The organism is Paenibacillus xinjiangensis (assembly GCF_059686975.1).
Window position 1 is genome coordinate 115344 of the sequence record NZ_JCAALS010000010.1, and the last position, 57671, is coordinate 173014.

The 57671-nt window shown below is 47.9% G+C and carries 46 protein-coding genes (2 of these 46 cut by a window edge); 11 read left to right on the forward strand and 35 right to left on the reverse strand.

Annotated features, from left to right (window positions below; all coding sequences use genetic code 11):
• The 6 genes from AC6ESP_RS12220 to AC6ESP_RS12245 form a co-directional block, all read right to left on the reverse strand.
• A protein-coding gene (locus tag AC6ESP_RS12220) for a sugar ABC transporter ATP-binding protein (RefSeq protein ID WP_497097002.1) crosses the window boundary here: on the reverse strand, positions 1 to 614 show its 5' portion. It extends 943 nt beyond the left edge of the window; 614 of the gene's 1557 nt are visible here — the first part of the coding sequence; its start codon is at positions 612 to 614; the stop codon falls past the left edge of the window.
• Positions 615 to 698: 84 nt separating this feature from the next.
• Complete coding sequence (locus AC6ESP_RS12225; RefSeq protein ID WP_497097003.1) at positions 699 to 1751, reverse strand: galactose ABC transporter substrate-binding protein; 1053 nt, start codon at positions 1749 to 1751, stop codon at positions 699 to 701.
• Between the two features lie 166 nt (positions 1752 to 1917).
• A complete protein-coding gene (locus tag AC6ESP_RS12230; RefSeq protein WP_497097004.1) occupies positions 1918 to 2898 on the reverse strand; it encodes a substrate-binding domain-containing protein in 981 nt (326 codons plus the stop codon).
• Complete coding sequence (locus tag AC6ESP_RS12235) at positions 2891 to 4714, reverse strand: cache domain-containing sensor histidine kinase (RefSeq protein ID WP_497097005.1); 1824 nt, start codon at positions 4712 to 4714, stop codon at positions 2891 to 2893. The genes AC6ESP_RS12230 and AC6ESP_RS12235 overlap by 8 nt, the downstream gene beginning before the upstream one ends.
• On the reverse strand, positions 4704 to 6371 hold the full coding sequence (locus AC6ESP_RS12240) for a response regulator (RefSeq protein WP_497097006.1): 1668 nt from the start codon (positions 6369 to 6371) through the stop codon (positions 4704 to 4706). Before AC6ESP_RS12240 ends, AC6ESP_RS12235 begins: the two co-directional genes overlap by 11 nt.
• 201 nt (positions 6372 to 6572) lie before the next feature.
• Positions 6573 to 7448, reverse strand: coding sequence for a LysR family transcriptional regulator (locus AC6ESP_RS12245; protein WP_497097007.1), 876 nt, complete (start codon positions 7446 to 7448; stop codon positions 6573 to 6575).
• A 143-nt stretch (positions 7449 to 7591) separates the two neighbouring features.
• Here AC6ESP_RS12245 and AC6ESP_RS12250 point away from each other — a divergent pair, with 143 nt between their 5' ends.
• Complete coding sequence (locus AC6ESP_RS12250; protein ID WP_497097008.1) at positions 7592 to 8773, forward strand: MFS transporter; 1182 nt, start codon at positions 7592 to 7594, stop codon at positions 8771 to 8773.
• A 423-nt stretch (positions 8774 to 9196) separates the two neighbouring features.
• On the opposite strand, the gene AC6ESP_RS12255 is transcribed toward AC6ESP_RS12250, so the two are convergent.
• From AC6ESP_RS12255 to AC6ESP_RS12280, 6 genes are all read right to left on the reverse strand, one after another.
• Positions 9197 to 10042 carry a carbohydrate ABC transporter permease gene (locus AC6ESP_RS12255; protein WP_497097009.1) on the reverse strand — a complete coding sequence of 282 codons (846 nt, stop codon included), beginning with the start codon at positions 10040 to 10042 and terminating at the stop codon, positions 9197 to 9199.
• Between the two features lie 13 nt (positions 10043 to 10055).
• Positions 10056 to 10958, reverse strand: a complete 903-nt coding sequence (locus AC6ESP_RS12260; protein WP_497097010.1) for a carbohydrate ABC transporter permease — start codon at positions 10956 to 10958, stop codon at positions 10056 to 10058.
• A gap of 96 nt (positions 10959 to 11054) precedes the next feature.
• Positions 11055 to 12425, reverse strand: coding sequence for an ABC transporter substrate-binding protein (locus AC6ESP_RS12265; protein WP_497097011.1), 1371 nt, complete (start codon positions 12423 to 12425; stop codon positions 11055 to 11057).
• A gap of 173 nt (positions 12426 to 12598) precedes the next feature.
• Entirely contained in the window at positions 12599 to 13855 is a 1257-nt protein-coding gene (locus AC6ESP_RS12270) for an extracellular solute-binding protein (RefSeq protein ID WP_497097077.1), read from the reverse strand.
• A 46-nt stretch (positions 13856 to 13901) separates the two neighbouring features.
• Positions 13902 to 15680 (reverse strand): cache domain-containing sensor histidine kinase, encoded by a 1779-nt coding sequence (locus tag AC6ESP_RS12275; RefSeq protein WP_497097012.1) that lies wholly within the window; start codon positions 15678 to 15680, stop codon positions 13902 to 13904.
• A 1-nt stretch (position 15681) separates the two neighbouring features.
• Positions 15682 to 17301, reverse strand: a complete 1620-nt coding sequence (locus tag AC6ESP_RS12280; protein WP_497097013.1) for a response regulator transcription factor — start codon at positions 17299 to 17301, stop codon at positions 15682 to 15684.
• A 352-nt stretch (positions 17302 to 17653) separates the two neighbouring features.
• Between AC6ESP_RS12280 and AC6ESP_RS12285 the strand changes: the two genes are divergently transcribed.
• On the forward strand, positions 17654 to 21793 hold the full coding sequence (locus AC6ESP_RS12285) for a glycosyl hydrolase (RefSeq protein WP_497097014.1): 4140 nt from the start codon (positions 17654 to 17656) through the stop codon (positions 21791 to 21793).
• A gap of 613 nt (positions 21794 to 22406) precedes the next feature.
• Here AC6ESP_RS12285 and AC6ESP_RS12290 read toward each other — a convergent pair.
• The 11 genes from AC6ESP_RS12290 to AC6ESP_RS12340 form a co-directional block, all read right to left on the reverse strand.
• Complete coding sequence (locus AC6ESP_RS12290; protein ID WP_497097078.1) at positions 22407 to 23384, reverse strand: formylglycine-generating enzyme family protein; 978 nt, start codon at positions 23382 to 23384, stop codon at positions 22407 to 22409.
• 34 nt (positions 23385 to 23418) lie between these two features.
• Complete coding sequence (locus AC6ESP_RS12295) at positions 23419 to 23949, reverse strand: chromate transporter (protein ID WP_497097015.1); 531 nt, start codon at positions 23947 to 23949, stop codon at positions 23419 to 23421.
• Positions 23950 to 23964: 15 nt separating this feature from the next.
• A complete protein-coding gene (locus AC6ESP_RS12300; protein ID WP_497097079.1) occupies positions 23965 to 24603 on the reverse strand; it encodes a chromate transporter in 639 nt (212 codons plus the stop codon).
• A gap of 266 nt (positions 24604 to 24869) precedes the next feature.
• Positions 24870 to 26543: an ABC1 kinase family protein gene (locus tag AC6ESP_RS12305; RefSeq protein WP_497097016.1), complete on the reverse strand. Its 1674-nt coding sequence runs from the start codon at positions 26541 to 26543 to the stop codon at positions 24870 to 24872.
• A 13-nt stretch (positions 26544 to 26556) separates the two neighbouring features.
• Positions 26557 to 26859, reverse strand: coding sequence for a phasin family protein (locus tag AC6ESP_RS12310; protein WP_497097017.1), 303 nt, complete (start codon positions 26857 to 26859; stop codon positions 26557 to 26559).
• Positions 26860 to 26945: 86 nt separating this feature from the next.
• The gene (locus tag AC6ESP_RS12315; protein ID WP_497097018.1) at positions 26946 to 27620 is read right to left on the reverse strand and encodes an Lrp/AsnC family transcriptional regulator; all 675 of its coding nucleotides are present in this window, start codon (positions 27618 to 27620) and stop codon (positions 26946 to 26948) included.
• A 219-nt stretch (positions 27621 to 27839) separates the two neighbouring features.
• On the reverse strand, positions 27840 to 28421 hold the full coding sequence (locus AC6ESP_RS12320; RefSeq protein WP_497097019.1) for an LOG family protein: 582 nt from the start codon (positions 28419 to 28421) through the stop codon (positions 27840 to 27842).
• Between the two features lie 19 nt (positions 28422 to 28440).
• Positions 28441 to 28761 carry a MazG nucleotide pyrophosphohydrolase domain-containing protein gene (locus AC6ESP_RS12325; RefSeq protein ID WP_497097020.1) on the reverse strand — a complete coding sequence of 107 codons (321 nt, stop codon included), beginning with the start codon at positions 28759 to 28761 and terminating at the stop codon, positions 28441 to 28443.
• A 205-nt stretch (positions 28762 to 28966) separates the two neighbouring features.
• The gene (locus tag AC6ESP_RS12330; protein ID WP_497097021.1) at positions 28967 to 29227 is read right to left on the reverse strand and encodes a hypothetical protein; all 261 of its coding nucleotides are present in this window, start codon (positions 29225 to 29227) and stop codon (positions 28967 to 28969) included.
• Between the two features lie 165 nt (positions 29228 to 29392).
• The gene (locus tag AC6ESP_RS12335) at positions 29393 to 30001 is read right to left on the reverse strand and encodes a carbohydrate-binding family 9-like protein (protein WP_497097022.1); all 609 of its coding nucleotides are present in this window, start codon (positions 29999 to 30001) and stop codon (positions 29393 to 29395) included.
• A gap of 30 nt (positions 30002 to 30031) precedes the next feature.
• A complete protein-coding gene (locus tag AC6ESP_RS12340) occupies positions 30032 to 30394 on the reverse strand; it encodes a DUF423 domain-containing protein (RefSeq protein WP_497097023.1) in 363 nt (120 codons plus the stop codon).
• Positions 30395 to 30557: 163 nt separating this feature from the next.
• Between AC6ESP_RS12340 and AC6ESP_RS12345 the strand changes: the two genes are divergently transcribed.
• Entirely contained in the window at positions 30558 to 31829 is a 1272-nt protein-coding gene (locus tag AC6ESP_RS12345; protein ID WP_497097024.1) for an MFS transporter, read from the forward strand.
• Between the two features lie 53 nt (positions 31830 to 31882).
• On the opposite strand, the gene speE is transcribed toward AC6ESP_RS12345, so the two are convergent.
• The 3 genes from speE to AC6ESP_RS12360 all read right to left on the reverse strand — a co-directional run bounded on the left by speE (position 31883) and on the right by AC6ESP_RS12360 (position 34872).
• Positions 31883 to 32770 (reverse strand): polyamine aminopropyltransferase, encoded by an 888-nt coding sequence (speE, locus tag AC6ESP_RS12350; RefSeq protein ID WP_497097025.1) that lies wholly within the window; start codon positions 32768 to 32770, stop codon positions 31883 to 31885.
• Between the two features lie 21 nt (positions 32771 to 32791).
• Entirely contained in the window at positions 32792 to 34054 is a 1263-nt protein-coding gene (locus AC6ESP_RS12355; RefSeq protein WP_497097026.1) for a saccharopine dehydrogenase NADP-binding domain-containing protein, read from the reverse strand.
• 140 nt (positions 34055 to 34194) lie between these two features.
• Complete coding sequence (locus AC6ESP_RS12360; protein WP_497097027.1) at positions 34195 to 34872, reverse strand: ankyrin repeat domain-containing protein; 678 nt, start codon at positions 34870 to 34872, stop codon at positions 34195 to 34197.
• A 169-nt stretch (positions 34873 to 35041) separates the two neighbouring features.
• Here AC6ESP_RS12360 and AC6ESP_RS12365 point away from each other — a divergent pair, with 169 nt between their 5' ends.
• From AC6ESP_RS12365 to AC6ESP_RS12380, 4 genes are all read left to right on the forward strand, one after another.
• Positions 35042 to 36514: a sensor histidine kinase gene (locus AC6ESP_RS12365; RefSeq protein ID WP_497097028.1), complete on the forward strand. Its 1473-nt coding sequence runs from the start codon at positions 35042 to 35044 to the stop codon at positions 36512 to 36514.
• Between the two features lie 3 nt (positions 36515 to 36517).
• The gene (locus AC6ESP_RS12370) at positions 36518 to 37213 is read left to right on the forward strand and encodes a response regulator transcription factor (protein ID WP_497097029.1); all 696 of its coding nucleotides are present in this window, start codon (positions 36518 to 36520) and stop codon (positions 37211 to 37213) included.
• A 135-nt stretch (positions 37214 to 37348) separates the two neighbouring features.
• Positions 37349 to 38836, forward strand: coding sequence for an S-layer homology domain-containing protein (locus AC6ESP_RS12375; RefSeq protein WP_497097030.1), 1488 nt, complete (start codon positions 37349 to 37351; stop codon positions 38834 to 38836).
• Positions 38837 to 39022: 186 nt separating this feature from the next.
• Positions 39023 to 39574, forward strand: a complete 552-nt coding sequence (locus tag AC6ESP_RS12380) for a helix-turn-helix domain-containing protein (protein ID WP_497097031.1) — start codon at positions 39023 to 39025, stop codon at positions 39572 to 39574.
• Between the two features lie 78 nt (positions 39575 to 39652).
• Here the strand turns inward: AC6ESP_RS12380 and AC6ESP_RS12385 are convergent, their stop codons facing one another.
• On the reverse strand, positions 39653 to 41092 hold the full coding sequence (locus AC6ESP_RS12385; RefSeq protein WP_497097032.1) for an AbfB domain-containing protein: 1440 nt from the start codon (positions 41090 to 41092) through the stop codon (positions 39653 to 39655).
• 329 nt (positions 41093 to 41421) lie between these two features.
• Between AC6ESP_RS12385 and AC6ESP_RS12390 the strand changes: the two genes are divergently transcribed.
• Positions 41422 to 42051 (forward strand): YfbR-like 5'-deoxynucleotidase, encoded by a 630-nt coding sequence (locus AC6ESP_RS12390; protein ID WP_497097033.1) that lies wholly within the window; start codon positions 41422 to 41424, stop codon positions 42049 to 42051.
• Between the two features lie 216 nt (positions 42052 to 42267).
• Here the strand turns inward: AC6ESP_RS12390 and AC6ESP_RS12395 are convergent, their stop codons facing one another.
• Entirely contained in the window at positions 42268 to 43308 is a 1041-nt protein-coding gene (locus AC6ESP_RS12395) for a glycosyltransferase (protein ID WP_497097034.1), read from the reverse strand.
• A 37-nt stretch (positions 43309 to 43345) separates the two neighbouring features.
• Complete coding sequence (locus AC6ESP_RS12400; protein WP_497097035.1) at positions 43346 to 44305, reverse strand: phosphodiester glycosidase family protein; 960 nt, start codon at positions 44303 to 44305, stop codon at positions 43346 to 43348.
• A 661-nt stretch (positions 44306 to 44966) separates the two neighbouring features.
• Between AC6ESP_RS12400 and AC6ESP_RS12405 the strand changes: the two genes are divergently transcribed.
• Positions 44967 to 46655, forward strand: a complete 1689-nt coding sequence (locus AC6ESP_RS12405) for a hypothetical protein (protein ID WP_497097036.1) — start codon at positions 44967 to 44969, stop codon at positions 46653 to 46655.
• A gap of 85 nt (positions 46656 to 46740) precedes the next feature.
• Here AC6ESP_RS12405 and AC6ESP_RS12410 read toward each other — a convergent pair whose 3' ends face one another.
• From AC6ESP_RS12410 to AC6ESP_RS12430, 5 genes are all read right to left on the reverse strand, one after another.
• Complete coding sequence (locus AC6ESP_RS12410; protein WP_497097037.1) at positions 46741 to 49527, reverse strand: glycoside hydrolase family 3 C-terminal domain-containing protein; 2787 nt, start codon at positions 49525 to 49527, stop codon at positions 46741 to 46743.
• Positions 49528 to 49808: 281 nt separating this feature from the next.
• Entirely contained in the window at positions 49809 to 50369 is a 561-nt protein-coding gene (locus AC6ESP_RS12415; RefSeq protein ID WP_497097038.1) for a ferric reductase-like transmembrane domain-containing protein, read from the reverse strand.
• Positions 50366 to 51325, reverse strand: coding sequence for an FAD:protein FMN transferase (locus AC6ESP_RS12420; RefSeq protein ID WP_497097039.1), 960 nt, complete (start codon positions 51323 to 51325; stop codon positions 50366 to 50368). Before AC6ESP_RS12420 ends, AC6ESP_RS12415 begins: the two co-directional genes overlap by 4 nt.
• A 39-nt stretch (positions 51326 to 51364) precedes the next feature.
• A complete protein-coding gene (locus tag AC6ESP_RS12425) occupies positions 51365 to 51667 on the reverse strand; it encodes a hypothetical protein (RefSeq protein ID WP_497097040.1) in 303 nt (100 codons plus the stop codon).
• Positions 51668 to 51724: 57 nt separating this feature from the next.
• Positions 51725 to 52177 carry a phosphodiester glycosidase family protein gene (locus tag AC6ESP_RS12430; protein ID WP_497097041.1) on the reverse strand — a complete coding sequence of 151 codons (453 nt, stop codon included), beginning with the start codon at positions 52175 to 52177 and terminating at the stop codon, positions 51725 to 51727.
• Positions 52178 to 52585: 408 nt separating this feature from the next.
• On the opposite strand from AC6ESP_RS12430, the gene rpoN reads away from it, so the two are divergent.
• The gene (rpoN, locus tag AC6ESP_RS12435; protein WP_497097042.1) at positions 52586 to 53887 is read left to right on the forward strand and encodes an RNA polymerase factor sigma-54; all 1302 of its coding nucleotides are present in this window, start codon (positions 52586 to 52588) and stop codon (positions 53885 to 53887) included.
• Between the two features lie 30 nt (positions 53888 to 53917).
• Here rpoN and AC6ESP_RS12440 read toward each other — a convergent pair whose 3' ends face one another.
• Entirely contained in the window at positions 53918 to 56827 is a 2910-nt protein-coding gene (locus AC6ESP_RS12440) for a transporter substrate-binding protein (protein WP_497097043.1), read from the reverse strand.
• 329 nt (positions 56828 to 57156) lie between these two features.
• Here AC6ESP_RS12440 and AC6ESP_RS12445 point away from each other — a divergent pair, with 329 nt between their 5' ends.
• Positions 57157 to 57671, forward strand: partial view of an aliphatic amidase gene (locus tag AC6ESP_RS12445; protein ID WP_497097044.1) — the 5' portion only. 532 nt of this gene lie beyond the right edge of the window; 515 of the gene's 1047 nt are visible here — the first part of the coding sequence; the start codon lies at positions 57157 to 57159; the stop codon falls past the right edge of the window.

Consider the following 57671-nt stretch of genomic DNA (forward strand, 5'->3'; position numbering starts at 1 on the left):
TTGTGCGATATATAAATAATGGATACACCACGCCCCCGAAGCCGATTAATGATGCTGAACAGCTGCTCTACCTCGTTGCCCGTGAGCGAGGAGGTCGGCTCATCCATCACAATGACCTTCGAATTGAAGGATACGGCTTTTGCAATTTCCAGCGATTGAATCTTGGATACGGATAGGGAGCCCGTTCGGGCACGCGGATCAATATCAATCTCAAGGTCGCGGAACAAGTTCATGGTATCCTCATACATTCGTTTTTCATCAACGAGCTTGAAAGGCCCATACCCGAACATCGGGAATCGTCCAAGCCATATATTCTCCATGACATTACGGTGAGGAACTGGATGCAGCTCCTGGTGAATCATTGATATGCCGCTGTTCAACGAATCCTTCGAATTGTTAATGACCATTTTATCGCCGTTAATATAAATCTCACCCTCATCCGGCTTATAGATGCCGAACAAGCATTTCATCAAGGTTGATTTGCCCGCTCCATTCTCCCCCATAAGGGCATGCACGGTTCCTGGCTTGACCTTCAGTGTCACATCACTCAGTGCCTGCACTCCGGGAAAGGCCTTCGAAATTCCTCGCATTTCCAGTACGTTTGGCTCCGCCATTGCTTTCCCTCCCACATTACGGACCTATAATCACAATCAAGGGGCAACGCCGCTTGCTGCCGTTGCCCCTCAATCCGAATAAGATTATTGTGCGTCGGCTACATTATCCTTGGTAATCTTCTTATAAGCGATCCACACATATTTGCCATCCGTAATATCGAAGCCGATATTTTCTTTCGTTGGCGTTTCACCTTGGGACAGGGCAGCCGCGATAGCTACGGAAGCCGCTCCTTGGTTCTTGGCATCATTAAGAACCGTTCCAAGCAGGGTGCCATCTTGCAGCGCTTGAATAGCTGGTGCTGTAGCATCAACGCCTACAACAGGTATGAACTTGTCACCAGTGAAGTAGCCTGCAGCTTTCAATGCTTCGATAGCACCGAGTGCCATATCGTCATTGTTCGCAAGAACCGCTTCGATCTTATCGCCATGCGAAGCGAGGAAGGTCTGCATTTTCTCTTGACCCTTCACGCGGTCCCACATTGCCGTATCCTCTGCGAGAGCTTCCACTTCTATGCCAGCGTCTTGAATCGCTTGTACAGAGAACTTCGTCCGAAGCTCAGCATCTTGGTGTCCTGGCTCGCCTGTCAGCATTACGTACTGAAGCTTGCCGTCACCATTCTTATCTGCTGTCGGATTGGCCTTCCAGTAGTCCACGATCAGTTGGCCGGAGATTGTGCCGGACTCTTCTGCCTTCGCTCCTACGTAGAATACTTTATCCCACTTGTTCATGTCCTCAGCAATTGGCTCGCGATTGAGGAATACAACTGGAATATCTGCACCCTTCGCTTTATCGATAATGACGCCTGCCGCCGTGCGGTCAACCGGATTGATAATCATCGAATCATATTTCTTGGAGATGAACAGGTCGACCTTCTCATTCTGTGTCGGCTGTGCATTCTGGCTGTCTACGATATCCAGAGTCGCCTTATCTTTGGCCGCATCTGACATTGCATTCCTTACACCAGTCATGAACGTGTCGTCGAACTTATAGATCGCTACCCCGACCTTAGGTGTGCTGCTTGAACCCCCATTGGTTCCGCTGTTCGTGTTCGTGTTGGTGTTGCCTCCGCCATTGCTGCATGCAGCCGCAGTCAGCATAATTCCTGTCAAAAGCACAAGCATCCATTTCTTATTCACTTGTGTAGACCTCCCTGAACAAACTGTTTTCACTGATAAGCAGCATTGCCCTGCGTCTCAGCGTCTACCCTCATTATGATGGATCGTTAAATGGATTCGAATGCAATATTCTGCTGTTTTCTATCAAAATTCTCATCACTTATTCGTAATCCTCAGCTGAAGCTGTTCATTGAACGAATGGAAACAGCATCTTCTGGTTAGCCATCCAGAACATATTATCCGCATCAACAACCCTTGTCTCGAGCAGGACAGACTTATCCACCCGTTCCCCGGCGAGCAGAGCTACCGCCTGCTTCACACCTAGATAGCCCGTACTGAAGCCATTCTGCACAACCAGCTTATGAATAATGCCATCCTGCAGCAGCTCCAGCATCTCCGTATCACTTCCGAAGGAGACGACGTTAATCTTCCCCTGCAGCTCACGCCGCTCCAATTCATCCGACAGCCCTAGTGAAGCCTGACCCTCTAGAGCTAGAATCCCATCCACCTGCTCGCGATCAAGCAGCTGCTTCGAGGCTTGCCAGCAAGCATCCCGCAGGCTGCCGCAGGCCACACTATCTGTAATATGAATCGCTTCATATTCAGCCAGCGCTTCTCTGATCCCCGCTTCACGCTGCAGCAGGTCCGGATTCTCCCGATCTGATTGCATAATAGCCACTGTGCCACTATCGCTTAGCAGCTCCGCCATCGCTTCGCCCGCTTGCCTGCCGGCTTCACGGTTATCCAAAGAGATTGCCGCCATCTCTCCTTTGGCTGTACGTTCATCATTAAGCGTTACAACAGGTACCCCTTTGCCCGAGGTAACAGCTGTGAGCTCAGCAAGCACAGACTCATCGGCAGGATCGATCAACACGGCCGAAACTCCGTTCTCTACAGCCTCCAATGCCGCATCCAGCTGCTCCTGCGCATCCTCATTCGGCTCGAACGATATATATTCCAGCTGGGCTCCGAATTCCTTGCCTGCCGCATCGGCGCCAAGCCGCATTGCATCCCCTTGCTCATTGGCGTGCACAGGAGCAACAAGAACAATGCGCAGCGGCGCCAGCTCCTCATTCTGAGCAGAAGAGCATGCACCGAGCCACACGGCTAGCAGCACCAGAATGAAGCTAAGCAGGATCATTCTCTTCTTTGTATATCGTTTATGCATCCTCATGAGCCTCCTCCTGTCTCTCCTTCATAATGGGGATATAGACACGGACTGTCGTCCCTACTTCCTGCTCGCTCTCGAAATCAAGCCCGTACTGGGCTCCGTAATAAAGCCGGATACGGTCATGCACATTATGCACCGCTACTCCAGAGCCAGAGCTATTATCATGTCCCATGTCACTTGACTGCGCATCTACTCTAGCCAGCATTTGACTAAGCTGCTCAGGGGACATCCCAACGCCATTATCCGCTACTTCGAGCACAAGCATGTTATCCCGCACCCGTGCACTGATCGCAATCATACCCTCGTCCACCATGTATTCAATACCGTGCACAATCGCATTCTCGATGAGGGGCTGCAGCACAAGCTTGAGCGTGTAGCAGGACAATGCCTCCTCATCAGCTTCAATGGTGAAGTCGAACTTCCTCTTGAAGCGCATCTGCTGAATCGTCAAATAATGGCGGGCATGCTCCAGCTCATCGCCAACAGTAATCGTCGTTTTCCCTTTGCTTAAGCTGATGCGGAACAGCTTCGACAAGGAGGTAATCATCGTGATAACCTCTTCGTTCTTGCTCATGCCGACCATACGAATGACGGAATTCAGCGTGTTGTACAAAAAATGAGGATTGATCTGCGCTTGCAGCGCTTCAAGCTCATATTTTCTCTTCGACTCCTGTTCAACGATGATCTGTTTCATTAACTGTCTAATCTTGTTCAGCATGAGATTGAAGCGGCTGGACAGCTGCACAACCTCTAATGGACCCTTCATCGGCAGCTCTACGTTGAAGTCTCCCCGTTCAACAGCCTTCATCGTCTTGCCCATCCGTCTGATCGGTCTAGTCAGCATCGTAGCCAGCACCATGGATATCAGAATGGCGAAGATAAGAGCAACGGCAACAACTCGAACCAAATATTGATTCACCTCTGCTCTGGTCGTCATGATCTCATCCAAATAAGAGACGCCGACGACCTTCCAGCCAATATTCACGACCGACTTCACCGTGTTAAGCCGCTTCACCCCGGCTGATTCATCCATATAGCTCGCTGAAGAGGTAAGCGCTTTCTCAACACTTTCCGTTCGCAGCCCCATATAGATCAGCTGCTGCTGCGGATGGTAGACGATATTCCCTGCACCTTCGTCAATAATGTAGACATAGCCTCTTTTGCCTAGACTAATTCGACTGCTGAGCTCATCTATTTTTTTGAAATTAATATCAACCAGAAGAATAACGTTCATCGGCTTGCCGTTATGAACGACGGTAATGCCTTTACTCATGGAGACGACCCATTTATAAGTGCCATCATATAGATTCTGCACATGTGGGAGTGAGAAGCTTAGATGATCCGGTACCCGAAGGGCTGCATGGAACCAGCTCTGCTGGGAGATATGCGCGCTGGGTCTCACGGGCAAGGAAGGATGGTTCCTCAGCAGCTCGCCTGTATCATCGAATAACGCGATCGACACGATATCATCACGGCTGTTCATAACGGTATCCAGCTGCTTGGTCACCATCTCATCATCCCACTTGCCATCCATCAGCATATTGTTCTCAATCGTTCGATAGAGCTGTGCCATTCCATCCACATAATCCTCCAGATTATAGCTGACTTGGTCGACAATCTGCTGCGTGCTTAGAAAGACGTTCTCTTCTGCCGTTCGTGAGAATTTATCATAGAGCAGCACAGCCACAATCAGAACAATAAGTAGGATGGAGATCGAGAAAGACCACATAATAATCGATTGAATGCTGCTTGCCTTCACCCGCTCCATCCACCGCTTAACCGCAGACGGAGATTTCCTCCATTTAGGACTCATGACCTGCATGCCCCTCTCCAGCTGCTGTCAGACTCCGGCTCCGATAATCCTTGGGTGAAATGCCTACCTGCTTCTTGAAGCAAAAGCTGAAATAATTCGGATCGGCGAAGCCTACCCGCTCTGCGATCTCGAACGCCTTCAGCTCCGATGTCCGCAGCAGCTCCTTCGCCGCTTCCATACGAATGAACATCAGATATTGCACGAATGTCATTCTGACCTCTTTCTTGAATACCCCGCTGAAATAACCGGTGCTAATATGGAGATGGGAGCACAGGATCTGAATCGATATGTCTGGATCTGTGTAATGCTCTTTCGTATACTGGATCGCCTTCTCCACAATATCCTTGTAGGTATGCTGCCGTTTGCTGGATATATGCTTCATAATTCGTGCACATAGGTCATAGAACCACCGCTGCGCATCCTGTAGACCTGAGAACTTGAATATTTCGGTATGCAGCTGGAAGCCTGCGCCGAATATCTCATCCAGATCAATATCAGCATCCTTCGCTGTCCGAAGAACGGCGGTAACGACCTCGAGCAGATAGACCTGTATATCGGTATAGGCATGAGTCGCATGCAATAGATCGCTGAATATCGCCTCCACCGCTTCGGTCAGCTCGTCTAGCGTTCCAACCTTCAGACTACGAATCAAGGCCTGCTCCTTCAGCTCATCGAATCGCAGCTTCTCCCCGCGGCGCTCCTCCACATCGTGGATGAATATAACCTTCTCCGAGCCCAGCACAAGACGATAATCCAGAGCGAGCAGCGCATCTCCGAATGAATATTTAATATTGGCAATGTCGGTTACGACTGAGCCTACGCCTATCGTTACCGACAGCTTCAAGTAATGAACAATGCTCTTCAGAATGCTCTCCAGCGTCTCTTGCAGCCTTATAAGCCATGCTTCCTCTTGGCTGGACTCATCAATTGCCAGGAGCACGATGCGATCCTGATGGATAAGAACGCTTCCAATAGACTGGGCTTCACTAATCTCTTTGGCAATATTGAGCATGGCATGCAGCATCAGATCGAGATCCCCGGAATAGCGAAGCGAATGCTCCGACCCTGCTTTGCCGGCTTCGTCTGGCGAATGCAGAGCAATGACAGCAGCGGTATACCTAGTGCCGGTCAGCTGTATATTATAGTTTTTCGTTTTTTCTTGTATGGTCGAGCGGGATAGCTTGCGTGTCAGCAGCGAAGCAAGAAAGGTCTCCCGAAGCAGAGGCAGGCTCGTTCGATAATGCTCCTGCAGCTGCTGGACATCCTCGCGCTGAGCAACCTCAGCTTCGATCCGATGTCTGATTTTGTGAAGAAGCTCCGTGAAGCTGTCAGCGGAGAATGGCTTGAGCAAATATTCATCGACGCTTAGCTGGATCGCTTGCCTAGCATAATCGAATTCATCATAGCCGGTTAAGATGACAATCTTAACGAGCGGATAATGAGCTCTTAGCCATTCAGAGAGCTTCAGTCCATTCTGAAAGGGCATGCTGATGTCCGTAATGACCACATCCAGCTCTAAGCGATCAGCAAGCTCCATGGCCTCTTGTCCATTCTCTGCCGTCCCCACTACGGTAAATCCACAGGCATCCCAATTGATCTCCTGAACAAGCCCCTCTCTTACATCCGCCTCATCATCGACCAACAGCACTCTATACACCACAATTCCTCCTCATTGTTCCCTGCTTACTCCTATTGATTGCTATTATTATCCTTGCAACGAGAAAAATCCACAACGAATTGCAATTGTGGACTGAATTTCCATAATAAGGTTGTGGCATATAACCATATGAGCAGGGGAAGCATACAAACAGATTAGCCTTAGGGGCCTATCATTCTCAGGCTCACGCATTTTCTATAATCACTTGAAATAATCTATCGTTCGTTGAATAAAGGCTTGGGCAGAATGACCAAGATAACGGTCCGAGCGGTATACGATTTCGAAGCTCCTAATTGGAGCATCGTCCGAGATACGAATGCAGCGCAGCGCCGGCTCTTCCATCGCTTGAATCAGCGGGTATGGCAGTACCGTTCCGCCGATATTGGCCTTCACCAAGCTGATAATAGATGTCGCTGAGGCTGTCTCCATTATCGTCTGTAAGGCGAATCCATATTTCCGACAATAGCTGTCTACTAAATCTCTTCCTGTGAACCCTTCTGGGAACATAATGGTCTGAACCTGGCGCAGCTCCTCAATTGTGATTGACTCACGAGCTGCCCATTCATGCTGTTCCGATACCACCAATACATATTCTTCGGTCGATAACGGAATCTGTACGAGTCGTTCATCAGGCAATGAGGTGAGTGCAATACCGAAATCCACTTCATTCTCGAGCACTTGGTTCAGCACATAAATAGAGGACACCAGCTTCAGCTTCACCTTGGGACATTCAGCATGGTAATCGACCAGCAGACTCGTGATCCGATAATCCAAATCTGACGGCAGCACGCCAATCACCAACGTTCCTCGCTGCCCGATACGCAGCTCTGCAATGGCATCCTGAGCATTCTCCAGATGGCGCACCATCTCATTGCTGTATTCCAGCAGCAGCTCACCAGCCTGCGTCATCCTAATTTTTTTGCCGACTCTGTCGAATAGCGGCAAGCCCAGCTCATCCTCCAATGACCGAATTTGCTGGCTTAACGTCGGCTGAGCGATTCCGATTTTCTCAGCAGCTCTCGTGAAATGCAGCTCCTTGCAGACGACAATAAAGTTCTCTAACTGACGAATTTCCACTACAGCCCTCCTTAATCATTGGAATTTCCAATCATTATAATAGAAATAATAGTATTGTTCAATTAATTTACTCCTTATATACTAGTCTCCTGGGCTGGCTAACGCTCACAGCTACACATTCAATACAGGAGTGATCAGTCTCGATGCGAACGATTTATTTGATTCTCGCGCTTATTCTTGCCGCGCTTAACCTGCGGCCTTCCATTACATCGATTCCTCCCCTTCTAGGAACGATACAAGACAATCTGGGCATTAGCGGTTCAATGGTCAGCTTGTTAACCTCCCTTCCCGTCCTCTGCATGGGGATATTCGCTCCCTTAGCCGTCAAGCTGGGCAGACGATGGGGCACGGAGGGAGCACTCTTGATCGCCTTGGCCGTAATAGGTGTAGGAACTGGGCTTCGTCTATTGACCCATACCACCTATTCTCTACTGGCAACCTCCGTCATAACAGGAGTCGGCATTGCTATAATGGGACCTTTATTATCAGGCTTCATCAAACGTTATTTCGCCAGCAGAGCTTCCGTCATGGTCGGTGTATATTCCACCGCGATGGTAGTGGGAGCTGTCCTCAGCATCTGGCTGTCGGTGCCTCTGCAGAAGCAGCTTGACGGTTCATGGAGCGCCTCTCTTAGCGTATGGGCACTGCTTGCTGTTATTGCCATACCCGTCTGGGTTCGGCTCGCAGCAGCTATACGGCGGCAGCGAATGGAGCAGCCAGCCATCGCAAGCACAGCAGCACGCATTCCTATTCGCCGCTATAGAGCATGGCTGCTCATGCTGTTCTTCGGACTTATGGCTGCCATTTTCTATTCCATCACCACCTGGTTTGCACCAGCTGTCATTAGTATGGGCTACTCGAAGGAAACGGCTGGCAGCATCCAGACGATGCTGACGCTTATCTCTCTGCCTGCTACCTTATTCATTCCCATGGCTGTTCAACGATTCCGGGGCCGGGTATGGTGGCTGATCGGCTGCTCCTTACTGGAGCTGATTGGCATTCTGATGCTGAATCTATCCGTCAGCCCATGGCTGGCAGCGATTCCTCTTGGCATCGGAACCGGTGGTCTGTTCCCTATCGCGCTCATGCTGCCAATCGATGAGACTAGAAATGCAGGCGAAGCCAATGCATGGTCTGCGATGGTGCAATCCGGCGGATATATTCTTGGAGCAGCTGGGCCTATCCTCATTGGACGCATTCATGATCTATCCGGAAGCTTCGCCCAGCCCTTCTACCTGCTGGCGGCCATCATCGTGCTGCAGATATTCGTTCAAGCTATCATAGGGAATAAGAAGTCGGAGCTTCCATTAGGCACTAATCGATAGCTAATACGTGGCTGTCCCAAAATGAACTGCACCCCAATAACTAACATTGGAGTGCAGTTCTCTCAATCCTATGACCTCACAACGGAATACCCCTTGTAATACTAGTGAATCGTGTACTTAAGCACCTTATTTCTTTAGCTAATGACTTTATTTCTTTCATTTTCGGCTCGATCTAGTCCCCAGTAACATAAAACCCACCATTACTGCTTTTTCTTCCTTGTTAAGTAATGAAGTTCTGCTGTTACTGCTATTTCTTCCTTATCATCTCTGATACCCCATTCTGTGTAGAAGATAGAGAAATAAGTTGTTTAACTAAAGAAAATTTGACGTTAAAGAACAAAAGATACAATCTTTATTTAGCCATTTTCCATAAATATGAGAGTGCCCCAGTCATCGACGATAACTGGGGCACTCTCTTCTGTATTATTTCACCGCACCAGCGGTTATCCCGCTTGCAATCTGCCGTTGAAAGATAATATAGACGATCAGCACCGGAACAATCGTAATGAGAAGCGCTGCGAAGAGCGGCCCCCACTCCGTGCGATACTGCATCTCCGCCTGCATAACACCGATCTCAACCGGAAGCGTATATTGCGCCGGATCATTAATGAGAATCGTGCCGACAATATATTCATTCCATATATTGAGGATGTTCACAATGCCAATCGTAATCAGCCCTGGCTGAGACAAGGGGAGCATGACTCGGAAGAACGTCCCGTAATGAGAAGCGCCATCTACAATTGCCGCCTCCTCCAGCTCCTTCGGCAGTGATTTGAAAAATCCGACAAGCACGAAAATACCGAATGCCAGCAGACTGGAGGTATACACGAGAATCAGACCGAACTTGGTATTGATTAGCCCCATCGAATTCATCAAGAAGAACAAAGGGATTAGTGCCAATACAAAGGGTACCATCATCGAAGAAATATAGAGCAGGAGCAGCGCATTGCTGCCTCTGAACGTATACCTGGCGAGCACATAAGCCGTCATCGCCGACAGCAGCAGCGCCAGAAGAGTAGAGCCAATTGTAATGACAAGCGAATTCACGAAATAGGTGTCGAAGTTGTATTTACTCCATACATAAGAGAAGTTCGACCACAGCAGCGGCAGCTCAGGCAAGGACCACGGCGTATTCATGAAGAACTGCTCATTATCTTTGAGAGAATCAAGTAATGTCCATAGAAGCGGATACAGCACCGATATCCCCCACACAATGAGAATGGCATAAATGATCAGCTTAGCAATTGGGTTTTTAATAGGCCTATTCATCTTTTCATCCCCCTTAGCTCATCTCAACAGCTTCATGACGCATGAGCCGTTGCAGCGCGATTGTCGTAATTAACGACAGAACTAGGATGATGAACCCTATCGCAGCACCGTAGCCAAAATGATATTGCCGGAACGCCATCTGGTACAAATACGAGCCCATAACCTGCGTGCTATTATCCGGTCCGCCCTCCGTCATAATCCAGACGATAACGAAGGAGCCGTTGAGCGTCGTCATCATGATGTTCAGTATCGAGACCTTGATCTGCTCCCAGATGAGAGGGACGGTAATGCTCCAGAACTGCTTCCACTGACCTGCGCCTTCAATGCTCGCTGCCTCATAATAAGAGGCTGGAATACCTTGAATAGCCGCAATCAGCAGAATCATATAGAAGCCGATACCCGCCCATATCGCCGGAGGGAGCAGCATCCAGATCGTATGATCCGCGAAGCCGAGCCATGTAATCGTTACCTTCTCCTTCGTGAATAGCGACAGGAAACCGTTCAAGAAGCCAATCTGCGGATTATATATGAAATTCCACAATACGCCGATTACAACGACGGAAATAACATTCGGAATGAAAAAGATCGAACGAAAAAATCCAGAGAGCCGGAAGCCGAACCTTGTTAACGCTACAGCAAAAAAGGTCGCCAGAATCATAATGCCGATGATTTTGCCTGCCACTAAGAAATAGTCGTTGCCAATCGCTCTCCATACAATGGGATCGTGAAGCATCTCTTCGAAGTTATCGAAGCCAATGAACGTCTTCTTATCCGACATGCCGGACCAGTCAAAGAAGGAATAATACAAGCCCTGAACGACAGGATAAATGGTAAATAAGCCGAAAAAGAGCAGTGTAGGCATAATAAATGATGCGATAAACAGGTTCCTCTGCCACTTGCTTGTGCCGGTGTTCATGCTTCCCACCCCTTATCCTTTCCTGTATCTCATAGTGGAGGGTGACCGAGGCAGACTGCCCCAATCACCCTCCGCTGTGATACTGGTTAAAGGCTGTTATTTGCTTACCTTCTTCACAACATCGGTAACCCGCTTCACCCATTCTTCAGGTGTAATGGTGTTGATCGTCAATGCATCCGTCGCATCCATCATCGCTTTATCCACGTCTGCGTTGTACGTAATCGTCGGGATAACGACCGTGTTAGGATCTGTCAAATATTTGGCAGCATCCTTCACGAAGCTTGGCGCGTTGGAGGCGCTGATGTCCCCTTTGATGTTAGATGGCGCTCCGCTGAGCTCTGCCCACTGAGAAGCCTGCTCCTTGGAGAAAATAAATTGCAGGAACGCTTTGGCTGCTTCTTTGTTTTTCGCCTTTTGAGCGATAGCTACAGTAGCTGTAGAAGTGTTAGCCACGACTTTGCCGCCCGCATCCTGAGTAACCGATGGAATGAAGCCGAACTCGAAGCCGGCTGGAATATCCTTAGCCATTTCATTCGGCAGCCACAGGCCGTTCGGAATGAATGCATCTTTATTTTGCAAGAACAGCATCTGAGAATCGGTGTGGTTGATCTGGATCGAGGCTTTATCGATGAAGCCTTTATCTCTTAACGTTACGATCTTGTTCAGTGCAGCAAGAACGGCAGGGCTCTCGAATGCCTCAACTTTGTTAGCTGCCATATCTTGTAGAATGCTGTAGTCATTATTGTTCGCCGATACGATAGCAGGGTATAGAATGGAACCGTTAATATAATAAGGGTATTTGCCCGTGTGAATGAATGGCGTAATGCCATCCGCTAGAATCTTGTCGCTCACATCGAGGAAGGATTGGAAGTCAGTCGGCTCCGTCCAGCCTTTCTCTGTGAACAGCGCTTTATTCCAGAACACGCCCCATGAATTGAGTACGAGCGGAATGTTGTACGTCTTGCCATCGAACTGCTGAGCGGGCTGAGCCAGGATATCCGTAATGAGCTCACCGTCAATGTTCTTGGCGTCCTTAAGCCATTCGGTCAAATCCTCGAGCTGTCCGTCCTCGACCATCTGGCGGTCATTGAGAACCGGGCCGTCGATGTAGACGAAGTCAGGAGGATTGCCGCCGATCCAGCGCGGCCGGTTCTGATCATTGATTTTGGGACCAGCAGACTCTTTAATATTCAGTTCAGGATTGGCTGCTTGGAAGTCAGCAATAACCTTCTTCCACCATTTGTCGCCATAACCGCCAACGAAATATTGAATTTCGAAGTCACCCGTTAAGCCGGCTGGCTCGGTCTCTACAACAGGCGTCTCCGTCGCTTCTGCCGCAGGTGCATTGGTGGTCGGCGCATTGGTTGGTGAGTTATTCCCTCCATTGCCCGAGCCACAGCCCGCAAGTGTTACGGCAGCAAGTAGAATAGCAATGCCAATTGCTGTAATCTTTTTCTTCCTAATCATGACGAAAAGCCCTCCCCTATAATGATGTTGTTACGCTCCTTCGGAAGCGAGTCCGATGTGGACTCCAGCGTTTGATTACATCATAGATGGGGAGGGCTATTATCTCTATTGAATATCTTCCATATATTCTTGATTATCTTCTCTTCTATTATTCGCCACCGATGGGTGCTGCGCTAATGGTTCTGTGTGCTCTTCGTTTCGGCGAATTGCTGGAGCTGATCCAGCGCCGCTTGCGGGATAATATCCTCATAGAGAACAGCATCCCCAAGCTTGCGGGCATAATCAAGGACAGCCTGCCAAGAAGGGTCCTTCACCGGATAGAACCTCGCTTCTCTCAGCGCGTGCAGATCGCTCTTCAGCTCCTCATCCTGCTCGGACAAGTGTGTGCCGACTGTCGTCGTAACTGGAAGGAACCCTTCCCTTCTAATCATCTCTTCATAAGCTTGATCATCATAGAGGAAGTCTAGAAACTTGGATAACGCTTCTGTATTGGTATGTTCGGTCTTGAAGGAAACGAGGACATCGTGAACGCCGAATGCAAGCGGAGGCATGCCATCCTTCACCGGGATTGGACCTTTCCCCCACTCCAGCTCTGGGAACTCCTTGGGTACAACTGACGTGAAATAATTGCCGGATATCAGCATCGCGAGCTGCCCCCCGCCTAATATGCGCTGCTTCTCATCACGAGTCGTTACGGTTGGCTCTGAATCGGTCAAGCCTTTATCGAATAGCTCTTTCAAAAAAACTACTCCCTCCACATTGGCTGGCGAATTAATCGTCCACTTGCCGCCTTGCATCCACTCTCCACCCGCACCGTAAAAAACATATGATAATGAAGCATGTGTTTCGTTATCTGTTAGATCAATGCCGAATCCTTCTACAGCACCTCCGAGCGCTTTAATCTTGCTAGCAGCCTCTTCAAGCTCGGACCATGTTGCAGGGGGAGCTTCAATTCCCGCTCTCCGGAACAGCTCCTTATTATAATAGAGGTTGCGTGTGGTAGCCACGTAGGGCAGAGCATACTGCACACCATCAATGGTGTCCATCTCTACTAAATTCGGATACAGCTTGGCCGCCAGCTCAGGAGATATAATCTCTCCTAAGTTATTCAACATACCGTCATCGGCATAGTGTGCATACACATTCGTGTTCAGCAGATCAGGGGGCTGGTTACGACTGATCATGGATGTGTAGACACCATCGAGAATATCCCAGTTAGCGACTTGCAGCTCTACGTCGATCATTGGGTTCTCCTGCTCGAATTGTGTGACAAGCCTCTCCAGCAGCGGCTTCGTCTCGGAGCTGTATTCGGACGCCACGAAGCGTATTAATGCCCGCTTCTCTTGCGGAGCCGCAGTAGATTCAGAGCTCTGATTCATACAGGAAGACAGCATAACCGCACTTAACAACAGGCTGACGGCAACCCTCATATCTTGCACACGGCACCATTTACGCAAGGTTATCCATCCTCTCCTTTCACAATTTCGGTATGACGATCGTAACGCAGGTGCCTTCTTCCAATTCACTGTGAATCTGAATCCCATACTCATATCCAAAATACAGCTTAATCCGCTCGTTAACGTTACGAATACCGATGCCCTGATTGCGATTATCCTGCTTATAGCTCGCGAGAATCGACTCCAGCTGCTCGGGTGTCATCCCTTGCCCATTATCTTGAACCTTGAATATGATGTGATCTCCGGATTGTCGTCCGGTAATCGTAATTCGTCCATCCTCCATTCCGTACATGCTGCGAATACCGTGATAAATGGCATTTTCAACAATAGGCTGGAGTAGAATCTTCAGGGTCTTGAACTCCATAATGGCATCCTCGACATCAATCTCATAATTGAGCTCATCGTTATAACGGATCTTCTGTATGAGTAAGTAGCTTGTAATATGCTCCAGCTCTACTCGAATCGGGACAAGCTCCTGATCCTTCGTAATTCCAGCGCGGAACAGCTTGGCTAGCGCGGATGTCATGACGACGACCTCCTCACTCTGCTTCTGCTCAGCCATCCAGACGATGGAATCAAGCGTATTGTATAGAAAATGGGGGTTGATCTGGGATTGCAGCAGCAGCAGCTCATTCTTCCGCTTGCTCTCCTCGTTCTGAATGGTCTCCTCCATCAGAGACTTCGTCCTGCTCACCATAAGATTGAATGAACGGCCAAGCTGACCAATCTCATTCATCTGACCGATTTCGGTCTGGATGTCGAAGTTGCCTTTTTCCACCTGCTTCATATCCAACTGCAGCACTTTAATCGGCTTGGACAGCCGGTGAGAGAGACCAATCGAGATGAGCAGCGTAATCGCTAGACCACATAAGGAATAAAAAATAATAGAATTGCGCAGGTCCTCCTTGCTGGCGATGAGATCATCCGCGTATGCGACTCCGGCAATTCTCCATCCGAAGTTCGTATCCTGTACCGAATAGATGAGCTTCTCATTTCCCTTCATAACATCAAAGGAATCGCCGTTCGAGGCTTGTAGAACTTCGGTAATACGTTCCGTCTGCTGGTTGCTGTCGATGAGCTCTTGCTGAGGGTGATAGACGATGCGGCCATCCTTATCTACGATGAAGAGATAGCCCTTACTGCCGAGGTTAATTGCTTTGCATATATCATTAATGACGCTTAAATTCAGATCAACGAGAAGCACGCCTTCTGCTGTCACACCGTCGGTGCTCTTCAGCTCTCTGCTCAGAGAGACAACCCAGCGATGCTCGTTATCAAGCACATTCTGCTCATGAGGAGCGGAGATAACAGATTGCCCGCCTGCTTCCTTGGCTGCTTGGTACCATTCCTGCTCCTCCAGCTGAATATCCGGATTCAGACTCGTTATTCGGCGGTCAGAGACCAGCTTCCCATTATAGCCGAACACCATAATCGAAGCGATATCCTGACGAGTGTATAGAATAGCCTGGAATAAATCGGATATTTGCTTCTCATAGGTACGGCGATTCTCTGCACTGATGAAGCTGTTATTCGATATGTAATATTTGACGTCCTTATTAGTCAGGGCAAGCTGCGATATATTCTCCATATTGTCTACATAGGATTGAATGTTCAAGTTCACTTGCTTCATTATCTCTTCGATGTACCCTTTCGAATTCCTCTCCACGGCGGCAACAGATACTTGGTAGCTGGCCAAGCTCGTTAACAGGATCGCGGCTACGATTAGTATGGAGAATGCTAAGGATATGTTCGATTGAATGCTCTTAAGCGGGAATAAAGGGAATACATTTTTGAGCATGCTAGGCCCCGCTCCCCTTCAGCGATTTATCTCGATAATCCTTAGGCGTGATGCCGGTGTGCTTCTTGAAGACGATACTCAAATAGTTCGGATCCTTGTACCCTACCTGTTCAGCAATTTCGTATAGCTTAAGCGAAGAGTGATGCAGCAGCTCCTTCGCCTTCGCGATGCGGATACGAGTCAAATATTCGACGAACGTCTCTCCCGTATGCTGCTTGAACACGAGGGAGAAATAGCTTGTGCTCATGAGCGTATGACGACAGATTCGCTGCAAAGACATCTGCTCGTCTGCATAATTCTGATCAATATACTCTACTGCGCGATGGATCTGCATATTCGTCAGGTAATTGCGATTGTCCGTAATGACAGAGATTGCCGAGCTGACAACCTCCCTTAGCCATTCCTCGATTTCATCTAGTGTCTTGAATTTATAAATATCCAACACTTTCATCTGCTGGTCGATACCCTGCTCATAGATAGCAAGCTCCTGAATCGTATTCACAAGAGTGAGCACGACCTTCTGCATTTGCAGCATGCAGGCCTCTACTGGAACTAAGGACGACTTCAACGATGCAACGCCCTGCTTAATCAACCTATGGGCTTCCCCTATATCGCCTGTCTTCACAGCAGCTGCCAGCATTCGATCCCAGCTTGGACTAAGCAGAGCAACATGCGCCTGCTTTCCTTCCATATCCATAATGCTAAGAACGCGGTTCTTCCCTAGCAGAAAACGATAATCGAGCACAGACAGGGCACTCTTATAGGAAGCTGGAAGCTGTTCAGCACTCGTGCACGTTCTGCCTATGCCGATTGTAACCGTGAATTTCAAATATTTCTCAATATGGTACCTTACCTGCTCGGCTAGGGAAAACGCTTGCTCATACAACAGGCTCTCGTCCTGCTCTCCAGATAGAATAGCGACCATTCGCTCCTCACGTGTTCGGAAGGTCAGCACTTGCTCCCGCTGGAGCGTCTCTTGGAACACATCGAATGCAGCAAAACGCAGAAATTCGACATCATTCTCATAGAATGGAAGCTCCCTCTCACCGAAATCATCGATATCCACTACAATGGCGAGCAGCAGCGGAGATAGTGGAGGGAGATTGAAATAATACAGTCTCTCATCTATCTCTGCCTTACTTAACCCCACTGCGACCAGACGTTCAAGGAAACGCTCCTTCAGCAGAGGCAGACTCTGCTCAAGCTGATGGTTCAGCCTGCTCAGATCCTCGCGGCGCTGCCGCTCTTCATCCATCTCTGCCTTCACCCGGCCCAGCAGAAGCCTTATCTCTTGCGCTGTAATCGGCTTCAGGATGAAGTCAGATACCCTCAGCCGGATTGCCTGCTGTGCATATTCGAATTCATCATATCCCGTTAAAATAATCATTTTTATATATGGATACTGTGCTGCGATCAAGCCTGCCAGCTCCAGACCATCCATGAATGGCATACTGATGTCTGAGATAACCAGCTCTGGCCTATCCTGTTCAACTGCATCCCAAGCCTCACGACCATTGGCATAATCACCTATTAGTTCGAAGCCATGCTCGCTCCAATTAATCGTATTTTTCAATCCGATTCGGACTAATGCTTCATCATCAACAATTATTACTTTGTACATTGAAGCCTCTCCAGTCTATTGGAAGTGAGTATACGAACGTAACCATATAAACCCATTATGCAATAGAATCCTGCTTCTTACCATTCCTTAATATACAGCACTGGAAGGTCGTTCGATCTAAGCCTATAGAACCACACTCAGGTCCATTCAATTACTACAATCATACTAAAAAACCAAACAAATTAAGCACTAACAAGCTAACAAAAAAATAATAAGAAAATCATTTTAAACCTATAAAAAGCAATGATAGACCATTTTAATTTGCAATATCTGTCGATATACTAGTAGTTAAACGCTTACATAACACAGTCATAAGTAATAACAAAAATAACAAGTTATTAGGAGGCTTCGTATGAAAAAAATGCGCAAGTGGATCGCAATGGTCGTAACGCCTATGCTCATTCTCTCAATGGTCATGCCTGTATTCGCACAAGCAGCAACTTCAGACGTGAAGGGTCACTGGGCTGAGACAGCCATTGAACGCTGGCAGGCAAACGGAATTGTAAGCGGATACTCAAACGGCACCTTTGCACCGGATAAGAAGATTACAAGAGCAGAGGTTGCTACAATTATTAATGCCGTTCTTGGATATACCGCACAATCCGACAAGCCCTTCTCTGATGTACCCGCAGATGCTTGGTATGCGAAGCAGATTTCCGCCGCGAGAGCAGCAGGTTATTATGAAGGGTTCCCTTCCAATGAAGCGAGAGCACTGGATGCCATCACCCGCCAAGACGCTGTTGTACTGCTGGCGAAAGCTTTTCATTTGAAGCAAAATGGCAGCGCTTCCTTCAAGGATGATCAAGACATCGCCTCCTATGCAAGAGCAGCTATTGGCACGATGTCCAGCGTGCTGAGCGGCTACAAGGATGGCTCCTTCAAGCCCAATGGCAATCTGACACGCGCGGAGCTTGTCACGGTAATCGATAAGCTCGTTGCTGGTTTCTACCCGCAAGCTGGTGAATATACCAGCCAGTCCGTAACAGGCAACGTAGTTATCAGCAGCGCCGATGTTGTACTGAAGGATATGACGATTACTGGAAATTTATATCTAACATCTGCTGTCGGTGATGGTGATGCCAAGCTTCAGAATGTCACCGTTACAGGCACAACCTACGTCTGGGGCGGTGGAGTGAACACGGTCACATTCGATCATTCCACATTAGGAGATGTAGATATAAATAGACAGGAAGGCCCTGTTCGCGTAGTATTCAGCGGCAATTCCACTGCTCATCAGGTAACCGTGGATAGTGAGTCAACGCTTGTGCTCGATGAGGGCAGCAGCATTGATGACCTAACGATCCATGGGAGCGCAAGCGGCACGACCCTGAGAGGAACAGGCGATGCGAAGAACGTTACCAATGAAGCAGATGGCGTTCAATTGAACGGTGCCCCGCTTCCTCAAGGACAGCACAGCATTAACAATGGTGCACTTGAAGCTGGTACAACGGGTTCTGGTTCTAGTAATGGCAACACCGGCGGCGGCAATGACGGCGGCAGTACAGAACGTGTAGAGGATCTGGTTGATCCTGATGCGACAGCATTCACGAAATCATTATTCGCTTATTTGGATGATGTGCGCGGACAGAAGCTGCTATTCGGCCATCAGCACACGACGACAGAAGGTTTATCCTTCACGAATACGACAGACACACAGTCCGATGTTAAGCATGCAGTTGGCGATTACCCTGCTGTCTTCGGCTGGGATACGCTTAGCTTGGAGGGCAAAGAGAAGCCGGGCGTACCGGGCGACTTGGAGCAAAGCCGAATCAATCTCATTGCCAAAATGAAGGAAGCTCATGAGCTCGGCGGCATCATTACACTAAGCGCGCATATGCCTAACTTCGTTACGGGCGGCAGCTTCAACGACACCGCCGGCTCAGTCGTTCAGCATATTCTGCCTGGCGGCGACAAGAATAGCGATTATAACGCTTTTCTCGATCAGATTGCCTTGCTTGCGAACGGCTTGAAGGATGATGATGGCAACCTCATTCCATTCCTGTTCCGTCCATTCCATGAGCAGAACGGCGGTTGGTTCTGGTGGGGCGCGAAGACGACAACAACCGCAGAATACGTCGAAATCTACCGCTATACGGTTGAATATTTGCGTGACACGAAGGATGTCCACAACCTGCTCTACGTATACTCGCCGAACGGAACGTTCTCCGGCAGTGAAGCTACTTATTTGACAACCTACCCAGGTGACGACTATGTCGATATTCTAGGGATGGACCAATATGATAATCGCGACAATCCAGGGACAGAGACCTTCTTGAGCCTGTTGGTTGATGATCTGGCTATGATCTCGAGGCTGGCTGATTCCAAAGGCAAAATCGCTACCTTCTCCGAGTTCGGCTACAGCCCGCAGGGCATGCTGCAGCAAGGTAACGGAGATCTACAGTGGTTCACCAAGCTGCTGAATGCCATTAAGTCTGATCCGGATGCGAAGCGTATTTCTTATATGCAGACGTGGGCGAACTTCGATATTAACAACAATTTCTTCGTCCCTTATCACAATTCTCCGACGCTAGGCGACCATGAGCTGCTGCCAGACTTGATCGCTTATTATAACGATCCGTATACCGCATTCGCTGCAGAGGTTGGCGATGTGTACAGCAAGCAGATCACAGCAGCAGCAGAACAGCCATTCCTGCATATTGCCACTCCTATTCATCAAGGGACAGTAACATCTGTGGAGACGCTTGTTCGTGCGAGAGTGCTGCATGAGAGCCCTACCAAGGTGGTGTATGTTGCTGAGGGCTCAGATAGTGAAGTTGTGATGAGCTTGGATACAGACGGCTTCTATTCAGCCAGCTGGTCCCCTGCTGGCGAGCAGAATGGCAAGACAGCCGCTATTACCGTGAAGGTCTATAAGCAGGACAATGTCGTATTGGAGCAGTCCATTTCTACCTTCATTAAAGTCGATGAAATGGTATTAAAGACGTACACCTTCGACGACAATATCAATGGCATACAGAACAACGGAACATGGCCGGATACGATGGGCCTCACACTTGAGCATGCTAGCTTTGGCGGCAGCGGAGCGCTTGAGCTGAACGTCACTGGCGCTGTATATGGCGACAGCTGGCAGGAATTCAAGCTGGAGCTGACCGATGCAGCAAGCACCGTGCCTCTCGCTTCCGTCAATCGTGTGAAATTAGAAGCTTGGATTCCTGTATCGGCTGGTTCAGAGAGTGAGAATGCAAGCTTGCGAAGTGTCGTCATGCTCCCTCCTGATTGGTCAGAGACCGGCAAGTATGGTATTCAGACCACTGAGAAGAAGCTTAACGAGCTGCCAACTATAACCGTAGATGGCTTAGATTATGCCCTTTATACAGCAACGATTAACCTGAATGACCCGATGAAATCGGCAGAAGCAACAGGACTTGCTATATCCCTAATCGGCAGCGGTCTTGCATTCAGCGGTCCCATCTATGTAGATAATATCGAGCTCATCAACAGCTACTTCGAGCCTCCTGTCATCCCTTCCTTGGTCGATGACTTCGAGAGCTATCAAGGCGTCAATGCCGCTCTCCAAGCGAAATTCGTGAAGGCTGGCGGAGATACAGCTATCGCTACCTTGGATACTGCGAACAATAGCGGTGGCGATTACGGATTGAAATTCGACTATACACTGGCGGGCTCTGGCTATGCCGGCGTAACCAAAGGACTAGGAAGTGTCGACTGGTCTGCATTCAACCATCTGAAATTCTGGTACGTCCCCGACGGCTCGAATCAGAAGCTCACCCTTCAATTGAAGGTAGACGGCGTATCGTATGAAGCCTATCCATCACTTGCAGGTACAGCTGGACAATGGGTCACCGTTCATTTCAATACATTCACAGTAGCACCTTGGGACACAAGCAATCTGGGCAAAACGTTAAATAAGGTCAGCCTTAAAAACGTTCAGGATTTCTCTATCTATGTCAATGCAGTAGATGGCGCCATGCTTAGCAGCACCTTGTACTTCGATGATATTGAAGCGATTAACGATGGAACTGGCGGGGTTCCGAACGGAGGAACCGGCCCGGGAAGCTCACCTGAGCCAGCTGGCATCTTGTATGACTTCGAGGGAGATACAGAAGGCTTCACCATTGGAACGAACAATGCAAGTGCTGCTGCACCTGTCATTACGACAGACGCAGCAGCATCAGGAACGTATTCTCTCGCATCCACCTTCAGCCTAGCAGGTACAGACTTTGAGCTAGGCAAGCTGACCTCCCTTGATCTATCAGCGGTAGATTCCATTAGCGTCAAGGTGAAGCTGTCTGCTGGAGCCGCCAATGCTCGATTGTTTATTAAGACAGGTGCTGCCTGGCAATGGTACGACAGCGGTATGACAGCTGTTGATTCATCTGGGTTCACGATATTGACGCTTTCACTCGATGGCGTGGTTGACCTTGATAAGGTCGTTACCGTTGGAGTCGCGGTCGCATCAACAAGCGGCAGCGGCAATGCAACGATCTATGTGGATGTAGTGACGCTTAACTAGATGCAACAAGAAGAGCAGTTACCTCGAATTGGTAACTGCTCTTCAGACTGTAGAGAAACCTCCTGTTTTTATGAGGACTTAAATTCCCCGAATTTATTCGTTAAAATGTAGCTCTCAGATCGTTTTAGATCGATTTTTCTTCGATTAGACGAGAACCACCAAATAAAAGAAAGTGCCGGAAAAGTCCCTTGGACTTTCTCGACACTCTGAGGTTGCATTACATACAACCAAATACGTTGTTTTGGCTCATAAGAGTAAAATTCAGGAAACTGAATTGTAGTGAGTGCAGTGTATAGAAAGCTATTGACGATATACCGCCTTGAGGTTGTATGAAATACAGTCTGCATCACGCGAGATAGGCTATTAATTGTGCAAGCTGGAGCTACATTGTATTTAGTGCAATAAAATCAGTGGAAACGGTACTAGAAGTCCGCTGAGGTTGCATTACATACAACCAAATCCGTTGTTTTGGCTCATAAGAGTTAAATTCAGGAAACTGAATTGTAGTGAGTGCAGTATATAGAAAGCTATTGACGATATACCGCCATAAGGTTGTATGAAATACAGTCTGCATCAAGCAAATAACACGCAGCAATTCTTACTTCTGTCCTCTTTAGCTCTGCTGTACATCAGCAACACATCGGAAGCCTATATTGCCTGCTGAGCTGTCGGGAGTGTTATGATTCCTTGCGGCGACCCGATAACGATTGCAATACGATTTGTGGCATAAGTACGAACCGCCCCGCATGGACTTGGATCCGCCAACAGGTGGTCCCTGCGGATTATCGGTTTCTCCAGATAGATGATACGCAGGAGTGAACCAGTCAGAGCACCATTCCCAAACATTCCCCGCCATATTATATAAGCCATAGCCGTTAGGCTGGAAGGAACGTGCCGGTGCGGTGCCTATGTAGCCGTCACTTGCATGATTAACTACCGGGAACTTGCCCTGCCAGATGTTGCATTGATGCTTGCCTCCCGGCCGCAGCTCATCACCCCACGGATAACGCCTCTGAACAAGACCGCCGCGAGCGGCATACTCCCATTCGGCTTCCGTAGGCAGACGTTTGCCTGACCAGCGGCAATAAGCCACAGCATCATTCCATGTCACATGAATGACCGGTTCATCGCCCCTTCCTTCCAGAGATGAGTCCGGCCCTTCCGGATGAGCCCAATCGGCTCCTTCTACGACCCACCACCATGGAGAAGCAGCCGATGCATTCTTCACCTTGTCTTGGGTATGCTCGGGCACGAGCAAATGAAACACATAGGACCAGCCGTAAGCTTCTGCTTCCGTTCTGTACCCTGTGGCCGCGATGAACCTAGCGAATTGATCGTTCGTTACGACTGTCTCTTCCATATAATAAGAGGCTACGGTTACGCTTCTGACCGGTCCTTCCCCATCTGCCGGGAAACCCTCCTTATCATCGGTTCCCATTAGGAAGCTCCCGCCTGGAATAAGCACCATGCCTGTATACGCCTCGCGTATCTCCTCTATGATTAGCAATTCCTTCTTGGGGGCCTGAATTGTCGTCTCAAGCTTGCTAACCGAATTCCGGCTTACACTACAGCAAGAAGCAGCTCCATCCATCTTCTTCATACTTCTACCCCTAACCATTAAGGATCTAGAATAAAATAATACCCGCGAATCCCGACATCACAAGCACAAGCGCCGGATGCCATTTGAACTTAACCATACCATACAGACTACCTCCACATATGGCAAGCGTCGCTAAGGTAGACCAGGTCAGCAAGGAATCCGAACGTGACAATACGCCGAAATGAATGGCTGCATATAGAATAAGGCCAGTCACAATGGGCTTCAGTCCGTAAAAGGAAGATTTCACCCATTTGCTCCGATGAAACCGCATAAGGAAAGCAACAATAACGATAATGATAACAAGAGAAGGCAGAACCATCCCTGCAGCGGCAGCAATGGCACCTCCTATGCCCTCCGTGCTATATCCGATCAATACAGCGCTATTCGTCGCTATGGGGCCAGGCGACATTCCGGCCAGCGACACAATGTGCTGGAACTCCATCGGAGTCATCCAATGGTGCTGCTCTGCCTGCCGTTCAATCATAGGAATGACCGCATACCCGCCCCCGAAAGAAACACAGCCTAGCTTGAAAAAAAACCAAAACAAGTCAAACAACGCATTTCCTCCATTCTAGATGTAATATTCCGGGAAGGTGATGTCGCGAGCATTCCCCGTCTGACTCTCTTTCTCCATACGTGTCTCTATTCCCAGCCTTTCCTTCACAGCCACACTCAGGATACCCGCAAGGACCCCTCCAATAATTAAGTACAGCGGCGGGATAGGCGTGAACAGCAGTAATACCAATGCAACGAGCGCAATCATTTTGGTTAATTTATCGAAAAGAGAGTTTTGAGCCATCCTATAAGCAGCAATCAGAATCAATGCAATGATCGAGGCATGAATGCCCTTGAGCGCAGCCGCCCATTTCACATTGCCATCAAGATACCGGTACAACCAGCTTAGTAGAATCACGATAGAAAAGGTGGGCAGCGTTATTCCCAATACAGCCATACATGCGCCGAACACCCCACCCATCCGATATCCGATAAAAGCAGCGGCGTTAACCCCGACCCCACCGGGTGCGGAGCCTGCTACGGATACTAATTCATTCATTTCCTCATGCTTCATCCACTTCCGTTTATCTACAACTTCCCTCTCGATAACCGGAATCATGGCATAGCCTCCGCCAAAGCTGGCTGGACCGATTCGGCAGAATACCCAGAAGACTTGCGGTAGCATCGCTAGCTTTGCTCTAAGCGAATTCATCATAGCCAATCACCTTCCTCCAACCATTCCTACTCACATATCTTCATTATACTTCATTTATACCAAAATGGAATTAAGTTATGGCATATAACTTTCTTATAGCTGTAATTCAATATACTAATATTCGTAATTTCATCAACTTATTTGCGATTTGATTTTAAGTAACTCTGTTCATCCATAAAACAAATCGGCAGCACAAAAAATCCCTTTCACTAATAGCAGAAAGGGATTCTTGATGTTTCACTTACAAGAAAGCAGCTTCACACTCGCTAGAACCGGCCAGAACGGAAGATGGCGAAGATTAACCACAGAAACATAATCAGTGCAATAATAAACCCGACTTCAATAACCGGTATTCCCCAGAACAAGGTTTGTGATTGGCTAAGGGCCGACCCTACAATTAACCCAACAATCACAATACTTAGCGCCAGCAGCACGACACTGAACGACAGACGGTTGCTGATCCGATCCATCTTCGCCATCATGGCGTCCAGCTGAGGCACCTCCATCTCCACACGCACCTTGCCTTTGCGAACAAGTGTAGTCAATTGCTTCAAGGTCAGCGGAATCTCACTCAGCATATCGATATAATCAGGCACATCATCGGCCAAATCCTTCAGCTTCTGCACGGGGTCCAGCCGTTCCATGAACAGCTTCTTCCCGAATGGCTCCGCTACATCGAAGATACTGAATGTAGGGTCGAGCGCCGTCACGACCCCCTCCATTGTCAATAAAGCCTTACCCAGCAAGGTCAGCTCGGCTGGAATACGAATCTGATGACGGAAAGCTACAGCGAACAAGTCGTTGACTGCAACGCCAAGGCTAACCTGATTAAGCGGTACCTTGTAATATTTCTCCCGCATTTCGTCGACATCCGCATTCAATAGATCTTTATTCACATCTTCTGGAACAACGCCCATATTGGATATGGCACGAATGACCCCTTTGGTGCTCTGATTGCGAAGGGAGATAACGAGCGTGGCAAAATGCTTCTTCATCTCAGGAGGCAGGCGTCCCGTCATCCCGAAGTCAAGCAGAACAAGACTGCCGTCCTTGAGTGCAAGCACATTGCCCGGATGCGGATCTCCATGGAAGAAGCCCTCGACCAGCACCTGATGCAGGATGACTGTTGCGAACCTCTCCGCTAGCAATCTGCGATCAAGACCAGCCTTATCGAGCTTCTCCTGATCGGACAGCTTGATTCCCTCTACGAACTCCATCGTCAATACGCGCTTGGTGCTGTAATCCCAGTACACGGCTGGCACATGAATATGCTTCATACTCTTGCACTGATTAGCGAATCGATCGCCATTACGCGCCTCTATGCCATAATCGAGCTCCGATCGCAGCGCCTTGCCAAGCTCCTCAACAATGTCGCGCAGCCGATAATTGCGAGCCCATTCCAGCCGGCTCTCGGCTAATCTCGCCCAATCAGCCAGAATGTCCAGATCCGTCTCAATCAGCCTATGTATGTCCGGCCGCTGCACCTTCACCGCAACTGCCGTTCCATCCTTCAATACAGCATGATAGACCTGCCCGATGGAGGCTGCGGCAAGGGGAGTTTCCGCGAACTGCCCGAAGAGCGTATCGATTGGCGCACCAAGCTCCTGTTCAATAATGTCCACTGCTTCCTTGTAGGTGAAGGCAGGCACATGATCTTGAAGCTGCTCCAGCTCAGCCAGAATATTAGGCGGGATGAGATCAGGACGGGTGCTCGCAAGCTGCCCCAGCTTCACAAAGGTTGGACCCAATTCCTCCAGAAGCAGACGAATGCGCTCACCGATGCTTTTGGCCTGAATCCCCTTCCTCTCCTCACTCCGCAAAGACAGAAGCTTCTCGGTCAAGCCCATCTCATAGGAGACATAGCCGAGTCCATTACGCGCAAAAGCCGACACAATCGTCCTGTACCGCTGCAGTTGTCGAATCCTCTTACCTAGGCTCATCGGGGCCCTCCTGTTATTGTTCCGTCTCTGTCTTATTCTCCAATGCTGCCAGGCGAGCTTCAAGTCTTGCAATATCTTCCTGTGTCGCCAATCGCTTCTCTCCAAGCAGAGCATTCACGCGCTCACGAGCCATCTCCTCGACCCGCTTCCGCATTTCCTCACCCTTCTGAACAAGCTCCTCCACCAATGCGCTGGACTCTGCCTTATTGACTTCGCCTTTTTTCACAAGCTCATCCACAGTCTTCTCGATCTGCTCTTTGCCGACTACAACCAATCCCAATCCAAGCGCCATTGCTCTACCAATTGTTTCTCTCATCCTCTTCACTTCTCCTTTGTTAACCAACGGTTATGGAAGCACATTCACAAAAGACCCAAAAACAAAGCAAGACAAGGATTGCTTCATCAGAATGCCTCATTCAAGAAATGCGATAGCATGTTCTGTTCCTCATTAGAGAGATCAGAGATCGACTGGAGGAACTGGCCTACAAGCTTCGTCATCTCAAGTCCCAGCTCATCGTTCAACGATTGAATAGCGGTTCCCAGAGTAGTGCCGACGAACAGCGTCATGCCCATCTTATTGCTCTGTGCTTTGCCCACAACGTTCTGAATAAGAGACGCTGTCTTCTCGCCAAGCTTCTTCAGATACATCAGCAACAGACCAAGGATATAAGCACAGAAGCTAATTCTTGTCGTTGTCTTGGAGACCTCAGCTATCATCATATGAAGGGCCTCGTTCATATCATGGCTCTTCGAATGCAGCAGTAAACTCGAGATATGATCGATCGTCGCATCCCATTCCTTCAAATCAATTGCTTCGCTGCGCGGCTGATCGAACAGTCCCGACGCCTTCGGTGTAGGAACAAATACAACCTGGGAGCGCCCCGTTTCCTTGCTGTTAACCTCATAGCTGCGAGAGATAAAACCTAGCTTCTCAATCTCCTTCAGCATATCGTATGCTGTCCATTTACTGACTCCTATCGATTGCGCTAGAGCCTCATAATGAATCGGAAGATTGGTCTTCTGATATAAATCCACTAGCTTCTGCAGAAACTGTAGACGCCGTTTAGTGAGCGACACGCTAACACCCGTTCCTTTCTCAACCTTTAACCGTTACCAGCTTTGTTTTTGGGTCTTTTGTGATAAGAGCTTAGCATCAAAATTTGGCAAAGTCAAACGCATGAACGTAGTAGAAAGAAACTGAACTATTCAATAACAAAGCGGCTGTTTTTTGCTACTGTCTTGATAAAAATTTATTTTACTTTCCGCTACTAAAATTACTTTAATAAACACAATAGATCAAGTACGCTGGTCGTTAAGGTAAGTTTTTACTGTAGGAGCAACATAGTTCGAGAACTGATTTAGAATACCTTCAGGAGTATTATCTGTTATGACCATAGAACGATATTTAGGCTGCATGAAATGCTCACGCTCCATAACATCAAACATAGACACAAGCGGATCAAAATATTGATTGATATTCAAAAAACCACAAGGCTTTTTATGTAAACCCAACTGACCCCATGTAAAAATCTCAAAATATTCTTCCATTGTTCCGGGTCCTCCAGGAAGGGCAATGAATCCGTCTGCCAATTCCGCCATCTTGGTTTTACGTTCGTGCATCGAATCCACCATAATTAGTTTGGTTAAACCTTTATGCGCAATTTCACGATTTCGCAAAAAAACAGGAAGCACCCCGATCACCTGACCGCCTTGCTCCAACACAGAATCAGCAACAGCTCCCATCAGACCCACATTGGCTCCACCATAAATAAGAGTGATTTGGCGTTTGGCAAGCTCCTGACCTAATTTTGCTGCACTTTCTTTAAAAATGGAAGAGGCTCCCTCACTGGAGCCACAGAATACAGCGATTGATTTCATTACCGAACTCTCCAATCTTTTATTTTGATGAGTAGCGTACTCCAAGTTTTTGTTTATGCGTTTTCAAAATATCTTCAAGGGATATATCATATTTATTTGCAATGACAGTGAGATTTCCTAATACATCCCCAAGCTCTTCTGTGAGATGAGATTTGTTCTCTTGATATGTGCCTTCAGCCTCATCAGGGCGATCTCGTCCGATCTCCAGTGCACGAATCGCACGAGCTACTTCGCCGGTTTCCTCCGCAAGAAAACCTATCCGAACAAAGATATCCAAGTCTGACCATTTCCGATGTTGGTAATATTCCTTCACCCACTGTTGAAATTCATTTATATCCATGTTACCCTCCACTTAGATATGGCAATTCCGAACGTTTGTTCCTTAAAAAGGATACCATATTCGAGATTACCAATCTACGTCACCGATCTCCTAGCATTCTGTTTTTCAAGTCTCATGCAAATGCGATCGCAATTCAAGCATCCTGCCCGTTAACGTAATGAAGCTGCAGAGCTTCCCGGCAGCTTCATCATATATGATTAATGATCTAGAGTTCCCCGTTATTGATAGTCTCTTCGTCTATTTCATTCTCGGAAATGTCTTGTTCAACAGAGCTGCTATCTATGCTTAATTGCTCTTCGTTCTCCTTGATATATTGTAAAACATCTGGATGATGTTGCAGTTCCTCGCTTGGGATGGAGCGAAGCTCGGTACACTCCTCTTGTGAATCATAAGTGAAGTGAACGATTCCACCTGCTGCCAAAATACCAGCGAAAAGCCCGATGAGTAAAAATACCTTTATCTTCACAAGAAACTCCTTAACGCGATGAGCTATACTCTAAATCATTACGCGGCTGCTCCATAGGGACTGAAAACCCTATGGAGCAGCCTCAATTTCTAAGCGAAAGAGTCTAGCCGCAGCCTCTCGTGCATTTTTGTCTACTATAAGGGATGCATTCCACTTGGAGGCTTTTTACATAAAAATAAGCTTGCCAAAGCGCTGTGGACGATGGAAATTAATAAGTCCCGTATGTGACCATGCAGAGTAATGCCTAACGCCGTCCAAATCATCGTCTATACGGTACAAGTTAATCCGCCACATCTCCCCCGCCCCAGGGAATGAACCGAAGTTGTGCAGAGGAATGGTCATCGAATAATCGTAGTACCCTTCCTTCGAGGAAGGCCGTACTTCTGTCTGCATCTGATCCGCATCCCATTCTGTTCGAATCTCGAACTGCTCCTCGTCCTGCCAGACAATCTCTGCATCGAATACGATATTGTTCGGGCTAAGCTCGAATTCATAATAACGTACGCCCGCACCCTCACGATCAATGAATACCTCAACAACATCCTCTTCATACAATGGATCGTCTCTATTCTGCATGCCCGCTACGATATGATCATCCTCACATTCATAGCGAATGTACAGGTTAAGATCGTCATAGCACATTCGTACCTTCGTCTGTAAACGAGGAGGAGAGCCATCTAACGTCTGAACCAAATCTACAGCATCCATCTGTTCCCACGAAATTGCGGTATTGCCAGGCACTCTACGGCAATGATAGGCGAGTATTTCTTCCATCTCCGATATGACCTCCCTTGCGCTTCTGATCTAGAGGACAGCTGCAACGACAAGCACCCAGCCAATAATGAAAGACAGTCCGCCGAGAGGTGTAATAGGACCGAGAAACCGGGCTTTGGCAACACTCAATACGTACAGGCTTCCCGAGAATAAAATAATGCCCGCCACCATGAACCAGCCTGCCGTCACGATGAGCTTCGCATCAGGATAATAGCTCGTCAATAGTCCGATCAGAATTAAGCCCAAGGCATGTGTGATATGGTATTGCACGCCTACCTCATATACCTTCAGCTTGTCCGGCGCTAGCTTGCTCTTAAGCGCATGCGCGCCGAACGCACCAATAATGACCGCGAGCGCCATGAAGATACTGCCGAGAACAACGAACGTTTGCATTGAAAGAAATCCTCCCTTTGTTTGTATTCATAAGCTCAGCATATCACGACTTAGCAGTGCAGGGAATTCATCTCAGATTGAAGTCTTCATTTTCTCGTTGATTTACAGATGGCAGAATAGTAAAGTAGTAAGGTTGTTTGGAATCGCATCAGGAGGCACACACATGAAGTTCTTACAATCTACCGCTACAGAATGGCAGGGCTGGTCCCGCAGCATTCGTCTATTCTTTCTAGCGAATATGCTGTATCAGATCGGTACAGGCATGTTCTCCGTATTATACAATCTGTACATCCACGAGCTCGGCTATCCAGATCGCATGAGCGGAACCATCGTCAGTATGCAATCACTCGCTACGGCCATATGCTTCATTCCTATTGGATTATTCGGTGACCGCATCAGCCGCAAGCGATTGCTCGTCATTGGCGCATTATGCAGCGGCATCCTGTTCACAGGTCGCTCGTTATTCGAGTCTGAGAGCAGCTTAATTACGATGGCGGTTCTAACAGGCTTATTCGCAGCTATTTTCCAAGTGCTGGCCATCCCTTTTCTTGCTGACAATGTCGCCAAAGCGGATCGGATGCGCATATTCAGCATCTACTCGGCGTTCGTGCTTGCTTCCCAGGTTGCTGGCAGCCTCGGCGGCGGTGTTATCGCAGATGTTATGCAGGCGGCTGGGTTAACTAGGCTCCTCTCCTTCAAGATTGTCCTCCTTGCCGGCAGTCTAGCTACGATAGCAGCGTTCCTGCCTCTGCAAGCTATACGAGAATCCGCACTTAAGGAGAAGCAGAGTGCTCAAGAGGCTGCCCAAGACCTTACTGCAAGCAAGCCTGCTGCTCCTGTAGAGCGGCCGAAGGGTGAAATGACTTTCATCGTTAAGTTCACCGCTATCCAGCTGATGATCGGCATAGGCTCTGGACTTGTCGTGCCTTATCTCAATCTCTATTTCACGAACCGTTTCTCTGTATCGCTAAGTGCGATGAGCCTGTTATTGTCATTAGGCCAAGTGATGACCATTATCTCCATGCTTATTGGACCAACACTCGCTAATCGCATCGGGCCAGTGAAAGCGATCGTTATTTTCCAGACCCTATCGCTTCCATTCCTGCTGTTAACAGGCTTCACGAATCTGCTTATCGTCGCCTCTATCAGCTTCCTATTCAGACAAGCTCTCATGAATGCGGCTAGTCCTCTGCAATCAGCTATATTGAGTGATCGTGTCTCCACTCGAAGGCAGAGCCTTGCTAATTCCTTCATGCAGACAGCCTTCATGCTGGGATGGGCAACGATGGGTCCTATCCAATCTTCTATTATATCCACCTATGGTTATTATTGGGGGTACGCCATTACCTTCAGCATAACCGGCGGATTATATGTCACCGCGTCCATGCTGTTCTTTCTATTATTCCGGGAGAAGCGATCAGCAGTGCTGCAGTAGGCGACAAAAGCCGGAAGCCCTTGCGTACAGAGAGCTTCCGGCTTTTATTGTTTTTATTTACTGCCTTCCAGCTTGCGCAGAATGTAGCTGGGCAGTACAAAAGCTGCCCGGAACACATCGGGATTAATATAATGGGCATTCTCCCATTGCAAACCACCCAGTTCCGCCTCCAGAGGGTCCCACTTCTTAGAAGCAATTGTGAAGCTCCATATCCCTCCAGGAAATGACGGAATGGTACAGAGATACGTGCGTACAATCGGGAACAGCTTCTTCAAGCTCCCGACTGTCTTGACCATCGTGCTCGAATTGTAGTAGGGGGAGCCCGATTGAAATACGACGATGCCATCCTCCGTGAGACTATCGTGCACATATTGGTAGAATTGCGGCTTATAGAGGCTGACTGCTGGTCCATAAGGATCTGAACGATCTACAAGAAGCACATCGTATTGTTTTTTTTGCCCCTGAATCCACTTGTATCCATCCTTATACAGCGTTCGGATCAATCCACTATCCCCATCGTCGGCTTCCTTCGTCAACCATTTCCTGCATACCTCAATCACTCTCTCGTCAATCTCCACTACATCAATCTGCTGCACACTGGTGTACTTCACCGCTTCGCGAGCGGGTCCGCAATCACCGCCTCCTATCATAGCAACCTTAGCTGGCTGAGGATGAGTCGTCATTGCAATATGTGTAATCATTTCATTGTAGATATACCCGTCTTTTGTCGTAATCTGGGGAGTCCCATCCAGCACAAGCATCCGGCCAAAGGCTCTCGTATCCACGACACTAATCTCTTGGAAGGCTGATTGCTCATAGTGAAGCAGTGCGGCCACTCTATAGCCGACCTCCATATCAAGCTCAGGAAGATCATCCCACAGCCATAGCTCCTCATCGGTTTCTTTGTGAAAGCCTGTTAAAAACTGTTTTTGACCTGCCATTCTACCACCTCACCGCAATCATCATTTTTTTATCCTATCGAGCAGAAGCCCATCGGTATGGTTGTTCTCACCCTGAATGAAGTCCTTCATATACACGGAGAGATAGCTGCCATAGCTGGAATCGGTTTGAAGCAAAAGCTCGTCTACGTAATAAATGCCATCGGGGATGTCATCCAGTAGAAGGGTACACAATGCCCCATAGATACCGCATGCTACTTGGAAATAAGTCGCGTTCGTGTTGTACTGCGCACATACCTCTCTGTTATTCATAGCGTTGTACATATACCGTTCCTTATCTTTATAGACGAGGAGCACGCCTACCAGATCATCCCCATCCAGCTCTGCAGCTAGTGGATCTAGCACCTGATGATTCCAATTCCAGAGATCACTTGAGTTGCCTAGGTTCGCAAGAATCGCTTCCGTTGTGTGATCATTCACTCGATAAATAAACCCTGTCTCCATGTCAAAGGCTTTTCCGAGGGTTATGACCTCTTCATGAGGCATTAAGCATCCGTAGAACTGTTTGGCTCCGAGCGACACCTTAAACCCCAGCTCGTACACATCGTTGTAGAGAAATACAGGCATATGCTGCTTCATGAACATCGGGTAATTCAATAGTGCTTCATCCAAGAAGCATTCCGGGGACCATGTCGTATAGATTGTCTGCCCCTCGGCCAGCGCTGGATTGGTGAAAAAGGAATCATCATGCTCTACAATATAGCAGCCCAGCGGAACCTCGCCCGGAGCCTGCTTCATTAGCTCGAGCGCCATCCATTGCACCACACCAGGATTCATGCCAGAGCCGATAATCGCCTTCATATTAGTGAACCGCCCTTTATTTTGTTCGAAGATACGATATCTCTCCAACAGCGTAAACCCTTCCAGCTCCTCCTTCTCATCGACCATTGTATTCTCTAATGCCGTGTTCACGTAATGAACGCCTAATGCATTACAGCAATGAAGCATTTCGACCGTATCGGCCCAGGATACATCAATTACATGCGTTGTCTTCGTATCGACGAGATGCTTACGGAACCGATCCAAATCACTCAAGTCAAACTGATGCAGCTTCACCTTATGTTTGAACTGAGGAATAAATGGCTCGTAATGCTCCATCCTTTTTTGTTTCTGATCAATAAGATGCAAGGTGCTGTGACTAATGAATGAATGAATGGGGTCGTCGACGTTCTGAAACGTTTGGTTTAATATCGCAAGAATGGATTTAGCGACACCCCCTGCACTGCCAAGCACACTAATCGTTATTGCTCGATTGCTCACACGCATCAACTCCTTTTAATCAGGATATTCATGATTAAGAGAGGCTGATCCACTCTAGTAACCTATTTATATTCCTTATTAATAGATTTGTATAAAAAAAGACTGCTCCAAGACGCTGCTACACGTCTTACAACAGTCCCCAATCCTTACTCCGCTACAACCAACATCCGCTCGATAGCTGTGAAATGTCGCGCCCGTGCATGCTCCAGCGGCGTAACTCCCTCTTTGTCCGGTATAGATATATCCGCTCCGTGTTCAATAAGCAGCTGGATAACCTGCTGCTGCTTCTCGCTGCCATCATTCAATATGATGGCTTCCATTAATGCTGTCCACCCTAGGCTATTCACATGATTCACATCAATCTTCGTTCGAGTTAGCAGCTCCCTCACGACGTCCACATATCCATGCTCCGACGCAGGAATAAGTGCTGTCCCTCCATAGCGATTGGTAATTGTCGGATCTGCTCCAGCATCAATTAATACCTTCAATATATCGAGCAGCCCCTCCGCCCCTGCATACAAGAACGGATTATCCAGCTTATTATCCTGCAGATGGATGTCGGCTCCCGCATCAACCAACGCGCTGACCGTATCCACATGATTGCCGTGTGTGGCAGCTAAAATAGGCGTTCTGCCTGCCGCATCTTGGCTGTTCTTGTCTGCTCCATCACGAATGAGCTGCAATACCGCAACAGTATCTCCACTCTCTGCCGCTCGAATAATGGCTTGATTCATAGCTCCCACATCCTCTTTAGTAAAGTTCTCTTCCTGCTGACAGCCTGCCAGCAGCCCGAGCATAACGATTATGAATAATTTCACTCGCATCCCTGGTGACCTCTTTCTTCCGTTTCTCCATTAACTGTACCATAGCCCTTGGCAATCGAGTAACATTGAGGTTGCCAGCAAGGACGAACTACACTACAATTCATGATTAATGCACATAATAAAACCAATTGTCCCATTGGCATAATTAGGATCCGGGGGAGATGAGAACTTGTCCATTCGATTCAGGCTGCTGCTGTCATTCACATCGGTTGTGGTAGTCTCCGTTATTCTGTTCTTGCTCGCAGCTTATCTGCTGTCTGTTGCCATAACAGGAGATTTCCGCAGCATTAGCCGCTTTTATAATATTCATTATTCACTCCATCCCCTCTCAGAGGAAGAGGAGACCCTGTTCCTCGACATGAAATATTTGGCCAAGCATGACCCCGAGCAATTGAAGGACCAGCTACTGCTGGAGGAATATGATCTTCAATTAAAAATGGTGCAAGCCGGTCTCGTTGTCCGTGAGAATAACAAGATTATCTACGCAGCACCCACATTAAATGGTCTGGATCTCACATCGAGCCTGCCCGCCTATGATATGGGCAATAACTCCATTCGCAATACACTCAATGCAGGAAGCCATTTCTTCTCCTATGCCAAGTTCGACTTCTACTTCTCCCCCGAGACGGGTGAGAAAGGAAGTGTGTTCGTCATCAGGGAGAGAAGTCCCTTCGCTGAGCTGGTCAGAACCCTTCTGCCGATCTTAATCGCGGTATTCGTTGCGATCTTGTTCTTGACTGGTTTTCTGCTGTACCGGTATGTCACTCGAACCATCATTCAACCTCTTGCTAAGCTCAGACAGTCCGCAGAGCATATCAAGGATGGAGATCTGACATTCAAGCTGCAGGCAACCTCTCGCGATGAGGTGGGACATCTCGTCCAGACCTTCGATCAAATGCGCCAGCAGCTATTCGACTCCATTCAGCTGCAGCTTCATTACGAAGAGAATCGCAAGCAGCTGCTGTCGAATATCTCGCATGATCTAAGAACGCCCATTACAACGATCAAAGGCTATGCGGAGGGGATAAGAGATGGTGTAACCAATACGCCCGAGAAGCTGGACAAGTATGTCGGAGCCATCCACACGAGAGCGACCGACATGGAGCGTCTGGTCGATGAGCTGCTGTTCTACTCGAAGCTTGATTTGAAGAAGGAGCCTTTTTCATTCGAACAGGTAGAGCTCAGTCCCTTCCTCCATCGTATGGTCGATGAGCTTGCCATTGAATTCGACAACCACATCGTTGAAGTGAAATGGGAGGAAGCGCACACGGAGCCGCTGTTCGTTCTAGCTGACCGCGAGAAGCTGAAGCGCGTATTGTTCAATCTGCTCGACAACTGCCTGAAATATATGAATCAAGATCCTAAGCAATTAATAATCAAGATTGAACCGCAGCAGGAGCATGCCGTCATTAGCCTTACCGATAATGGACCCGGTATTCACCCGGATTCCCTGCCCCACATCTTCGAACGCTTCTACCGTGAAGAGCCTTCAAGGAGCCAAGCAGTAAGAGGCAGCGGGCTTGGACTTGCAATCGCCCAGCAGATTGTAGAAGGACATGGCGGAACGATCTGGGCAGTTAGTGAGCCCGGCCAAGGAACGAGTATCTTTTTCACATTAAAAATCTTTGTAGATCGTCGGTGACCTATGATGAAACGAATTCTAATTATAGAAGATGACCCCTTTATCGCAGAGCTGCAGAAGGATTATTTCAACCTGCATGACTACGAGGTGGAGCTGTGCCACGATGGACAAGAAGGCCTTGCCAAAGCGCTTCAGGGTGAGCATAACCTCATTATTCTCGATCTCCAGCTGCCAGGAATGGACGGGTTCGAAATCTGCAAGCAGATTCGCGAGCAGCTGGATGTGCCCATCCTCATTGTGTCGGCGAAGAACGAGGAGATCGATAAAATTCGAGGCTTCGGGCTTGGGGCAGATGACTTCGTCACGAAGCCGTTCAGCCCTAACGAGCTGGTAGCCAGAGCGAAGGCGCATCTAGCGCGATACGAACGTTTCACGGGAGGCAAGAAGCAGCAAGAGACGGGGAGCATCGATATTCGAGAGCTCTCCATCCACAAATCCTCCCATCGCGTATTTGTACACGGCAGAGAAGTGCCGCTCACTGCCAAGGAATTCGAGGTGCTCGTATTCATGGCTGAGAATCCCAACCGCGTATTCACCAAAGACCAGCTATTCGAGCGAATCTGGGGCTTGGAATCCAACGGAGAGATTGCGACTGTGACCGTGCATATCTCCCGAATTCGAGAGAAGATCGAGGCTGACCCCTCCAATCCGCAGTTCATCGAGACGGTCTGGGGCGCAGGCTATCGCTTCACTGTCTAGCAGCTTCATCCAGCTATGAAGAAAGTTATGGTTCTGTTTATAAATTGTTTATACTTTGTTGTCAGCCGATTTAGAGTGGTCGTCTAAGATGAATATATCGACAACACCACTTTAAACCGGAGAGGAACATACAAGATGAAGAAGATGAATCAGAAGGCAGCAATCGCAGCTCTAACCGTTCTAATTGGCGGAGGTGCACTCCTCCCTTACCAAGCTCAAGCCGCAGCACTTGCGCCAGTAGCTAATATACAGCAATCCGCTATCACGAATTTCAATCAGCAGGCTGAAGAGGCGATTCAACAGCTTATTGATCAAGGCGTGCTTCAAGGCTATGAAGACGGAACGATGCGAGCAGACAAGAAAGTGACGAATGCGGAGCTTGTTAAAATGATCATGCTTGCTCTTGAGCTTGATCCTAGCAACGAGGAGCAGCAGCAAGGCAAATGGTATACATCTTATGTGAATGCAGCTGCAGCAAGCGGACTTATTGACAGTGTAGATTCATTCCAGCCGAATAAGCCTGCAACAAGCGCGGATGCCGCTCCTATGATAGCGAAGGCGTTACAGCGTGATGTGAAATCCGTTCAGTATTGGATGGAAGGCTTCCAGATTGGCAATGAGCAGATGACTCGCGGCCAAGCCGCTCAGCTGTTGGCGCTGTCTGAGCAAGCTGTCCGTTCCGCATCGGCTGAGATCGTATCAATCAAAGCGCTTAACAAAATTACTTTTGAAGTGACATTCACTGCGCCGCTCCTTCAAGTAGACGAAACTACTGATGCAGCGAATGCCAACTTTGCCTTCGATCATGATCTGAAGCTTGTTAATCAGCCGCGGCTGAAAACCGGATCTATCTCTACGTATATCCTTCCGGTTCAGACCATGACACCAGGGGTAACCTATACAACGAATTATAAAGGCGCAGCAGTCCATACAGCAGAAGCAAGTGAAGAGATGATTCGTCTGAGCGACGTACGCCAAGTCACCTCCGATACGTTCGAAGTGGAATCCTTCCGGACGGAAGGCGTAGTCGATTATGGCTACCTTATCTCTGCTTATGCAGGCGGCCGCGGAGCGAATGCCATCGTACTGGATGAGAATAATCAATATAATGGACAAGCTATGCAGGTGATCTCATCTCTTGCTACGAGACAAGCCACGCTTACACCAGCGGGCGGAGAGCCGATTACCGTTAATTATGTAGGCTTCACGCAATCAACTGATGGCAAGCAGGAGCCGAAGTTCCGTCTTCCGGCAGGCACAGCTCTACAGCCAGGCGTTACTTATACAGTAAGCTCAGACTGGTTCGTGCTCGACAACAATACGTTCACTGCACAGACTATTGCACCACTTACGATTGCATCCGTATCCCAAGTTGATGCGGTTACCCTCAATGTGGCATTAACCGAAGATCCAACAGATGAGCTGTTCGCTTACCGCTCCATTCAGCTGAAAGGCTCGGATGGCACTACGCTGACAGCGCAATACAAAGTGCAGACTCGCAAGGGTGAAGTTGGTGTATTCGAATTGCAGAATAACGCTAAGCTTGCAGCAGGTGTGGATTATGAGATTCAGCCAGTAGGTAGCTGGGCCGTTGCCAATCAAGTAACGCTAAGCTCCAAATAAGCGAATTAAACCATAACAAGCAAGAAGCTAGGAGCTGGCACAGAGCTCCTGGCTTCTTTTTGTGGATACCATCTGAATGTGCTTAGGCGTGAGTTAATTTAACGTGGGCTGCACTAGCTTGTCCCTATAAAAATTGTTATTATTAAATTATGTTACGTATTACTAATATTCAAGGGGTGAGCGCGAATGGATATCGGCTCTTCTATACGGGCAATTCGCAAACGAAGAAACATAACAATCGCTCAAATCTGCGAGGCGACTGGCCTATCGCAAGGCTTCATGAGTCAGGTTGAAACCAATAAAACGTCACCTTCCATAGCCACACTAGAAAATATCGCGGGCGCTCTGAACGTTCCGCTCGCTTATCTGCTGCTTAAGAATGAGGATCGGATGAATATCGTCCGCAAAGAAGCTCGCATGCTATCGAAAAGCGGCGATGGCACGTTAACGGTTGAGCATATGAGCTCCACGAAAAAAGTCAGAATGATGCTCGTCGAATTCCCTCCGGGGGCATCAACAGGAGAAGAGCCTCATGCACATGAGGGGGAAGAAGTGCATGTCGTCATGAAAGGAAGAATCTTCGCCCAGCAGGGGGAGGATTCCGCTGAGTTCTCCGAAGGCGACTCGTTCAGCTGGAATGCCTGCACACCTCATATGGTGAAGAACATAGGGGAAGAGACTGCCACCGTGCTTATTACGGTATATACCGAAACCGAGCAGAAGCCAGATTATATCTAGAAGCGGCTAGTACAACAAACAACCTTAATCGGTTTGCACCGAATTAAGGTTGTTTGCTGTTATACAGCTGATTGAGGGCTAGTATTGCCTGAAAGTCGCATCTGCCTGTTCGGTAGCCGTGCTGATCGGATCAATCCGCAGCACATAATTGTAATGCCTAATGTACCTTGTAGGGTAATTATAGGATCGGAATGAGAATTTAGTGGCATCCGCCAGTCCCGCCACCTTCTCGAAGGTGGCGTCCGACTTGAAGCTCGGTGAACCGTCGAAGAGAGCGAGCTGCAGATTGTAATTATAGTGGCGTAGATAATAGCCTGGAAAATTGACTGCTTCAAAGGACACTTTAGTGGGATCAGCCAAGCCCGGCACAAGCCGGAATTGCGAGTCCTCCACCGGACTAATGCTGGAATCGACCCGGACCGTCGTAAAGTCCAGATGCCTTATATAGCGCCCAGCATAGTTATGCGACTCGAACCGATTATAGGTGCCAGTTGGCACAACTCCAGTCACCGAGCCCGTTGCCGTATCGATATTCAAGCTCGTGAACCAGCTCATCGACAGCGTTGTGGAAGTCGGGAAGCTGAGCGGCAGCCATACATAGGTCGAGGTATTAACCGCCCCGCTCCATGCGCCAGCCCATCGATCGCCCAAATATAAATAGGAGGTTTCCGAGGTTCCCTCTACTGGTATCACGTAAGTCGATTGTGAGTAATAGGTATTCGCATTGCCGAAGTTAACGGGATTCGTCCACGTACCCGCAATACTCGAAGCGGTCGCATATTTCGCCTGATTCGGGTTCCAGCCTGTCGCCCCGGATGTAATGAGGAAATAAGTAGAGCCTCGCTTGAACAGCGCTGGCGCTTCCCGGTATTGCCCCACCCATAGTGTCTGAACTAAGCTGCTGACGCCTAGGAAATCACTCGTTAATTGATAAATATTCAGATTGGCATTAACTGCCGTAGCGGAGACCAAGTAAGCTGTCCCTCCATCGTTATAGACAGTCATATCCCGCGAATCATAGTCAAGCGGCCGGAAGCTTCCATGGTACGTATACGGCCCTTCAATATTGCTTGCAGAAGCCACTGCCACTCTGCCTTCCCCATAGTCGACCCCATTCTCCTTATGCATCCACATGACATATTTGCCAGTCGAAGCATTATACAAAAGCTTAGGACGTTCAATATTCGCGGTAGCGAGCTCCCCACCCATCGCTTTATACAGCAGATTGGCGCGGAACTCCCAATTCTTCAGATCTGTTGAACGATATAAGGACACGAGATTCGTCCCGTCCCTATTCTCCCCCACCCAATAATAATAGCTGCCTACCTTAATCATCCCGCCGCCATGTGCGTTAAGGGGATTGCCGCTCGTATCATTAAATTGAACACCGCTCGGCACATTCACCACCGCTGCTTCCGCCGTCTGAATAAACGTAGTCAAGCCTAGCGAGGTTATTAAGAGAGAGAAGAGCAGCACATACCGAACCGATTGCATGAACGATAAACCTTTCATTGTCATCATTAACCCTCCATTTCATGAATTAATATTCACTTCAGGACTGACTGGGCTAGTCATCAGCTCTTTCATACTTGATGGATGATTACGCTTTCATTATAGGCATGTCCTCTCTCATAAATATAGTGAACTTAATTTACAAACGGTGAACTTTTACGAAGGTACTCTTTGTTCAGTTACGGAAGTAGATGAATGATTTCTTCAATCGCAGGACGAGCTGCCCGATGATGATACAATCCGTTATTTAAATTAATCATCCAATAACAAATAAGCTCTATAATAACCGTACTCCATCACAATAAACGATTAACAGAGAAAGGAAGGGCATGCCTATGGGAATTCATACTTACTTTCAATCCCTTAACGATCTAGAGCGTATTATTCGGTGTCCAGGCAAATTCAAGTTCGAAGAGCACAGTGTATCCGCTCATTCATGGAAGGTTGTGCAATACGCCAAGACATTGGCAGATATCGAGGAACGCAATGGCGTTGCTATTGATTGGAAGAAGCTGTATGAAATTACGAGCAGCCATGATTATGGCGAAATCTTCATTGGGGATATCAAAACACCCGTTAAGCATCACTCCCTGGAGCTGCGCGGAATGCTGCAGCAGGTAGAGGAAGGGATGATTGCCCTTTTCATAGAAGAGAATATTCCAGAGGAGTTCAAGTCGATCTTCCGCAGGCAGCTGCGTGAGGGCAAGGATGATTCCGTCGAAGGTCTCATTCTAGAGATGGCCGATAAGCTGGATCAAGTATACGAGGCGATTACCGAATTGCAGAGGGGCAATACTGAGAAGGAATTTGTTGTCATGTACCGGGAAGCGCTCATCAAAATCACTAGGATTAAGCTGCATTCCGTCAATTATTTCGTAGAGCATATTCTGCCCGATATTGTTAACGACAGCTCTAACTGCCCCGTTGATATCAAAAAAATTACGAAGGAAGCTTTGGAGCTGTAACTTCAAGGATTCCCTTCGTTTTCCCCCTTTCTGACTCCATTAGCTTCATTCCCCCTTTATATCCGAATTTTGTTCAGCTCATGGTTAAGATAGCTCCCCATAAATCACCTCATACTCGGCTCCAAGTGAAAATCCTTGTTGAAATCAATGAAATCATAAGAATGAGAAAACAGCCGTCAGTCCAATAGACGGCTGTTTCTGTGTGTGGACCCTATACTAACGCTGTGATGAATGCTCTGCCGCCCGGAAGATGAAGGTCCGCTGCGCCCAGTAGCTGAATGCGAACAAGAATCCTTCGGTTAGCAGCTTGGCTATAATAAGCGGGACACTCAGACTCTCATGGAAAATATACATGAGTCCGTAGTTGAGCAGCATAATCAGCACGACGAGTGCAAAATATTTCGGAGCAGACGAGCGGATCGTCTGCTTCTTCTGCTTATTACCGAACACGAAGCGCTGGTTCATCGTGTAGTTGAAGATGGAGCTGCATATCCGTGCACCAGCGACCGCGAAGAGCAGCTTGCCAGTGAGCAGCTGCAGCAGAATGACCAGCACGAAGTCAAGCACGGCAGCGAGCATGGAGGACGAGCAGAATTTCAGAATAGGTGCATACACTTTGGCAGAATCGGCAATGGGGCGAAAATGCGATGATTGATTATCATCCAAATATACGGTGTCAATCGACACCTCATGCAGTGAGTAGCCGTCCCTCTGCGCCTTGAGCAGCATGTTCATCTCATATTCGAAGCGCTCGCCCGGAATTTGGCACAGCCACTCCAGCATCGATGCAGAGAAGCCGCGAAGGCCAGTCTGAGTATCCTGAATGCGATGCCCTGTCGTCAGTGTATACACCAAGCGGGTGGTGCTGTTGCCGAAGCGGCTGCGCAGCGGAACCTCCCCAGTGAAATGTCTGCAGCCCAGCACGATCTCGTTCTTATGCTCGGATACTGCATCGGCAATCCGCTTAATATCGGATGGAAGATGCTGTCCGTCACTGTCAGCACAGACGACGACTTCATCCTCACTCCTTTCCTTCAAGTAGGCGAAGCCGGTCTTCAGAGCACGGCCCTTGCCTTGATTAGTAGCATGAGTGAGTACGATACATCCAACAGCGCGGGCTGAATCGAAAATATCACGATATGCTTCACCGCTGCCGTCATCGACAATGACAATCTTGGAGCTGTATGCGGCCATTAGATTAGCGATTAATGAAAGCAGTCTGTCGTCTGGCTCATACGCTGGAATTAATACGGTCATGATGTTCTGCCTCCTTCAAACAATCGATAGCTGCCGATTATTCGGCGATATAAATAATGTCGCTGACACCGCGCTCTTGTCCTTTGCTTCCCGGGCTGTTGACGACTCTGCCCATGAAATACATCGTAGACGAGCCCCCTCCATCGAGATTGTAGGCTTCCGTTGCCCCCAATTCCTCGAACAGGGTGCCGAATTCGACAAGCGTCAGCCCCTTGCTGTCCTCTTGCCGGCCATCAACGACGATGAAGACGTAATGATTCGGGGAAATAATGCCGATTCCCGTACGCGGATTGGCGCTATCTATCGTCCGGTTTCCGAAGTTCGTATCAATCTTCTTGACGTTCTCGAGACCATCGACAAGCTGTCCATCCTGAACTAAGGTCGGTCCGAATGAGAACGTATTCGTCACACCTTGCTCCAGCAGCTCCTCCGCCGAAGTCTCTTCCTCGTTATACGAGGCCATCGTCCCGTCACTGTACATAGCCAGCCCGTCACGCGCCGGCTCGTCGCGGTAGAGGGTGCCATTGCGAATAATGACACCATTATCGCGGAATCCATAATAATCGCCATTAATGGCGAAGATTGCATTGTTCGCGAAGGCGATCTCCGATGTATCTTGGGTAATATTTTGGCCGAAGGCATTGTCCGCGAATGCTGTCAGCAGATTGGTCGAGCTCTTCAGCTGAACGTCTGCGACGTAATAAGTCGTAAGATCTTCACCGGTACCGGTCTGAACCTGTTCAATCGAGATCTCGATTGCATCACTCGAATAATTCCAATCATCGGAGGTGACATTCTGGGCTGTGCCCGAAGCCTCCGTTGTAGATACTGAATCCGTTGTGCTAGCTGCTGTGGCAGACGGCTGCTGAACGACAACCTCAACATGCTCGATCAAATAACGATCCGCCAGTCCGTAGAGAATGGCGCCAACCGTTATGAAAGATATGGTTAGACCGATAATCAGCTTTCGTCTCGGCTTTCTTTTTTTTTCAATCATAAGATGGTCACTCCTCGTAAGCTTTGTTGGATTCCTGTAGCACTTATAATAGGTGCGATTACTTAAACGTAACTTAAATGAATGGCTAAAGAAGATGAACCTTTAGCGAGTCCGGCTCTTGAGCTCGCTAGAGAGATAGCTCTCTTCGGACCGAAATGTTGCGGAATATAGAAGAATAGCCGTACAGGGTGTCTAATCCTGTACGGCTATTTTTCTATATTGGTCTATAAGCTGTTCATTCTCTAAATTAGGTACCTTATTTCTTTAGCTAATGACTTTATTTCTTTCCATTTCACTCGATCTAGTCCCCAGTAACACAAAACCCACCCATTACTGCTTTTTCTTCCTTGTTAGGTAATCAAGTTCTGCTGTTACTGCTATTTTTTCTTTATCATCGCTGATACCCCATTCTGTGTAGAAGATAGAGAAATAAGCTGCTTAACGAAAGAAAAATTTGACGTTAGACGACAAAGGTACGATTCGTTTTTTAGCCATTTCCATAAATACGAGACTGACTTAAGTCTCAACGATGACTTATGAGACAGCCTCATTAAGCAAAATAAATAAGAAATAAAAGGAATTTAAGAGAAACCATAGAATTAATTTGAATATCAGCTTGATTATTCTTAATAGCAGCCAGTTATTACAGGAGGAACAGACGATGAAAAGGATTGTATACTTATTTCTTGCATTATTTATTGTTACATCAGGCACGACGGTTTCTGCTGCCGACACCACAGTGAATGCAACAGTGACAGAGAGCAGAATGACTCTCAATAGCGAGCGGATCTTGGTGAATGGCTTTCAAATTAAGGGGAGTAATTACTTCAAGCTTCGTGATCTTGCAGCGGCATTCTCAGGGACAGCTAGTGAGTTTAACGTTAGTTGGAATAGCAGCCGCAATGCGATAGAGATTCTTACCGGAACGAGCCTATCAGGGAAAGCGGAAGACGATACCTATTATTCTAGCTATAGGAGCTATGCGGCTAAGCCGACCGCCTCCAAGATTTATGTCGATGGCAAAGCGGTCAATATTACGGCCTATACCATTGATGGGAGCAACTACTTTCAATTAAGAGACTTAGGAAGGCTCGTTCCGTTCGAGGTGAGTTTCGACAGCAAGGCGAACCAGATCGCAATGCTCTCCAAGACTCCGGACCATGCTTATCGTGTACAAACCGCCTACGAGCCGGGCTACAATGCCGTATCCGCCTATTTTCCGAGATGGAAAGAAGCGGTTGAGTCCTATTTGGTCGCTAACAAGGATCAAACGCTTAGCGTGATCAGGGCCAATGAGTCATTCACAATTGAAACGTATGACGCCAACTATCAATTAATTAGCCAAAAAAGCTTAGCCTATGAGCTCCCTCTATTCGGAAGCTTTTATAGTGGTAAAACCTATAACTATATCGCTTTCGGGCAGACCAACACGGAAGAGAACGACAACAAGGAAGTCATCCGAATTGTCCGTTACGACAAAAGCTTCAACCGCATTGACAGTGTCTCCATTAGAGGTGGCGAGAGCTACACGACGGTTCCCTTCGACGCCGCAGCAGGAAGAATGTCCGAGTACGGGAATACGCTGGTGCTCCATACCTCCCGTGAACGATATGCGACAGAGGATGGGCTGAACCATCAATCTCAGCTTACTATTATTGTGGATACATCGAAGATGACGATAACGAATGATCTAGGGAAATTCCAGTCCAATCATGTCAGCCATTCCTTCGATCAATATGTATTGTTCGATGGAGATGAGCATGTGCTTCTAGATCATGGCGACGCTTATCCTCGTTCGATCGTGCTGAACAAAGGCAACGGAACGTCCTATACGGAAGTGGATATGTTCGAGATCCCAGGCGCTATCGGCGCCAACATGACGGGTGTGTCCATAGGAGCATTCGCAATGTCATCGACTAGCTACATCGTGGCTATGAATACGGTAGATCACTCGAAGGTGACGAGCTACACCTCCTTTGCTATGAATGGAGTGGAGGTCAATCGCAGGGACATCATTCTAACCGTTCTGCCAAAAACCAACATCGACAGTAACGCTGTTAAAGAAGTTAAGCTGGCCTCTTATGTCGACAGTGACAGGTTTGCTTCAATTCCGCAGATGGTTACGATTAATGACAATAAGCTGCTCGTGCTATGGCAGGAGTTCCAAGACGAGAATACGCAAGGTGATATGAAATATGTATATATCGATCAGGATGGCAATAAGCTGGGCAGCATCCAAACCCTGAAGCACTTCTCCCTGTCCGAGAGCCAGCCTGTCGTCACTGGCAATGAAGTGGTATGGTACACGGACAACGGTACTCGCATGTTCTATTCAATTGCATTGCATTAACCCCTCTCGAAGCAGAAGGCACCCCTACGCTGTACACTTTTGGTTAAGCGTCCAGTATAGGGGTGCCTATTTTCTATAGCTCTATTTAGACCTGTTTGAATTCGATCCAATCGATCTGCATGCCTGGCTTGATGGTCGCAAGCTTCAGCTCATACAAGCCCGCTTCCAGCTCTATCTTCACAAGCTTCTGCTTGATCCATTTGCCTTCTGTTCCATTGGTCTGGATGGTCGTCATGACTTGATCATTCAGCATTACATTCGTAGCGCTCTGAGCAAGCTCCGGTTCAGGAGACATAATGTGCACGATGATTCGGTATGGGCCAGCTTGATCAACTTGGAAATAAGTCGATCCTACAGTTGATGGCTTCACCTGTGCCTGGTCCGATAGGGCCTGTACTTGCTCTGGTGTGAGAGAAGCATTCGCCTTGAAGCTGTCAATCGTCTCAATGATTTCATGCTTCCTAGAGAATACAGGCGCATTCATAATGAACTGGCAAACGTTCATAGCCGAGCGCTGAAGCTCCCCTCGGGTCAACGAGCCATTATCCAACGATTCAATCGTGTTATCATCCCAGCCATTGATCTCCGCGCCATAGTTAGGAACAACCATGTACAGATCATTCTGAGCACGAATCATCCAGTTCGTGTATTTGCGATCTGCTGCGCCGCCATTCACTACATCGTTCATAATTGCCCACCAGTCCGTCATCACGATGCCTGTAAAGCCCCATTCTCCGCGAAGAATCGTCGTGTTCAGGTCATAATTGGAAGCTGCCCAATGTCCGTTGATCGGGTTATAGGATGTCATGATCGAGTTCGCTCCGCCCTGCTTAACCGCAATTTCGAAGCCCTTCAGGTAAATCTCGCGAAGCGCGCGCTCCGATACGACAGCGTCTACCTTGCTGCGATGCTTCTCCTGATTGTTGCAGGCAAAATGCTTCAGAGTCGCATTAGAGCCACCCTTCATAATGCCCTTCGTGCATGCTGCGGCGAATACGCCCGAGATGAGCGGATCCTCCGAGAAATATTCGAAGTTGCGGCCATTCAGCGGACTGCGGCGGATATTCAGGCCCGGTCCGAGCAGCGTATCTACGTTGTTCCGTACTAATTCACGGCCTTCCAGCACATACAGCTCTTCAACCAGCTCAGCATTCCACGTTGCAGCGAGCAAGGTACCGATTGCAACCTGTGTCGCCTTCTGCCCGCTATCCATACGAATGCCGGACGGACCATCTGACGTACAAGCTACCGGAATTCCGTAATTGAATAGACTGTCGCTGACACCGCCGAAGGCCGAAGCCGTACCCGGCGTAACAAGCGGACTGCTCATCCCTTCTCCTCTGACAATCGCAGCTAGATCCTGATCGCTAAGCTGAGCGATGAAGGCTTCCATACCGACCTTCTGATCATGCACATCTCTTAATGTATAGCCCTTATTCCCCGTCTGTACCAGCGTCACGGGAAGACTGCTCTCAATCCGATCAGCCATCGATATGGTGCGCTGCGGCACAGCCTCGGAGAGGAGCTCATACGAACCATCTTCCTTCTGAGCACCCGGCTTCATTCTCGTGAAGCTTTCTGTCGGCGCCATCGCCTCTTGCAGCTGCTCTACCACTTCAAGAGCTTCCACCACGTAACCGCTTTGTCCCTGAACAGCAATAGCTGCCGTATTCTTGACGCTAGCTCCCACATAGAAGCGGTACGTGCCAGCTTCCAGCACATAAGCTGAAGGATGTCCCGTCACACCAGCATCATCATAAGAAGCCATTGTGTTAACGGGGAAGCTTACGACAAGACGCTGCGACTCACCCGGCTGAAGAATTGTTGTCTTCGCGAATGCCGCCAGCGCTCTTGCCGGCTGCCCGAGCTTGCCTTGTGGTGCCTCATAATAGACCTGCACCACTTCTTTGCCTGCATAGACGCTCCCCGTATTCGTTACCTTTACGCCAATTTCTATGTGCAGCTCGCCTTCACGGTTCGCCAGGGTCGCTTCCTCTGGCTCGATGCTGAACGAGGTATAAGAGAGTCCGTATCCGAATTCATATTGAACCTTATCCGGACAAAACGTCTCGAAATAACGATAGCCGACATAGATATCTTCTTGATACAGGTTCTTGAATTCATTGCCGTAATTGCTGGTCGACGGGTAATCGTTAATGGAATAAGCAATCGTATCCGTTAGTTTACCGCTCGGTGTAACCTCTCCTGCCAGCACATCGGCTATTGCGTTACCGCCTTCCATACCGCCCTGCCAAGAATAGATTACACTTGCAATGGGATGCACATAGCTTGTATCCTTCACCCAGCTCATATCAATAATGTTCGATACGTTGAGGACAACGACGGTCTGTTCGAAATGCGCCGTCACCTGCTTCAGCATCGCAAGCTCTTCTTCTGTTAATTGGTAGCTTCCCGGCGCGTCGGCATTATCCTGATCTTCTCCAGCCGTACGCCCGATGACAACAACTGCCTTATTCGACTTGCTTCTCGCAGCACTGACGATCTCATCGCTCAGCGGCATTTCCTTCTGATGCCATGGCTCTGCAGCCCAGCCGCCTCCACCGTTATCGAATGGGTTCTGCTCGATCCATTGCTCATAGACAGCCGCCAGCTGCTCATTGACTGCAAAGCTCTTCTTGCTGCGGAGACCGCTGAGCAGATTAGTCGTATAAGCGACATGCACGCTGCCGCCCGAGCCTGTGCCGCTGCGATAATAATTCACTTGGACTCTGCCAAAGACCGCAACGTTATCGCCTTCCAGGAATGGAAGCACCTGTCCCTCGTTCTGTAACAGAACCGCGCCTTCTGCGGCTACCGTTCGGCTGAACTCTGCGAACCCTTCTAATGGAACGCCTATAAGCTGTGTACTCAATTTGTTTCCTCCCAGATTTCGTTTCTATATCTGTTGCCGGTTCTGCTAATTACTTATTAAGGAATATAGTTGTGCAACTTCGTGCACACATTGGTTCTACAATAGCAAAGTCCGGAAATTTAATATATACATACTTCTCGAATAGCCAAATATGGATAAAAAGAAGACAAAAGGGACACCATTTAAGGCGTCCCTTCTGTCTATTTATTCGGATATCTGCCAGTTGTCTGTTGCTATAGCACAAGCCCGACCGTCTAAGGCCGGGCCTGTCAGGGTAAAGACTAGGAGAGTCGAACGGACTGAGCTTTCTTCCCCGGATAAACCGCACGAATAACCGTAAGCCCTACAATGAGTACCGCGGTAGCCGTATACATGAATTTAATAGCCCCCAGCTCACTATCTGATCCAAGGAAAAAGCCGTGAATAAGCGAGATAACAAATATCGGGTAGGACAGCATATGAAGAGTCAGCCAAATCTTTTTCTTCAGCTTAGCACGCAAATCCGTACTTAATATTAATAGAAGCAGCCCATATACGCTTAGTGTCCCCAAGCCGCTTAATACGGGATGATGTTTGGCCATGAACGGGACGAGAATTTCTACCCAACTATATGGCACATAATGATCAATATATAGGTAAGCGCCATGGAGTATGCCAACCACAGTTCCACTGATCGTCAACCGATAATGCCAGCGATAGACGGACAATTTCTGTGGTTTGGTCCAGAAGCGATAGCTGTACAGAATACCCACGGCCATACCGCTAGCCACTAACAGATACGCTATAACTCCCAGCACCCGAATGATTTGCCAAGTAGGCAAATTCGCCAACCAGTCCATCATGTTTCCTTCCCCCTTATCCTTATGGTCTGTCTTGATTCCGTGAATAATAGAGCCTCATAATGAGTAGCGTGTTTATTGAAAAGACGCTTCCCTTCTTCACTTCCAGATAAGCACATCGTTTTGGCCCAAACCTCACAGGTGATTGGGTCCGGACCGATTACCGTACATTGTACAACATCGCTTTCACTAGACTTCTTTGTCCAAGGGTTAATGAGATGATGGTGACTTCCACTCGAGGTATGCCAGCGTCTGCCTAAGGTACTCGATGTAGCCATTGATCCTTGGCGAAGTAGAATATAGCTGTAATCGACTCCGGGATTCCAAGGATCTTCAAATCCGACCTGCCAAGGCTCTCCTGCTCTAAGACCGCCCCAAGCCATCAAGTCACCACCTGCATTAATCAAGCCGCACTTAACCTTCTTGACGTCGCGCAAATCATGAACGAGCTTCCGAACAGTCCAGCTCTTCACCAGACCTCCCAGATCAATCGCGCTTCCCCTCTGCAAGTAGACCGAACGCATTCGGTTATCCAGCCTGATGATAGGAAGTTCTTCCTTCATTATTGCCGGGTGGTCATTATCTTCGACGGAAGCTGCTTCAGCCTGTATCCCCAGCCATTCGAACGATCGGTTATATCCCGCATGCTCTAACACTGGCAATATGGTGATATCGAACCATCCCTCTGTTAGCTCCCTATAATGCTGCGCCAGCTCCAGCACTTCCAGCATTTCATTGCTGATAAGCGATAGGCTGCCAGCATTACGGTTCACAGCACAAAGCTCGCTTGCTTCACGAAACCGGCTGAATCTTGTCTCCGAAAGCTCAAAGTGCTGTTTGACGATATCCGCGAGCATTGGTGGTTCCTGTTCCTCCGCATCCGGGAACAAGGCCGTAATTTGTGTATTCATTGCTCGAAAGCGAATCTCGCGAGACGGGGAGTAAGTGAAATCCGACATTGCCTCTCCTTCTTTCTTTCTCGACTACTAGTTAAGTGTCTATGACCGTCCGGAACTAGCTTGACTGCCGGATTCGCTGCTGCTCCCACTGTCTTGCGAGCCTGATCGCATGCTGCCCCTTTGCTGCCTTCCCTCGTTGAATCCCTCTCCCTGGAAGCTTGGAGAATCCTCAGCACCACTTATGGATTGATCGGTCTCCTGCACACTAGATGTACTGGTCCCAGCAACTTGCGCGCTTAGCTCCTTATAGGCGTCACTGGATTTAACCTGACTGAACAACAAAGCTACGATTAACGCGCCCCCGGCCCCGATCTTCCACTTGGTCCATTTCGTCCGTTTCACGAATAACCACCTCTTCATTACGGGAGTTACACTCCCCGATTGGTTTCCTTATTTTCCTTATTTCGATTTGGAAAAGCTATCTATAGCTCGTCTGTACGCTGCCGTCATCGACAACGACGATTCTGAAGTCAAATACCACGACTCTGCCCATGAAATACATCGTGGATGATCCGCGGAAATGATACCGATACCCGTACGTGGGTTGCTGCTACCAATCGAGCGGTTCCCGAAATTCGTATCGATCTTGACGTTATCAAGATCCTCTACAGCCTCACCATCCTGAACCAGAATTGGTCCGAACGAGAATGTATTCGTCACACCTTGTGCGAGCAGCTCCTCTGCCGAAACTTCTTCCTCATTATAGAAAGCCATCGTTCCGTCACTGTACAACGCTAGCCCGTCACGTGCCGGTTCGCCGCGGTAGAGCGTGCTTCCATAGGTAATGGAGCCAATAGTAACAAGGGATATGGTAAGGCCGATAATTAGCTTTCGTCTCGGCTTTCTTTTCATCCATTAGTAGGTCACTCCTGGCAAGCTCTTTTCATTACCCTTATCATAGGGCCGCTTACTTAAATGAAACTTAAAGAATGGTGTCCACGTTAATGAGAATTAGGAGAGAGACCACTCAAGGCCCCAGATGTTGGCCGAATCAATACCTTCGGACCTCATAGAAGTATAAAAGGAGACCTCTTTAAGGTCTCCTTTTGTGCTTCTATACTGCGTTTCTATATCAGTTATGAATTGCTCGCAAGTTGTAACGATTATGTATCATTCATGTACAGGATCGTACAGCAGTGAGATCTCCTACCATTAACTCTCTTTCATTGTGTATTATTTTTGTAGCATTTACTGACATCTCTATTAGAGTGTGTTATTTATAATACATGAGAATTCGGAGGCCACATTGGAGAGATGAACATGATAGAACAGAGATGGATGCTAGTACAGACGGCGAAGCTAACTATGACCGGACATATGCACCAAAGCTTAAATATTCTTCAACTCTCTGCAGCAGAATTGATCGAATACCTCAAACAGCAGGCTGATGAGAATCCTGTTCTAGAAATTCAGTTCTCCGAGTCGGTGGGGGGAGGCAGCCTTGCTGCCAGCAAGACATGGGAGAATAAGCCCGAACAACAGATATGGGCCAGTCCTCTGGATTCGACCTCACTTGAGAAGGATTTACTCATGCAATTAAACTGCATTCAAGAAGGATCTGACATTATTCGAAGAGTAACCAAATATATGATCGGCAATCTAAATCCAGCTGGTTACCTTACACTCACATTGGAGCAAATAGCGTCAGATTTAGAGGTGAGTGCTTCCTTATCGAAACAAGCTTTGTCATTGCTTCAGAGCTTTGACCCGCCGGGCGTAGGAGCACGCAATGTAAGAGAGTGCCTTATGCTTCAATTGGAGAGAGATAATGCACAGCATAAACTAGCTTATCAATTAGCAGATCAATGCCTGGAGCTGGTGGCCGAGTTCCAATGGAGACCAATTTCGAGACTTCTAAATAAGACGGTCGCCGAAGTCAAAGAGGCTGCAAAAGAGTTAGCTAGTCTGCAACCTCGGCCGAACACTCTATCTCATGATGAAACAGGAGCCTATATTGTTCCTGACCTCATTATTGAAAAGATAGACAACAAGCTTGTTCTACGCACACATGATGCTTGTTATCCCTATTTGAATATCGACAGCTACTATACCGCCATAATGTCCAATCGATTTACAAGCAAGTCGGAGAAGGAATTTCTCAAGCCGCATATTCACTCCGCCAAGGGGTTAATCCAATGCTTGTCCAAAAGAAAGAACACATTAATTCGCGTCATGAGAGAGATTGCGCATCGCCAATCTTCCTTTTTTCATAATGGGAAGGGGCATCTGCTGCCGTTGACTCTCAAGGATATCGCTCAATGCCTGGATCTTCACGAATCGACGGTAAGCAGAACGGTTTCAGGCAAATACGTTCAGACGCAATGGGGCACCTTCGAATTGAAATACTTCTTTGTATCGGCGCCCAAAGGGGGAGATCGAGCTTCTTCCGAACGCATAAAAGAACAAATGAAGAAGTGGATTGGAGAAGAACGCAATCCACTCTCGGACAGAGAACTGGTCACAAGGCTTCAAAAAGAAGGAATTACGATCTCACGAAGAACAGTAGCCAAATATAGAAGCCAACTAGGCATTCACAGCTCCGGGAAACGAAGCCGGATGTGAAGAATGAGTATCCAGTTCGTATTGTAAGAGTTAGGGCTTTCCTGTGCGAATATTGTTTTCTTCCAGCTTACGGTACAAGGTTGTACGGGAAATGTTCAGGTCCTTAGCTACCTGGCTTATATTCCCTTTTCTCTTGATCAGAGCCTGAATATAATGATTTTTCTCTTCTTCGGAACCGAGCTGTTTGATTTCTTTGACATGAATCGGAGCAAAAACTTCCTCCTGTGTCAAAGAAGGAGTGTCTCTTGCTTTAAAAGGATGATGAATGATTTGTTGAGGCAGGTGATCAACGGTAATTTGAGGATACCTGTCAGCTAGGTAAAAAGCTCTCTCCATCACATTATTCAGCTCGCGTACATTCCCCTGCCAGTTGTATTCCATCAATATTTTCATTGCTTGATCTGATATTTCCTTATAGGGTGCTCCCGTTTCATGAGCAAGCTCCCGAATACAGTGATCAGCCAATAAAGGCACGTCTTGGATTCGCTCCCGCAGAGGGACGAGCTCAATCGTAAAGACATTCAACCGATAGTACAAATCACTCCGAAACGTCCCCTTATAAGCAATTTCTTGACTTAAATTGCGGTTGGTGGCAGCAATAATCCTGACGTTAACCGGGATTGGCTTATGTCCGCCAACTCTCGTTATCTCTTTCTCTTGAAGAACGCGCAGTAACGTCGCTTGCAATTCGATAGGCATATCTCCTATCTCATCTAGAAATAGGGTTCCTCCATTTGAGACTTCGAATTTCCCCGGGCTCCCTCCCTTTTTTGCCCCTGTAAAGGCCCCTTCCACATAGCCGAACAATTCGGCGTTTATTAATTCCTTAGGAATGGCTGCACAATTTATAGCAATGAAAGGCTGGTCTTTCCGGGCACTCTCATTGTGAATGGCTCTTGCGAACAATTCTTTGCCTGTCCCGCTCTCCCCGAGGAGCAGGATGTTGGCATTCGTTTTGGAAGCTGCTTTTGCCATAGAGATATTGCGAAGGAAGGTCTCGTCCATGCCAACAAGCTCATTGGTCGTTAATTTACTTTTATCAATACGACTATATCGGGAAGCGAGAAGATTTAGCTGTTTGAAATAAACGAAGTGTGAGGAGTTCTCACGAATTACTTGAATTTCAAACATTTCCTGACCGTCTTCTTTCCGCATTAAATACTTGCGACCCTCGGAATACATTTCCTGGGCTCTTTCCGAAGATGCCTCGATTAGGACAGAATTGACGAAATCTCTTTTACGATTCAGCAGTTCTTGTCCCGATCGATTATTGTAAATGGTTTTGCCCTCTCTCAGAACATATAAACTCTTGGACAGTTGCCCGCTAATGTCATTAAGCAGTCGGGATTGTCGATCGACCTCACTTCTTTTATTCACGCTCTCCGCACAATACTTCACGATCGTCTCCAACCCAAAGAGCCAATTCTGCACCAAATCTGACAATAACGGATGAATAAATACCCCTAAGTAGCCCAAAGGTATACCCGAATCATCTTTGATCGGGATGCCGACGTTCATCCAATTATGGCTTTGCTCCGTATCGTTAAGCTTAAATTGTGCTGTGCTTGTTAAAGTGTGACTGGACATAGCCATGCCGATACCGGATTGATTGAGTGGGGCAAGCGCCCAATTCGTACCGGTCTGAAGCGAGACTAACTTCGGATATGCATTGGCAGCCTCTCCATGGAACGTCTCTAAAAGAAAGCCATCTGCATCAAAATAACCGTAGCTGAAGGGAGTGAAGCCGAGTGCCTGATGAAGCTCATGGATAAGAGCTTCATGTTCTCTATATCTGGATTCCAGGTCTTTGGTTACATTGTCCAAACTAATTGTGCTGTCCACTTCGAGATCCTTGAAGAAAGGAATGGGTGGGAGCAACGATTCAGATTCCCACACAATGTCAAAGTATCCATGTTCGTTCGCGATGCCGATCCTGGAATTCAGCCACAAATGTTGGTTTTTAGAATCAACCTCTATGTTTCCCTGGGGGGCTTTGAATCGCAATCCAGACATTCCCTTACGAATAGACTCCGTGCTTATCGTATTGACTTTACGCAATGCTTCGGCTAGCAGAAAGACGCTATTATAGGCATTCTCCATAACTGAGCTGATTGAATCTGTTCCATAAGTGCGCCTGTATTCCGATTTGAATTTATGATTCGATGTAGAGTCAATAGAGTTGAAATATGGAAAGCTCGTATAATGTCCCTTGGCATACACGGAATCCATAGCCGCTATTTCAGTTTCCGCTGTAATTCCACTACAGATGGGCTGGTTCAAGCCATATTGGTGATGCTGCTGATAGAAGGCTATCACACTGTCGCCGACAAGAGTGGAGAATATCACATCTGGATTCATCTGGCGAATTTCTTGAACCGTTTTCCCAAATTTTTGTTCACCAAGCCCGACATAGTTTTCTCCGTAGACCGATCCGCCATTTCTAGCGATAAGATGCTTAATATATCGGTTCGTCTCCCTTGGGTACACATAATCCGATCCGATTAAATAAAAGGATCTCCCTAAATTGTCTATTATCCAAGGAATGAAGTGGTATAGCTGCTGGTTAGGCAAAGCGCCACAGTAAAATATATTCGGATGCTGCTCTTCTCCCTCGTATAGCGTTGGATAGAATAGCAAGACATTGTGCTTCTCCAGAATCGGAATTACCATTTTTCGACACGCTGAAGTATAGAGGCCGATGATTAGGCATACTTCATCAGAAATAATTAACTTCTCTGCTTTCTTAGCCGCCAAATATGGGTCAGATGCAATATCCTCCACTACTGGCACGAGCAATTTCCCCTGAACGCCTCCCTGCTCGTTAATTTGCCGGATGGCCAGCAGACTGGCCTGATATTGTCCTCGTTCAGTAATACCGGTTGATCCGGTCAAAGAGAATAAGATGCCAATCCTAATTTCTTGTTGAGACGATCGCAACATTGCCTCGCCCCCTCTCTGATTATTGTTCAAATATGTTCAATAGTTGTTACTCTATCGAATGCATGTGGTCATTTAATGAACATTTCACGTTAGGTAGTATAACACGGACAATAAATAAGTGAGGTTATTTCGCAATCCTCTTCACTTATTCTATTAGTATTTAAGGATTTTTACACTGGAAATCATTAAAAAACGTCTTTTTTTAATTTTTTTATAAATTATACGGTATTTTTAATGATTGGCACATTTATTGCTTGTTAAGAAATATGACACATTGTTAAGTGACAATGTGTCAGGTTATCCAAAAAAATCGAGAGGAGTTTTCAGACATGAGACATGGAGACATATCAAGCAGCAGTGATACAGTCGGAGTAGCGGTTGTTAATTACAAAATGCCTCGGTTGCATTCAAAAGAGGAGGTGCTTGCGAACGCGAACAATATTGCGGATATGATTATTGGTATGAAGAAGGGGCTTCCAGGGATGGACCTGGTTGTTTTTCCAGAATACAGCACGATGGGCATTATGTATGACAATGAGGAAATGTATGCGACCGCAGCCGCTATACCTGGTGAAGAAACGGCTATATTTGCGGAAGCATGTCGTAAGGCCGACGTTTGGGGGGTATTCTCATTGACCGGAGAACGGCACGAGGATCATCCTAATAAAGCACCTTATAATACCTTAATTCTTATGAACAACAAAGGTGAGATTGTCCAGAAATACAGAAAATGCATTCCATGGTGCCCAATCGAAGGATGGTATCCGGGTGACACAACCTACGTATCAGAAGGTCCGAAAGGAATGAAGATCAGTCTCATTATCTGTGATGATGGCAACTATCC

Bases quoted from the DNA above. Each gene is read 5' to 3' on its own strand.
- AC6ESP_RS12310 (WP_497097017.1), bottom strand. From the start codon at position 26,859: ATGAGAGAAACAATTGGTAGAGCAATGGCGCTTGGATTGGGATTGGTT.
- AC6ESP_RS12260 (WP_497097010.1), bottom strand. From the start codon at position 10,958: ATGAACACCGGCACAAGCAAGTGGCAGAGGAACCTGTTTATCGCATCA.
- AC6ESP_RS12380 (WP_497097031.1), top strand. From the start codon at position 39,023: ATGGATATCGGCTCTTCTATACGGGCAATTCGCAAACGAAGAAACATA.
- AC6ESP_RS12370 (WP_497097029.1), top strand. From the start codon at position 36,518: ATGATGAAACGAATTCTAATTATAGAAGATGACCCCTTTATCGCAGAG.
- AC6ESP_RS12300 (WP_497097079.1), bottom strand. From the start codon at position 24,603: ATGATGAATTCGCTTAGAGCAAAGCTAGCGATGCTACCGCAAGTCTTC.
- AC6ESP_RS12285 (WP_497097014.1), top strand. From the start codon at position 17,654: ATGAAAAAAATGCGCAAGTGGATCGCAATGGTCGTAACGCCTATGCTC.
- AC6ESP_RS12265 (WP_497097011.1), bottom strand. From the start codon at position 12,425: ATGATTAGGAAGAAAAAGATTACAGCAATTGGCATTGCTATTCTACTT.
- AC6ESP_RS12230 (WP_497097004.1), bottom strand. From the start codon at position 2,898: ATGCATAAACGATATACAAAGAAGAGAATGATCCTGCTTAGCTTCATT.
- AC6ESP_RS12415 (WP_497097038.1), bottom strand. From the start codon at position 50,369: ATGATGGACTGGTTGGCGAATTTGCCTACTTGGCAAATCATTCGGGTG.
- AC6ESP_RS12430 (WP_497097041.1), bottom strand. From the start codon at position 52,177: ATGAAAAGAAAGCCGAGACGAAAGCTAATTATCGGCCTTACCATATCC.
- speE (WP_497097025.1), bottom strand. From the start codon at position 32,770: ATGGCAGGTCAAAAACAGTTTTTAACAGGCTTTCACAAAGAAACCGAT.
- AC6ESP_RS12275 (WP_497097012.1), bottom strand. From the start codon at position 15,680: ATGCTCAAAAATGTATTCCCTTTATTCCCGCTTAAGAGCATTCAATCG.
- rpoN (WP_497097042.1), top strand. From the start codon at position 52,586: ATGATAGAACAGAGATGGATGCTAGTACAGACGGCGAAGCTAACTATG.
- AC6ESP_RS12385 (WP_497097032.1), bottom strand. From the start codon at position 41,092: ATGACAATGAAAGGTTTATCGTTCATGCAATCGGTTCGGTATGTGCTG.
- AC6ESP_RS12270 (WP_497097077.1), bottom strand. From the start codon at position 13,855: ATGAGGGTTGCCGTCAGCCTGTTGTTAAGTGCGGTTATGCTGTCTTCC.
- AC6ESP_RS12235 (WP_497097005.1), bottom strand. From the start codon at position 4,714: ATGAGTCCTAAATGGAGGAAATCTCCGTCTGCGGTTAAGCGGTGGATG.
- AC6ESP_RS12290 (WP_497097078.1), bottom strand. From the start codon at position 23,384: ATGGATGGAGCTGCTTCTTGCTGTAGTGTAAGCCGGAATTCGGTTAGC.
- AC6ESP_RS12355 (WP_497097026.1), bottom strand. From the start codon at position 34,054: ATGCGTGTGAGCAATCGAGCAATAACGATTAGTGTGCTTGGCAGTGCA.
- AC6ESP_RS12280 (WP_497097013.1), bottom strand. From the start codon at position 17,301: ATGTACAAAGTAATAATTGTTGATGATGAAGCATTAGTCCGAATCGGA.
- AC6ESP_RS12405 (WP_497097036.1), top strand. From the start codon at position 44,967: ATGAAAAGGATTGTATACTTATTTCTTGCATTATTTATTGTTACATCA.
- AC6ESP_RS12420 (WP_497097039.1), bottom strand. From the start codon at position 51,325: ATGTCGGATTTCACTTACTCCCCGTCTCGCGAGATTCGCTTTCGAGCA.
- AC6ESP_RS12320 (WP_497097019.1), bottom strand. From the start codon at position 28,421: ATGAAATCAATCGCTGTATTCTGTGGCTCCAGTGAGGGAGCCTCTTCC.
- AC6ESP_RS12400 (WP_497097035.1), bottom strand. From the start codon at position 44,305: ATGATTGAAAAAAAAAGAAAGCCGAGACGAAAGCTGATTATCGGTCTA.
- AC6ESP_RS12340 (WP_497097023.1), bottom strand. From the start codon at position 30,394: ATGCAAACGTTCGTTGTTCTCGGCAGTATCTTCATGGCGCTCGCGGTC.
- AC6ESP_RS12325 (WP_497097020.1), bottom strand. From the start codon at position 28,761: ATGGATATAAATGAATTTCAACAGTGGGTGAAGGAATATTACCAACAT.
- AC6ESP_RS12395 (WP_497097034.1), bottom strand. From the start codon at position 43,308: ATGACCGTATTAATTCCAGCGTATGAGCCAGACGACAGACTGCTTTCA.
- AC6ESP_RS12305 (WP_497097016.1), bottom strand. From the start codon at position 26,543: ATGAGCCTAGGTAAGAGGATTCGACAACTGCAGCGGTACAGGACGATT.
- AC6ESP_RS12250 (WP_497097008.1), top strand. From the start codon at position 7,592: ATGCGAACGATTTATTTGATTCTCGCGCTTATTCTTGCCGCGCTTAAC.
- AC6ESP_RS12335 (WP_497097022.1), bottom strand. From the start codon at position 30,001: ATGGAAGAAATACTCGCCTATCATTGCCGTAGAGTGCCTGGCAATACC.
- AC6ESP_RS12375 (WP_497097030.1), top strand. From the start codon at position 37,349: ATGAAGAAGATGAATCAGAAGGCAGCAATCGCAGCTCTAACCGTTCTA.
- AC6ESP_RS12360 (WP_497097027.1), bottom strand. From the start codon at position 34,872: ATGCGAGTGAAATTATTCATAATCGTTATGCTCGGGCTGCTGGCAGGC.
- AC6ESP_RS12390 (WP_497097033.1), top strand. From the start codon at position 41,422: ATGGGAATTCATACTTACTTTCAATCCCTTAACGATCTAGAGCGTATT.
- AC6ESP_RS12255 (WP_497097009.1), bottom strand. From the start codon at position 10,042: ATGAATAGGCCTATTAAAAACCCAATTGCTAAGCTGATCATTTATGCC.
- AC6ESP_RS12440 (WP_497097043.1), bottom strand. From the start codon at position 56,827: ATGTTGCGATCGTCTCAACAAGAAATTAGGATTGGCATCTTATTCTCT.
- AC6ESP_RS12345 (WP_497097024.1), top strand. From the start codon at position 30,558: ATGAAGTTCTTACAATCTACCGCTACAGAATGGCAGGGCTGGTCCCGC.